Origin of the sequence: Pseudomonas sp. SGAir0191, assembly GCF_002812565.2 — a bacterium.
Taxonomy (GTDB): Bacteria; Pseudomonadota; Gammaproteobacteria; order Pseudomonadales; family Pseudomonadaceae; genus Aquipseudomonas; species Aquipseudomonas parafulva_B.
Window position 1 is genome coordinate 1,370,302 of the sequence record NZ_CP025035.2, and the last position, 57,671, is coordinate 1,427,972.

General features: G+C 57.0%; 44 protein-coding genes (1 of these 44 running past the window's edge). 27 read left to right on the forward strand and 17 right to left on the reverse strand.

Annotated elements, in window-relative coordinates; translation table 11 throughout:
• On the reverse strand, window positions 1-2,721 hold the 5' portion of the coding sequence (locus CWR53_RS06235; RefSeq protein WP_100851050.1) for a dermonecrotic toxin domain-containing protein. Its footprint begins 1,959 nt before the window's first position; 2,721 of the gene's 4,680 nt are visible here — the first part of the coding sequence; it begins with the start codon at window positions 2,719-2,721; its stop codon lies beyond the left edge, outside the window.
• A gap of 249 nt (window positions 2,722-2,970) precedes the next feature.
• On the opposite strand from CWR53_RS06235, the gene ihfB reads away from it, so the two are divergent.
• The 12 genes from ihfB (at window position 2,971) to CWR53_RS06295 (ending at window position 17,278) form a co-directional block, all read left to right on the forward strand.
• The gene (ihfB, locus tag CWR53_RS06240) at window positions 2,971-3,267 is read left to right on the forward strand and encodes an integration host factor subunit beta (protein ID WP_056807345.1); all 297 of its coding nucleotides are present in this window, start codon (window positions 2,971-2,973) and stop codon (window positions 3,265-3,267) included.
• An 18-nt stretch (window positions 3,268-3,285) separates the two neighbouring features.
• A complete protein-coding gene (locus CWR53_RS06245) occupies window positions 3,286-3,549 on the forward strand; it encodes a lipopolysaccharide assembly protein LapA domain-containing protein (RefSeq protein ID WP_023536255.1) in 264 nt (87 codons plus the stop codon).
• Window positions 3,550-3,650: 101 nt separating this feature from the next.
• Window positions 3,651-5,084, forward strand: a complete 1,434-nt coding sequence (locus CWR53_RS06250) for an MBL fold metallo-hydrolase RNA specificity domain-containing protein (protein ID WP_100851051.1) — start codon at window positions 3,651-3,653, stop codon at window positions 5,082-5,084.
• Between the two features lie 314 nt (window positions 5,085-5,398).
• Window positions 5,399-6,841: a mannose-1-phosphate guanylyltransferase/mannose-6-phosphate isomerase gene (locus tag CWR53_RS06255; protein WP_058605475.1), complete on the forward strand. Its 1,443-nt coding sequence runs from the start codon at window positions 5,399-5,401 to the stop codon at window positions 6,839-6,841.
• Window positions 6,842-6,968: 127 nt separating this feature from the next.
• Entirely contained in the window at window positions 6,969-8,330 is a 1,362-nt protein-coding gene (locus CWR53_RS06260; RefSeq protein ID WP_058605476.1) for a phosphomannomutase/phosphoglucomutase, read from the forward strand.
• 2 nt (window positions 8,331-8,332) lie between these two features.
• Window positions 8,333-9,127 carry an ABC transporter permease gene (locus tag CWR53_RS06265; RefSeq protein ID WP_100851052.1) on the forward strand — a complete coding sequence of 265 codons (795 nt, stop codon included), beginning with the start codon at window positions 8,333-8,335 and terminating at the stop codon, window positions 9,125-9,127.
• Window positions 9,124-10,338 carry an ABC transporter ATP-binding protein gene (locus CWR53_RS06270; protein ID WP_100851053.1) on the forward strand — a complete coding sequence of 405 codons (1,215 nt, stop codon included), beginning with the start codon at window positions 9,124-9,126 and terminating at the stop codon, window positions 10,336-10,338. Before CWR53_RS06265 ends, CWR53_RS06270 begins: the two co-directional genes overlap by 4 nt.
• The gene (locus CWR53_RS06275; protein ID WP_100851054.1) at window positions 10,338-11,729 is read left to right on the forward strand and encodes a bifunctional 2-polyprenyl-6-hydroxyphenol methylase/3-demethylubiquinol 3-O-methyltransferase UbiG; all 1,392 of its coding nucleotides are present in this window, start codon (window positions 10,338-10,340) and stop codon (window positions 11,727-11,729) included. The genes CWR53_RS06270 and CWR53_RS06275 overlap by 1 nt, the downstream gene beginning before the upstream one ends.
• A gap of 6 nt (window positions 11,730-11,735) precedes the next feature.
• Window positions 11,736-14,267, forward strand: a complete 2,532-nt coding sequence (locus tag CWR53_RS06280) for a glycosyltransferase family 1 protein (RefSeq protein ID WP_100851055.1) — start codon at window positions 11,736-11,738, stop codon at window positions 14,265-14,267.
• A gap of 40 nt (window positions 14,268-14,307) precedes the next feature.
• Window positions 14,308-15,948 carry a DUF6311 domain-containing protein gene (locus tag CWR53_RS06285; RefSeq protein WP_100851056.1) on the forward strand — a complete coding sequence of 547 codons (1,641 nt, stop codon included), beginning with the start codon at window positions 14,308-14,310 and terminating at the stop codon, window positions 15,946-15,948.
• Window positions 15,945-16,889, forward strand: coding sequence for a glycosyltransferase family 2 protein (locus CWR53_RS06290; protein ID WP_100851057.1), 945 nt, complete (start codon window positions 15,945-15,947; stop codon window positions 16,887-16,889). The genes CWR53_RS06285 and CWR53_RS06290 overlap by 4 nt, the downstream gene beginning before the upstream one ends.
• Window positions 16,886-17,278 (forward strand): GtrA family protein, encoded by a 393-nt coding sequence (locus CWR53_RS06295; RefSeq protein WP_100851058.1) that lies wholly within the window; start codon window positions 16,886-16,888, stop codon window positions 17,276-17,278. Before CWR53_RS06290 ends, CWR53_RS06295 begins: the two co-directional genes overlap by 4 nt.
• A 92-nt stretch (window positions 17,279-17,370) precedes the next feature.
• Here the strand turns inward: CWR53_RS06295 and CWR53_RS06300 are convergent, their stop codons facing one another.
• From CWR53_RS06300 to rfbB, 7 genes are all read right to left on the reverse strand, one after another.
• Entirely contained in the window at window positions 17,371-18,516 is a 1,146-nt protein-coding gene (locus CWR53_RS06300; RefSeq protein WP_181405467.1) for an acyltransferase, read from the reverse strand.
• 232 nt (window positions 18,517-18,748) lie between these two features.
• On the reverse strand, window positions 18,749-19,012 hold the full coding sequence (locus CWR53_RS06305; RefSeq protein ID WP_100851060.1) for a DUF3077 domain-containing protein: 264 nt from the start codon (window positions 19,010-19,012) through the stop codon (window positions 18,749-18,751).
• Window positions 19,013-19,102: 90 nt separating this feature from the next.
• Window positions 19,103-19,345: a hypothetical protein gene (locus tag CWR53_RS23145; protein ID WP_100851061.1), complete on the reverse strand. Its 243-nt coding sequence runs from the start codon at window positions 19,343-19,345 to the stop codon at window positions 19,103-19,105.
• A gap of 446 nt (window positions 19,346-19,791) precedes the next feature.
• Entirely contained in the window at window positions 19,792-20,340 is a 549-nt protein-coding gene (gene rfbC, locus CWR53_RS06315) for a dTDP-4-dehydrorhamnose 3,5-epimerase (protein ID WP_100851062.1), read from the reverse strand.
• On the reverse strand, window positions 20,340-21,221 hold the full coding sequence (gene rfbA / locus CWR53_RS06320) for a glucose-1-phosphate thymidylyltransferase RfbA (protein ID WP_100851063.1): 882 nt from the start codon (window positions 21,219-21,221) through the stop codon (window positions 20,340-20,342). The genes rfbC and rfbA overlap by 1 nt, the downstream gene beginning before the upstream one ends.
• An 8-nt stretch (window positions 21,222-21,229) precedes the next feature.
• On the reverse strand, window positions 21,230-22,135 hold the full coding sequence (gene rfbD / locus CWR53_RS06325; protein WP_100851064.1) for a dTDP-4-dehydrorhamnose reductase: 906 nt from the start codon (window positions 22,133-22,135) through the stop codon (window positions 21,230-21,232).
• Window positions 22,132-23,232, reverse strand: a complete 1,101-nt coding sequence (rfbB, locus tag CWR53_RS06330) for a dTDP-glucose 4,6-dehydratase (RefSeq protein WP_100851065.1) — start codon at window positions 23,230-23,232, stop codon at window positions 22,132-22,134. Before rfbB ends, rfbD begins: the two co-directional genes overlap by 4 nt.
• A gap of 534 nt (window positions 23,233-23,766) precedes the next feature.
• Here rfbB and CWR53_RS06335 point away from each other — a divergent pair.
• The 3 genes from CWR53_RS06335 (at window position 23,767) to CWR53_RS06345 (ending at window position 29,608) form a co-directional block, all read left to right on the forward strand.
• Window positions 23,767-27,210, forward strand: coding sequence for a glycosyltransferase (locus tag CWR53_RS06335; protein ID WP_100851066.1), 3,444 nt, complete (start codon window positions 23,767-23,769; stop codon window positions 27,208-27,210).
• A 97-nt stretch (window positions 27,211-27,307) separates the two neighbouring features.
• The gene (locus CWR53_RS06340; RefSeq protein ID WP_138031809.1) at window positions 27,308-28,345 is read left to right on the forward strand and encodes a hypothetical protein; all 1,038 of its coding nucleotides are present in this window, start codon (window positions 27,308-27,310) and stop codon (window positions 28,343-28,345) included.
• A gap of 177 nt (window positions 28,346-28,522) precedes the next feature.
• The gene (locus CWR53_RS06345; RefSeq protein WP_181405468.1) at window positions 28,523-29,608 is read left to right on the forward strand and encodes a hypothetical protein; all 1,086 of its coding nucleotides are present in this window, start codon (window positions 28,523-28,525) and stop codon (window positions 29,606-29,608) included.
• A 463-nt stretch (window positions 29,609-30,071) separates the two neighbouring features.
• Here the strand turns inward: CWR53_RS06345 and CWR53_RS06350 are convergent, their stop codons facing one another.
• From CWR53_RS06350 to CWR53_RS06380, 7 genes are all read right to left on the reverse strand, one after another.
• On the reverse strand, window positions 30,072-30,746 hold the full coding sequence (locus CWR53_RS06350; RefSeq protein ID WP_100851067.1) for an HAD family hydrolase: 675 nt from the start codon (window positions 30,744-30,746) through the stop codon (window positions 30,072-30,074).
• Window positions 30,743-31,438: a cytidylyltransferase domain-containing protein gene (locus tag CWR53_RS06355; RefSeq protein WP_100851068.1), complete on the reverse strand. Its 696-nt coding sequence runs from the start codon at window positions 31,436-31,438 to the stop codon at window positions 30,743-30,745. Before CWR53_RS06355 ends, CWR53_RS06350 begins: the two co-directional genes overlap by 4 nt.
• Window positions 31,435-33,039, reverse strand: coding sequence for an aldolase catalytic domain-containing protein (locus CWR53_RS06360; protein ID WP_100851069.1), 1,605 nt, complete (start codon window positions 33,037-33,039; stop codon window positions 31,435-31,437). The genes CWR53_RS06355 and CWR53_RS06360 overlap by 4 nt, the downstream gene beginning before the upstream one ends.
• A 41-nt stretch (window positions 33,040-33,080) precedes the next feature.
• Window positions 33,081-35,507: a glycosyltransferase gene (locus CWR53_RS06365; protein ID WP_100851070.1), complete on the reverse strand. Its 2,427-nt coding sequence runs from the start codon at window positions 35,505-35,507 to the stop codon at window positions 33,081-33,083.
• On the reverse strand, window positions 35,504-37,975 hold the full coding sequence (locus CWR53_RS06370; protein WP_100851071.1) for a glycosyltransferase family 2 protein: 2,472 nt from the start codon (window positions 37,973-37,975) through the stop codon (window positions 35,504-35,506). Before CWR53_RS06370 ends, CWR53_RS06365 begins: the two co-directional genes overlap by 4 nt.
• 145 nt (window positions 37,976-38,120) lie before the next feature.
• Window positions 38,121-39,560 (reverse strand): DUF4214 domain-containing protein, encoded by a 1,440-nt coding sequence (locus CWR53_RS06375; RefSeq protein WP_100851072.1) that lies wholly within the window; start codon window positions 39,558-39,560, stop codon window positions 38,121-38,123.
• Window positions 39,561-39,577: 17 nt separating this feature from the next.
• The gene (locus CWR53_RS06380; RefSeq protein WP_100851073.1) at window positions 39,578-40,456 is read right to left on the reverse strand and encodes a hypothetical protein; all 879 of its coding nucleotides are present in this window, start codon (window positions 40,454-40,456) and stop codon (window positions 39,578-39,580) included.
• A 554-nt stretch (window positions 40,457-41,010) separates the two neighbouring features.
• Here CWR53_RS06380 and CWR53_RS06385 point away from each other — a divergent pair.
• From CWR53_RS06385 to CWR53_RS06435, 11 genes are all read left to right on the forward strand, one after another.
• Window positions 41,011-42,810, forward strand: a complete 1,800-nt coding sequence (locus CWR53_RS06385) for a type I secretion system permease/ATPase (protein ID WP_100851074.1) — start codon at window positions 41,011-41,013, stop codon at window positions 42,808-42,810.
• A gap of 12 nt (window positions 42,811-42,822) precedes the next feature.
• A complete protein-coding gene (locus CWR53_RS06390; protein ID WP_100851075.1) occupies window positions 42,823-44,148 on the forward strand; it encodes an HlyD family type I secretion periplasmic adaptor subunit in 1,326 nt (441 codons plus the stop codon).
• Window positions 44,145-45,560, forward strand: coding sequence for a TolC family outer membrane protein (locus tag CWR53_RS06395; protein ID WP_100851076.1), 1,416 nt, complete (start codon window positions 44,145-44,147; stop codon window positions 45,558-45,560). The genes CWR53_RS06390 and CWR53_RS06395 overlap by 4 nt, the downstream gene beginning before the upstream one ends.
• A gap of 502 nt (window positions 45,561-46,062) precedes the next feature.
• On the forward strand, window positions 46,063-47,094 hold the full coding sequence (gene gmd / locus CWR53_RS06400) for a GDP-mannose 4,6-dehydratase (protein WP_058605499.1): 1,032 nt from the start codon (window positions 46,063-46,065) through the stop codon (window positions 47,092-47,094).
• A complete protein-coding gene (locus CWR53_RS06405) occupies window positions 47,094-47,990 on the forward strand; it encodes a GDP-mannose 4,6-dehydratase (protein ID WP_058605500.1) in 897 nt (298 codons plus the stop codon). Before gmd ends, CWR53_RS06405 begins: the two co-directional genes overlap by 1 nt.
• Window positions 47,987-49,129, forward strand: a complete 1,143-nt coding sequence (locus tag CWR53_RS06410) for a glycosyltransferase family 1 protein (protein ID WP_100851077.1) — start codon at window positions 47,987-47,989, stop codon at window positions 49,127-49,129. The genes CWR53_RS06405 and CWR53_RS06410 overlap by 4 nt, the downstream gene beginning before the upstream one ends.
• Complete coding sequence (locus CWR53_RS06415) at window positions 49,126-50,235, forward strand: glycosyltransferase family 4 protein (protein ID WP_100851078.1); 1,110 nt, start codon at window positions 49,126-49,128, stop codon at window positions 50,233-50,235. The genes CWR53_RS06410 and CWR53_RS06415 overlap by 4 nt, the downstream gene beginning before the upstream one ends.
• Before the next feature lie 75 nt (window positions 50,236-50,310).
• On the forward strand, window positions 50,311-51,282 hold the full coding sequence (locus CWR53_RS06420) for an SDR family oxidoreductase (RefSeq protein ID WP_100851079.1): 972 nt from the start codon (window positions 50,311-50,313) through the stop codon (window positions 51,280-51,282).
• Complete coding sequence (locus tag CWR53_RS06425) at window positions 51,279-52,283, forward strand: glycosyltransferase family 4 protein (protein ID WP_100851080.1); 1,005 nt, start codon at window positions 51,279-51,281, stop codon at window positions 52,281-52,283. The genes CWR53_RS06420 and CWR53_RS06425 overlap by 4 nt, the downstream gene beginning before the upstream one ends.
• 102 nt (window positions 52,284-52,385) lie before the next feature.
• Window positions 52,386-54,404 carry a nucleoside-diphosphate sugar epimerase/dehydratase gene (locus tag CWR53_RS06430; protein ID WP_023535319.1) on the forward strand — a complete coding sequence of 673 codons (2,019 nt, stop codon included), beginning with the start codon at window positions 52,386-52,388 and terminating at the stop codon, window positions 54,402-54,404.
• Between the two features lie 560 nt (window positions 54,405-54,964).
• On the forward strand, window positions 54,965-55,300 hold the full coding sequence (locus tag CWR53_RS06435; protein ID WP_100851081.1) for a helix-hairpin-helix domain-containing protein: 336 nt from the start codon (window positions 54,965-54,967) through the stop codon (window positions 55,298-55,300).
• 55 nt (window positions 55,301-55,355) lie between these two features.
• Here the strand turns inward: CWR53_RS06435 and CWR53_RS06440 are convergent, their stop codons facing one another.
• The gene (locus CWR53_RS06440; RefSeq protein WP_023535343.1) at window positions 55,356-55,523 is read right to left on the reverse strand and encodes a DUF2897 family protein; all 168 of its coding nucleotides are present in this window, start codon (window positions 55,521-55,523) and stop codon (window positions 55,356-55,358) included.
• A 214-nt stretch (window positions 55,524-55,737) separates the two neighbouring features.
• Between CWR53_RS06440 and pyrF the strand changes: the two genes are divergently transcribed.
• Complete coding sequence (gene pyrF / locus CWR53_RS06445; RefSeq protein WP_027914290.1) at window positions 55,738-56,439, forward strand: orotidine-5'-phosphate decarboxylase; 702 nt, start codon at window positions 55,738-55,740, stop codon at window positions 56,437-56,439.
• 69 nt (window positions 56,440-56,508) lie between these two features.
• Here pyrF and CWR53_RS06450 read toward each other — a convergent pair whose 3' ends face one another.
• Window positions 56,509-57,510 (reverse strand): NADP-dependent oxidoreductase, encoded by a 1,002-nt coding sequence (locus tag CWR53_RS06450; RefSeq protein ID WP_058606117.1) that lies wholly within the window; start codon window positions 57,508-57,510, stop codon window positions 56,509-56,511.
• Between the last annotated feature and the right edge of the window lie 161 nt (window positions 57,511-57,671).

Consider the following 57,671-nt stretch of genomic DNA (forward strand, 5'->3'; position numbering starts at 1 on the left):
GCCTCGCAGTCGCGTGTCGATACGCCAACCTTGTGAGTCACGCCTGATCGGTGGCCCCTGCCTGCCATCCGGGCCGATGATGCGGGTAAGCCCATCGGCAGACTCGACCGCATAAACTTGTCCTTGCAGCCGCACATAGAGCCCATGCTCAAGTTCATACAGCCCTTCGAGAGGCCCTTGCCCGATCGCCGGTTGGCCCTCCAGGCTTACCGAGGCCGCCATGGCGTGCAGTTGCGTGCGTTGAGCCCCGGACAGCGCGTCGAAACCCTGAGCGCCCCGCCACGAAAAATCGAGTTGAGTGGTCGCTTGGGCTTGCAGCGCCTCGACAGGAGCCACACTGCCCGGCTCAGGCAGCGGCAACGGATCGGCATCGCTGCCCAAGCGGATCGAAGCTGCATCGACCGTCAGTGCAGTTGCCCCGGCATGCGGCGGCTCGGTTTTGGGCAGCTGTGCATGGATCAACACCATCAGCGTGTTGTTGAGCAGATCCACCACAGCTTGGGTTCGATCCGTAGCGCTGCCTTCAAGCAGCAATTTCAGGTCTTCGGCTACCGCAGTCATACCGATGTACAGCAAGGCAACTGAAGAGATTGGCCCCGGCAGAACAGGGGCGGTAATGTTCAGCAGCTGCCAGGCAAACGTCTTGATGGACTGCCAGCGTACCTCGCTGTTACTCATGGCACTGCGGTCGGCCAGTTCGAGCAGCATCGAGCGCTTGGCCTCGAACAGGTTCGCATCGATGTCATGCGTCCAGAACGTCAGGGCGAACTCAACAGGGGCTGGTTTGTCCAGGGGAGCGTATGGGTCGAACACCCAGTGCGGCAGGTGAGGCTCTTTGAAACCACCGTTGTCGTACACGTCGCGGTGCGTTTGGTCCAGCCATGCCAGCACGCCTTCCTGCACGCGGCCGGGCCGGGCAATCTCCTGCATGAGGGCTTGCGGGTTCTTGAATTGTTTGAGCGCACCTTTGTACATCGGGCAATACAGCAACAGCGCGCCGCTATCGGCCACCTGAATGACAAAGAAACCGTGCGCCTTGTCGATCAGCTGCGAGTCGGGCGAGCGCTTGAAGGCCAGGGGCGCGATGGCCAATGCTTGCTCATCGCTTGCGAATACACGGCAGAAACTGGCCACCGCCTCATAGCTGTGTGGGTCGATACGCCGGGCACAAAGTGCGTAGGCGGCATCGAGCATCAGCCCCCTTCGCCATTGCGCGGTAAAGGCAGCGAGGTGCGTAGCTTTGTACTGTTCATCCCCAAGCAAGCCATCGAGGTAGCGCGGATAGCTGCCGCCTATGTCAACAATGGCAACCAATTGGCGCAAGTACTCGGGGTCAAGCCAGGCAGGGATCTCTTCATGAGTGCGATGGGCTACAGCTGCCACAGGGCTCGCGCCGGTTGCCTCAAGGCGACCGATGGCGTACTCGGTCAACGTCAGCGTTTTGCTTTCTATCAGCTGTGGGAACCCCAGCCCATGGCCGTCATTGGCGTAGGTATTGACGGTAAGTACCAAGTCATCCGCGTCGAAGGCGCCGTCAGCAGGATGATCGGCCAGCATCTGTTCACGCAACGTGCGCCGCGCATAGGACTGCAGGTCATCCGGTTCTGCCAGGGGCTGAGCATTTGCCTGGGAGGCTTGCAGCACGGAAACATCTATCAGCGCCTGCAGATAGCGGCTCTGCCCGTTGAAGTCGGCGTTCAACAACTTCTCAGGCAGCTCTATGGCCAGCTTTTGAGTGGGCAGATCGGCGCACTGGGCGAAGAACGGCGAGGGGTCGACCACGGCCTGGTAGGCAGACGCCAACTCATCCACCGTATTCAGATCGCTCAACCGTACGCGGTTCAACCGCGACAACAGGATTTCAAGCAGCACGCTGGACAACAAGGCAAACGCGTTGCCGTCGGCTTCGTAAAGCGCCCACGAAAAACCGTCGTCGGTCTGCGTCAGCCTGTGCTGCGTCTGCAAGTAGGTGCCAAAGGCCTCTAGCGAAGTGAAGCCTTTCACATCGCCTGCGGACGTGCACCAGAGTGTCACGTTGGCCACTTCGCTACTGGCGCTCACCAGCAACCCAGGCAGCAGTTCACGGGTGCTGTCTTCGCCCCGGCGCCAATGCACGCATACGGTGTGCACGGCCAAACCCTCCGTTGTTTCGAGCAGCAGATCCTGCAGGCACCGGCGCTCATCGGCGGTCAGCGTCTGATCGGTCAGCCCACTCAGAAGCCCGGCGCGAAGCACCTGTTGAACCCAAGTGTCGTGATCATTGCCGTTGCCTGTATTCCAGTAATCGATCTGAGCCTGTTCAAAGCACGCATGAAGGGTCGGTAGAAACGCGTTGAATGCGTCGTTCAGCGTGCCGGGGTCGACGAGGTCATCATCGGCTGTTTCGAGCGCATCGGGGATGGCAAAAAAGCGGAGCGGTGGTTTGAGGCTGAAGCGGTCCTGGCTGGAAAAATCCACCGGCTCGCCATCCAAAAAGCGTTGCAGCACAACCTCGACCAGCGGGGTGACTGCCCAGTAGCCGTCAACGTGCCAGCGAAGAAATTTCAACGGTTCGGCACACTTCATGTCGGGGCGGTGAACAGCCACCTTGGGGTAATGCGCGACGATCAGGTTCATCAATTGCTCGCCTACCACCTGGCGCAAGGTGGGGCGGCTTGCAAAGCGCAGGGCGATGGCACGATTGAGGTCATGTGCAGGTGAAGGGGGGAGGGCAGAGGACATGCGTGGAGCTCCTTGTGGGTTCTTTCCACAATGTTCCAAGCGTGCCACCGCACCTGGTGCTATCTATATGCTGCACATCGGTCCAGACCTTTGGCTGCGCTCAGGCACGACGCGTTGCTATCCGCTCTTGCCCGGCAGGCTGGACCAACATTCTTCGAATAAGTCAAGAACCGACCTGTTCAAATCCCTCGCACCGTGCTACAAACTGGTTAAGCAATGATCTAGCTGCTTGATAACGAAGGGAAAATCATGACGAAGTCGGAGCTGATCGAACGTATTGTCACCCATCAAGGGCTACTCTCGTCCAAGGACGTGGAGCTGGCCATCAAGACCATGCTTGAACAGATGTCACAATGCCTTGCTACCGGTGATCGCATCGAGATCCGCGGTTTTGGCAGCTTCTCGCTGCATTATCGGGCACCACGGGTAGGTCGCAACCCCAAGACCGGCCAGTCGGTCAGCCTCGAAGGCAAGTTCGTTCCGCACTTCAAACCCGGCAAGGAATTGCGTGATCGGGTCAATGAAGAAGACGAGGCCCACACCTGATTCCCTAGGAGCAACCCGATGCGTAACCTCAAGCGTGCACTGGCAGCTGTCTTCGTCCTGCTGCTGGCGGCTGTAGTGCTGTTCTTCGTACTGGAAAACCAGCAGACCGTAGCCTTGACCCTGTTTGGCTGGGTTGCGCCACAGGTGCCTGTGGCAGTGGTGGTGCTGGCCGCGCTAATCATTGGCCTGGCCGTTGGGCCTTTGCTGGGCGCCTATGGCGTGCAGCGCAGCAAGCGCAAAATCCGGGCTTCTGCCCGTGAAGCGGCGCTGAGTGGCAAATAAGGATTTTTCTTATAGTGCCTTAGGAAATGCCTGCCTATTAAAGCCACGGTCACCATGGACTAATTGCCCACTTCGTTTTAGCCCCGGCGAGAGTGCGCAGCATGGATTACCCCGGCCTAACCCACCATGGCGCTGTACGCGGCGTGACGGGTTCCTGCCATCAGCTTCATCTGGGCCCTGGCGTCAGCCTGCTGGTCGACTGCGGTGCCGAGCAGGGCGCCGATGTAATGCCGGGCGCGCAGGGCAGCGCGCTCGGGTTCGACATCACCGGCATCCAGGCCCTGATTGTCACGCACGTGCACCTGGACCACGTAGGCCGCATTCCGGCACTGCTGGTCGAGGGGTACCGCGGCCCTATCTATTGCAGCGAGCCCTCTGCCAAGTTGTTGCCCCTGGTGCTCGAAGACGCCTTCAAGCTTGGCATCGACAGCGCACCTGCCCAGGTGGCCCGCTACATCGCCCTGGTGCACAGCCTGATCGTGCCCCTGCCATTCGGGCACTGGCACGCCGTGGTTCAGCACCCGCAGGTGGCCTGCGCCATTCGCTTGCAGCGTGCCGGTCACCTCTTGGGTTCTGCCTACGTCGAATGCGACATCCAGCACGGGCCCAACAACACGCGCTATGTATTTTCAGGTGACCTGGGCCCCGGCAACGATCCCTTGCTGCGCCCCTTGCAGCCCCCGGAGCGTGCCGATGTGCTGGTGCTGGAAAGCACCTATGGCGACCGCCTTCACCCACCCACGGGTGATCGTATCCAGCGACTGGAAGCGGCCATCGACCGCGCGCTGGCCGATCACGGCACCTTGCTGATCCCGGCCTTCAGCCTGGGGCGCACCCAGGCACTGCTGCATGACCTCGAAGAGGTCCTGTACCGCAAGGCGCTGCTGGGCAAGACGGGCCCCTCCCCACAAGGCGAGCCCGTGGATTGGTCGCAGCTGCCGATCATTCTCGATTCGCCCCTGGCCCAGCGCATCACCCAGGCCTACCGCGACCTGCACCCTTATTGGAACGAGCAGGCCCGGGCGCGCCTGGCAGGTGGCCGCGACCCGCTCGCGTTCGGCCAGCTGATCAGCGTAGACACCCACGCCCGTCACCAGCAGGTGGTCAACTACCTCAAAAGCACCGGCCGGCCCGCGATCGTCATTGCAGGCAACGGCATGTGCTCGGGCGGGCGCATCGTCAATTACCTCAAGGGCATGCTGGGCGACCCCAGGCATGAAGTGATGTTCGTAGGCCACCAGGCCAAGGGAACGCCTGGGGCGGTGATCCAATCCAGCGAGCGGGGGCAGGGCCTGGGGCAGGTAGACCTGGAGGGCCAGTACTACAGCATATGGGCCAAGGTGCTGACCCTTGGTGGCTATTCAGGCCACGCCGATCAGGCCGGTCTGGTCGCCTTCGCCACCGGCAGCGAGCGTGCCCCGGCGCGCATTCTGCTGGTGCATGGCCGGGCCGGTGCAAAAACTGCGCTGGCACAGGCGCTGCTGCGGCGCACGCGGGCGCTTGGCTGGCCAACCCAGGTGGAAATCGCAAGATAATGCGAGCGATTCACGGAACGATGGGCGCCGACGTTGTCTGATACACACCACGGCTCACCACCCCCTCGCGCGACCTGCCCGAGGCGATCACCAGGTAGGGTATGTCGGCCAGTCCGGCCGCAGCCTGCGCGCAAGCTACAAAGCGTATTCTCTGGTATTCTTCGCCGTGATGCTTGCGTCTCGAGCCTATGGATAGCCAGAGATTACTCACGCTAGGCGCGTAACTTAGCGGCGTTGCGCTGTGCGCGACGACGATCAGAAATAAGACTCATGCTGGCCATTTGAACCATCAACTGGCTGTTAAGGATCCGAATATGGAATTGATCCCGGTTATTCTTTCCGGTGGCGTTGGCAGCCGTTTGTGGCCTGTTTCTCGTGAAGCTCACCCCAAGCCGTTCATGACCCTGCCCGATGGGCAAAACCTGATTCAGAAGACGTTCCTGCGTGCCTCCAAATTGGACGGCGTTGCAGAAGTTTTGACCGTCACCAACCGTGAACTGCTGTTCAAGACCGAAGACGAATACCGCGCCATCAATACCCAGGGCCATCCCCAGGGCTATATTCTCGAACCCTTCGGCCGCAACACCGCCGCCGCCGTGGCCGCTGCCGCCCTGCAACTTCAGCAGGTGCATGGCCCGCAAGCCTACATGCTGGTGCTGGCTGCCGACCACCTGATCCAGGACGAAGCGGCCTTCTCCCAAGCCGTCAACCGTGCGGTGCACCTGGCCGAGCAAGGCTGGCTGGTCACCTTCGGCATCAAGCCCCAGTACCCGGAAACCGGCTTTGGCTACATCGAAGCGGCCGCCGATGGCGCGCTGGACGGTGGCCTGAAAGTCGCCCGCTTCGTCGAAAAGCCCGATGCCGCCACCGCCGAAGCCTACGTGGCCGCCGGCAACTACTTCTGGAACGCCGGCATGTTCTGCTTCCAGGTGGGCGCCGTCATCGAGCAGTTCCAGGAACACGCCCCCGACGTACTGCACGCCGTAGCCCAGACGCTGGAGGCCTCGCGCCACACCACCGCCAAGGGCTACAGCTGCATGGCCCTCGACCCTGACACCTTCGCCAATGTGCCCGACATCTCCATCGACTACGCCCTGATGGAGCGCTCGCGCAAGGTCGCGACCATTCCCTGCGACATTGGCTGGAGCGACATCGGGTCGTGGAACGCCGTCAGCGAACTGACCGCCCCGGACGAATCGGGCAACCGCTTCGAAGGCGAAGTGCTGGCCCATGCGTCGAGCAACAACTACGTCACCACCGAAGACCGCCTGGCGGCCCTGGTCGGCGTGCAGGACCTGCTGGTGGTCGACACCCCCGACGCCCTGCTGATCGCCCACAAGGACCACGCCCAGGACGTCAAGCACATCGTCAAGCGCCTGAAAAGCGACGGCCACTCGGCGCACCTGCTGCACCGCACCGTGCATCGCCCCTGGGGCACTTACACCACCCTGGAAGACGGCGAGCGCTTCAAGATCAAGCGCATCGTGGTCAAGCCCAAGGCGTCCCTGTCCCTGCAGATGCACCATCACCGCAGCGAGCACTGGATCGTGGTCAGCGGTATGGCCGTGGTGGTCAACGATGACAAGGAACTGATGCTCAACACCAACGAATCCACGTTCATCCGCGCCGGTCACAAGCACCGCTTGCAGAACCCGGGCGTGATCGACCTGGTGCTTATCGAAGTACAAAGCGGCGACTACCTCGGCGAAGACGACATCGTGCGTTTCGAGGACAATTACGGTCGTTGCGACGCCTGAGTCCAGGCTTTCCCGTCGGCCCGTCGTGCCTGGCCAGGCACCGGGCCGGTCTTCGGTCGCCCACCGTGGCCGGCTATCCCTGTTCAGACTGTCGGCGCCCCTGGCGCCACCGCATTGAGTGAGACGTATGTACCCACCCATCCAGACCCGTTGTTTCAAAGCCTACGACATTCGCGGCCAAGTGCCTGCCGACCTCAACGATGACGTGGCCTACCGCATTGGCCGCGCCCTGGTGGCCGAGCTTGGCGGGCGCACCTACGTAGTGGGCCGTGACATGCGCCTGGAAAGCCCCGGTTTGTCGCTGGCGCTGATCAAAGGCCTGACCGAAGGCGGCGCCGACGTGATCGACATCGGCCTGTGCGGTACTGAAGAAGTGTACTTCGCCACCAGCCATCACCAGGCCGACGGCGGCGTGATGATCACCGCCAGCCATAACCCCAAGGGTTACAACGGCATGAAGCTGGTACGCGAGCAGTCGCGCCCGATCAGCGGCGACACGGGCCTGAACGACATCCGCCAGCGCGTCGAAGCCGGCAGCCTGGGTGAGCCTGCCGCTCAGCCGGGCCAGGTGCGCGAGGTGTTCGACAAGACCGCCTACATCGACCACCTGCTCACCTACGTCAACCTCGACACCCTCAAGCCGCTCAAGGTGCTGGCCGACCCTGGTAACGGCGCTGTCGGCCCGGTGATCGAGCTGCTCAAGGCACGCCTACCCCTGGACATCACCCTGATCAACGGCGAGCCGGACGGCAACTTCCCCAACGGCATTCCCAACCCGCTGCTGCCGGAAAACCGCGACCTGACCCGTCAGGCCGTGCTCGACACCGGCGCCGACATGGGTATCGCCTTCGACGGCGACTTCGACCGCTGCTTCTTCTTCGACAACCAGGGCCGCTTCATCGAGGGCTACTACGTGGTCGGCCTGCTGGCCGAGATGCTGCTGGCCAAGCACCCTGGCAGCAAGATCATCCACGACCCGCGCCTGACCTGGAACACCATCGAACAGGTGGAAGCAGCCGGCGGCGTGGCCATCCAGAGCAAGACCGGCCATGCCTTCATCAAGGAGCGCATGCGCGCCGAAGACGCCGTATACGGCGGCGAAATGAGCGCCCACCACTACTTCCGCGACTTTGCCTACTGCGACAGCGGCAACATCCCGTGGCTGCTGGTGGCCGAGCTGATGAGCGTGACCGGCAAGACCCTGGCCCAGCTGGTGGACGAGCGTATCGCCAAGTTCCCGTGCAGCGGCGAGATCAACTACGAAGTGGCCGATGTGAAAGGCACCATCGACAAGATCCTGAACCACTACCTGCCGCAAAACCCCAGCGTCGACCGCACCGACGGCATCAGCGTGGCCTTCGCCGACTGGCGTTTCAGCCTGCGCGGCTCCAACACCGAGCCCCTGCTGCGCCTGAACGTGGAAAGCCGCGGTGATGAAGCGCTGGTGGCGCAGCACGTTGCGCAAATCGCCCGTTTGATTCAAGGATAACTATGTTAGGCATGTTTCGGGGCGTCTGGGATTACCGGGGCTTCATCCTCACCTCCATCAAGAACGAGTTCATCTCGCGCTTTGCCCGCAGCAAGCTAGGCGGCCTGTGGATGATCATCCACCCCCTGGCCCAGGTGGCCATCTACGCGTTGATCCTGTCCAACGTGCTGGGCGCGCGCCTGCCCGGCATCGACAACAAGTACGCCTACGCGCTGTACCTGATTGCCGGCATCCTGGCCTGGAACCTGTTCGCAGAGATCGTCGGGCGCTGCCTGACGGTGTTCATTGAGCAGGGCAACCTGATGAAGAAGATGCGCTTCCCGCGCATTGCGCTGCCGGTTATCGTGGTGGGGTCGTGCCTGCTCAACAATCTGTTGCTGTTCGCTGCGGTCATGGTGGTCTTTGCCGTATTGGGTCATGCGCCGAACGTGCAGATGTTTTGGCTGCTGCCCCTTACCTTGTTAGTGGTGGCGCTTGCGGTGGGGATCGGCTTGGTGTTGGGCGTGTTGAACGTGTTCCTACGTGACATAGGCCAGGTTGTGCCCATCGTGATGCAGGTCTGGTTCTGGTTTACGCCCATCGTTTACTCGGTGAATATCGTGCCGGACTACCTGAAAGGTACGTTGGATGTAAACCCGATGTTCCCCATCGTTACCGCCTATCACAACGTGCTGGTCTACAAACAGGCGCCTGAAGTGAGCGAGCTCGGGTTGGTGCTTGCCATCGCCTTGGGGTTGATGGCTGTTGGCCTGTTCCTGTTCCGCCGCGCCTCTGCTGAAATGGTGGACTCCCTATGACCCTGTTGGCTGTCAACAATGTAGGCAAAGCCTACCGAAGCTATCGGTCTGAATGGCAACGCATTGCTCGCTGGTTCTACCTGCCGGTCAAAGCCAGCAGCGAGCACTGGGTGCTCAGGCACATCAGCTTCAACATTCAAGCAGGTGAAGCCATAGGCCTGGTAGGCCAGAACGGTGCGGGCAAGTCGACCTTGCTGAAGATGATCACCGGCACCCTTCAGTCCACTGAAGGCAAAGTCCATGTCAACGGCCGCATTGCCGCCATTCTTGAACTGGGCATGGGTTTTAACGGCGAGCTCACCGGTCGGCAGAATGCCTACCATGCTGCTGGGTTGATGGGCTTCACCACCCAACAGATCGATACCGTCATTGATGACATTGAGGCTTTTGCCGAGATCGGAGAGTATTTCGACCAGGCTGTGCGCACCTACTCCAGTGGGATGCAGATGCGTGTCGCGTTTGCCGTGGCCACTGCATTCCGTCCGGAAATCCTGATCATCGACGAAGCCCTGTCGGTAGGCGACAGTTACTTCCAGCACAAGAGTTTTGGCCGGATCAAGGAATTTCAAAAAGCCGGGACAACGTTGCTTATCGTTTCCCACGACCGAGGTTCGATCCAGGCGCTTTGCAGCCGCGCGATTCTTCTGGACGGGGGAACCGTCATCAAAGACGGCCCTCCTGAAGAAGTGATGGATTACTACAACGCAATCATTGCGCAAAAGGAAAATGCCACGGTCGAGGTTCAGACATTGTCCGACGGTACGCGTCAGACGCGCTCTGGCAGCGGCAAGGCCAGCATCGAGACCGTTTCGCTTCATAACGCCGAAGGTGCCCCGGTTGAATATGTTTCTGTGGGTGAAGACGTCTGCCTGAACATTCAGGTTAGGGTCAATGCGCCTTTGCCTGAGCTGGTGGTTGGATATGTGATCAAGGACCGTCTCGGTCAGGATGTATTTGGCACCAATACCCATCACCTGCAGTGCATTCGCACCGATTTGGTTGAAGGTGCACTGCTGAAGTACAGTTTCCGCTTTCCTGCGAATCTGGGTGTCGGCTCCTATTCAGTCGCCATTGCGCTACATGCGAGCGACACTCACATTGCCGACAACTATGAATGGCGTGACCTGGCGTTGGTGTTCAACGTGGTGAACATGTCCGAACGGACCTTCGTAGGTCTGGCGTGGATTCCGCCGACCGTGGAGTGTAATTGATGAATGCTGGTTTCTATCGCGCCTTCGAGGACCGCTACCGCGGCTCGAGGGCGCTCATCACCCAACGGCTCGAAGCGTACTTGCCCTTTTTGCTACCTCTGAAAGACATTTACGCCGACTGCCCGGTATTCGATATCGGCTGTGGCCGTGGCGAATGGCTGGAGTTGATGAAGCGCGAAGGCTTCGACCCGATGGGCGTGGACCTTGACGACGGCATGCTCGAAGCCTGTGAGGCGCTGGGCCTGCCCGCTCAAAAGGGTGACGCCTTGCAAGCCCTGCAAGCACTGCCGGATGCCAGCCAAGTGGTGGTCAGCGGGTTCCATATCGCCGAGCATGTGCCGTTCCCGGTACTCGGCGGACTGGTTCGCGAAGCGCTGCGTGTACTACGACCGGGTGGAGTTTTGATTCTTGAAACCCCCAACGCTGAAAACGTCATGGTGGGTACCAATAACTTCTACCTGGACCCAACGCACGATCAGCCAATCCCTAACCTGTTGATGTCGTTCCTCACCGAACACACAGGTTTCGCCCGTTCGAAAGTGGTGCGTTTGCAAGAGTCGCCTGCACTTCACGATGAGCAGGGCAAAGTGGGCGTACGCGAGGTGCTCACGGGTGCGAGCCCGGACTATGCCGTCGTAGCTCAGAAGCAAGCCGATGCCAAGTTGCTTGACAAGTTCGAGGCAGCCTTCGACAAGCCTTACGGACTGTCGCTCGACGACCTCGCGGTGCGGTATGACCAAGGGATCGAACGCCGTTTCAGTGAGCTGCAAAGCAGCGTGGACGACGTGCGGGCTACCTTCTTCGAGCCAGCTGAGTTCCAGCGACTCATGGCTGAGGTCAGTCAGCAGCAAACCCAACAGTTGCTGGCCATGAAGGAGCACTACGAAGCCACCACCGAGGCGTTGCAGCGCCAATGTGGCGCGATGCAGGAGGCGTTGAGCCAGGCCCAGGCACAGGCCGACGCCATGACTCAGGAGCGCAATGCGGCGCTCGAGAACTGCCACTGGCAGCACATGCGTGCCCAAGGGGCAGAGCACCAGGTCGAGGCCATGCGTAGCAGCACATCGTGGCGCATTACCGGCCCCCTGCGCCTCACCGCACGTGCCGCGCTATGGCCGGCACGCCATGGCAAGCCGTGGCTGCGCCTCAAACTGCGTCATGCAGCACCTCACGCCAAGCTGTGGGTCGCGCGTCGCCCAGCCGCTAGGCGTTTGGCACTGGCAGTACTGAACCGCAGCCCTTGGCTGAGTGCAAAACTGCGCAATCTGCTGGCCCCCGACCCAGTTGGCGTAGTTGTGGACCCCCAACATGGCGTGATTGATCACGCCCCTCTGACATCGCGAGGCCGCGCTATTGAAAACGCCCTCCAAGCAGCAATGAGAAAGGGCTGAGACCGAATGCGTATCGTAATTGACATGCAAGGCGCGCAAACCGAAAGCCGCTTCCGTGGTATCGGGCGTTATAGCGTTTCTCTGGCCCAAGGCATTGCACGTAATCGCGGCGAGCATGAAGTGTATTTGCTGCTCAACGGCATGCTTAGTGAGAGCATAGAGGCAATTCGCGCCGCCTTCGTGGGGCTGCTGCCGCAAAGCCATATTCGCGTGTGGTACGCCCAAGGTCCTGTGGCAGGGATCGACCCGGCAAACAATGGTCGGCACGAAGTGGCTAAGCTCATTCGCCAGGCTGCCATCGACGAGTTGAAGCCGGACGTGGTGCACATCACCAGCGCGGTCGAAGGCTTTATCGATGACGCGGTTATCGGCCGCCCCCTCGAACACAAGCGCGCCATCGTCAGTGTGACGCTCTACGACCTGATTCCGCTGACCAACCCGCAGCAGTACCTGGATCATGCCCAGTACAAGCAGTACTACATGGACATCGTGGGTTCGTTCAAGGATCACGGCGTGCTGCTGGCTATCTCCGAGTGCGCCCGCCAAGAAGCCTTGTCACTGCTGCCGCTGGATCAGGACAAGGTGTTCAACGTGTCGGGTGCCGCAGATGCCATATTCCAACCTGTCGCGCTAACTGAGCAAGCACGGGCCGCACTCAAGTCCAAGTTTGGCCTTCGCGATGCGTTTGTGCTGTACTCCGGTGGCGCAGACGAGCGCAAGAACCTTTCGCGCTTGATTGTCGCGTTCGCAGACGTCAAGCGTGAAGTGAGCGACGTGCAACTGGTGTTCGCTGGCAAGATGTCCCAGCACATTGTCGAGCGCTACCGTGGCGAAGCGTTGGCCCAGGGCCTTGCCGAAGATGATCTGGTATTCACTGGCTTCATCACCGACGAAGAGCTCGTGGCACTCTACAACACCTGCCGCCTCTATGTTTTCCCATCGTGGCACGAGGGCTTTGGCCTTCCGCCGTTGGAAGCGATGAAGTGTGGCGCGCCTGTCATTGGTGCCAACACCTCGAGCGTGCCTGAAGTGATTGGCTGGGATGAAGCCACATTCGACCCGCTGGACACCGCCTCGATCGCTCAGAAAATGAACCAGGCGCTTGTCGACGATGGCTTCCGTGAAGCAATGGTCAAGCATGGTCTGGAGCGCGCCAAGCTGTTCTCCTGGGACTTGACCGGCAAGGCGGCAATCGCCGCATTTGAACAAATGCTGCAAAACCAGCCCGTGATCGATCATGCGGTGGATGAAGACCTGCCCACGCAACAACGCATCGAGCATCTGGCTCAAGCGCTGGCCGCCACCGGTGAGTTGGAAAAGGGGGAAGTCGATGTAAAGCGCCTGGCCAAGGCGATCGATTACTCACTTCAAGAGCCAAGTGGCAAGCCAAACCTGTTGGTGGACATTTCGCAGCTTTGCCGACACGACGCTAAAAGCGGTATTCAACGTGTGGTGCGCAGCATCCTACTCGAGTGGCTGACCACCCCGCCCGAGGGCTATACCGTCACGCCGATCTACAGCAAGGTGGAAGAATCTTTCTACCGCTACGCCAGGCAGTTCACGGCGACGTTTCTCGGTAATACGCCAGGCGACGAAGATATCGACGAAGCCATCAGTTACAAGGCCGGCGACGTATACATCTGCCTGGACCTGTTGCTCGACATGTTGCCGCAACGTCAGCCTTACCTCGACACCATGCGTGCCCATGGCGTCAGCCTGTTCTTCGTGGTGTACGACCTGTTGATCTTGCAGATGCGTCACTTCTTCTCCGATCACCTGCACCCGTTTTACAGCGACTGGATCAATACTATCGCCCGATACGACGGGGCTATGTGCATCTCCCGAGCCGTAGGTGATGAGTTGCAAGCCTGGATGGATGAACACGCACCCAAGCGCGCGCGGCCGTTCCGTATTGGTGTCTTCCACTTAGGTGCCGACATCGACCAGTCGGTGCCTACCACGGGCGTTCCAGAAGACCCCGCCATGCGGATAGAAGCCCTTCAGGCCAATCCGACCTTCCTGATGGTGGGCACGCTGGAGCCGCGTAAAGGGCACCTGCAGACCCTCGACGCCTTTGAATTGCTTTGGCAGCAAGGCGTGGAAGCCAATCTGGTCATCGTTGGCAAGCACGGTTGGCTGGTAGAAGAACTGGCCGACAGGCTGCTTAACCATGTGGAACGGGGCAAGCGTCTGCTTTGGCTGGAAAGTGCCAGTGACGAATACCTGGAACACCTCTACCAGCAGTGCGACTGCCTGATAGCCGCCTCCTATGGCGAAGGCTTCGGTCTACCGCTGATTGAGGCTGCACAGCATGGGCTACCGATCATTGCGCGCGATCTGCCAGTTTTCCGCGAAGTAGCCGGTGAACACGCTTGGTTCTTCGCTGGCAACGATGCGCGTAACGTGGCCGACAGTATCGCTGCCTGGCTGGCACTCCACGAAACTGATGAGCACCCCACCTCGGTGGAAATGCCATGGCTTACCTGGAAAGGCAGTGCCCAGCAGTTGATTGGCGAGATCAGCAGGCATGCGTTTTGACCGCAGCGCTTGAAGAAAACATGGATGGGATAACAGGATAATGAGTTTCAAGCTTGACTCAACAGGCCGAGCCGGCTTGGCATTTGCCGTGGCTTTCGGTTTGTTCTTTGTGCTGCGGCATTTTCCGCTGGACTTCATTCTCGGTACCAACTCGTACTGGCAAACCGAGGTAGAGGACGTTACCCAGTATTTCGCAGGGTTCAATGCGTTCTTCAATGCACCCTTCAGCTATCCGCTGCTTGCATTCGATAGCATCAACTATCCGCAGGGCACCAGGGCCACGTTTGTCGACGCCATACCCCTATATGCATTTTTGCTGAAGGTATTCGTACCCAAGAGCTTTGCCCCGTTTAACCCATTTGGCGTATGGATCGCCGGTTGCTTCGTTGCCCAAGCTGTCTGTGCCTGGTGGATTCTGCGTGAACTGAGAGTGCGTTCGTGGTTGGCGTTGGCAGCCGCCGTGGTGTGCCTGGTGAGCATGCCTGAGTTCACCTCGCGCATTGCTCACGTTTCGTTGATGTCGCAATGGATCGTACTGTGCGCCTTGGCAATGTATGTGCGCTGCCGCCGGACGGGGCTGCCGCACGGTTGGGCTTGGGGTGTGCTGCTTGTGGCTGGGTTCTACGTGAACATTTACCTGTTCGCGATGGCCAGCGCCATCTATGTGGCCAGCTACCTGGGGCGCGCCGACCGCTTCGCGTTGGCGTCCATGGCCCGAGCATTGGTGCCTTTCGTAGTTATCGGCGCGAGCCTGTTCCTGACCGTCTTCCCCATGGGCGGGGGAGCGGTGGCCAAGGAAGCTGGCTTTGGCGTCTTCTCCATGAATCTGCTGTCGCCCCTGCACGGCGGCAAATATCTGCACTTCCCCAACCCAGAAATGCCTGGACAAGGTGAGGGCTTTAACTACCTGGGCATGGGTGTGCTGCTTGCATTCGTCTTATGCCTAGTGCTCAAGCGCAAAGACACCGATGACACGTTCAGCCGGCACAAGGCGCTTACCTGGCTGATGGTGCTGTTCACCGTCTACGCGCTTTCCGATGAAATCTACTTGGGTACCAGCCACCTGGTGTCGATCGATTATCCCTCGATCCTGAAGCCAATCACCTCCCAATTCCGTGCATCGGGGCGGTTCTTCTGGCCTGTGGGCTTCTGCATTGTGATTTTCTCCATTGCCTACCTGTACCGGCGCTTGGGCACCAAGCTGTTCGCCGCTTGCATGCTGGCGATGATCGTTGTGCAGATCATTGACCTGTCGGCCTTCCGCCGGCTGCTCGTTGCAGTCGCCAACCGCCCGGCCGAGCTTGTATTGGACCAGGCAGCCTGGAAAGAACAGGTCGCAGATACCACCCAGTACCTGTATTTCTTCCCGAAATTCAAGTGTGGCCGTGGCGACCAAGTGCTGCGCACGCTCATGCCGACCATGCGCTATGCCGCCGTGCATAACATTAAGATCAATACCGGTTATGTATCGCGCGCCAGTGCCGACTGCAGTACAGAGAGCACCCAGGCCGATCTCGCCGCGTCAGACTTTGGCAGCTCGGTTTACGTATTCAATACCGGGGACTTCCCGCAGGTCGAGCAGGTGAAACAGCTTTTCCCAACCAACCGCCAGCCTGAATGCAAAGTAATCGACTTTGCTCATGTCTGCCGCGTCGTCCAAGCAGGGCAGGTGAACCCATGACCGAAATGAAAAAGCGCGTGATTTCACTGGTGTCGCCTTTCTACAACGAAGAAAAAGGCGTGCATGCTTTTTTTCAGCGCATCAACGAAGTTTTTACCGGTTTGGCTGATCGGTACGAACTGGAAGTGATCGCTGTGAATGATGGCAGCCGCGATCACACCTATGACCAGTTGATAAAAGCCAAGGCCGACAATGCGTACCTGACCGTCGTCGACCTGTCGCGCAACTTTGGTAAAGAGGCGGCTATTTCGGCCGGGCTGGACTTTGCTACCGGCGATGCTGTCGTACCGATCGACTCCGATCTGCAGCACCCTCCGGAAGTCATCCTCGAGCTGGTCGAAAAATGGGAGCAGGGCGCGGAGGTCGTGCTGGCCAAGCGCGTAGATCGCGAAACCGACCGGCCTATCCAGAAGCTGACTGCCAATTACTTCTACCGGGTACATAACCGTATCTCGGATATCGATATTCCGGCAGATGTCGGAGACTTCCGGTTGATGGATCGCAAGGTAGTGGATGCCCTCAAGACCTTGCCAGAGAGCCGCCGCTTCATGAAAGGGCTGTTCGCATGGGTGGGTTTCCGCACCACGACAGTGGAATACAAGGTGGCCGCGCGCGAGCACGGCAGTTCAAGCTTCAACACCTGGAAGCTCTGGAACTTCGCCATCGAAGGCATCACCAGTTTCAGCTCGGTACCGCTGCGCATCTGGACGTACCTGGGCTGCCTGGTTTCGGCGGTTTCCTTCGTTTACGCCGCTTACCTGTTGATCAAGACCATGTTCTTTGGCGTGGATCTGCCGGGCTATGCCTCGATCATGATCACGGTGCTGTTCGCCAGCGGCGTGCAGCTAATTGGCATCGGCGTGCTGGGCGAGTATGTGGGGCGGATATTCACCGAGTCGAAAAACCGGCCGGTCTATATCGTGCGTGATGTGATCAAGTGATAAAGCTTATCCCGGCGCGGTACTACGAATTCATCCGTTTTGGGCTGGTGGGCGTTGCCAATACCGCGGTACACGCCGGCATAGTTGTGGCGCTTATGGAAACGGTGGCGCCACCTGCCTTCATTGCCAATGGCATTGCATTCTGTTTTGCCAACGTCATGTCTTACCTGCTCAACAGCCGTTTCACCTTTAGAACGCCGGCCAGCTTTTTGGGCTATCGGCGCTTCCTGGCGGTGTCGCTGTTGTCGCTGGGCCTGACCTTGCTGATCACGTCCGTGGTGGAGCACCTGGGGCTACATTACGCGGTGGGCTTGGTGATGGTGATCTTCGTAGTGCCCGTGTTGAATTACCTCGTCATGAAACTGTGGGCGTTCAAGCCAGCGTCCTGAGCGATGGCCTGGGAGCAGCATGTTACGCCCTGAGCCGCGACTGCGGCCAGGACGTAACGGCACAAGCGTTGTGGCGCTAATACCCACGTAGCTCACTTGTTCGCCTGTGCCAGGTTCAAGCTCGAAGTTGGGGCTGGGCCGGCGCGCTTGCCAAAAATCCGCTTGCCCAAATGCATGGTGGGCACTTCGACCAGGCGGTACAGCGCATAGGCCAGCGTGAGCACGAAGACCAGCGTCAACAACCCCGACACGGGGAACGACAGGCCCTGATCCATCAGTATCCGCAGTGACAGATAGCCGATGATGGAGTGCGTCACGTAGATCGAGTAGCTGATGTTGGCGATGAAGTCCAACGGCGCAAATGGCCGGAAATATTTGCGCATCGTGTAGCTGACGCTAAACAGCACCAGGCCATAGACATAGTTCTGAGGTACTGAAGGCATCTGGACCACCCAGTCTGTGTGGGGCCAGCACAACAAAAACACCAGCATCAGGATGGCCACATAGGTCAGCAGCTGGCGTGTGGTGTATGTGCCGGTGTAGTGATGATAGAAGCCCGTGCCGATGAACATGAAGATCACGCACATCAGTTCAGTCTCAAGGGACTCTACCAAGCCTGGGCGCAACTCCCAGCCAGCCAGCAATGTCGGTAGCGCTTCGCACGCAGCCAGCACTGCCACGGAGAACAAGATCAAGGGAAACGCATTGCCGCCCTTGATGCAGCGATAGAGCAGGGCAGCAATGATGTAGAACTTGATTTCGATGGCCAACGTCCAGTTGACCATGTCGATCGAGGGATAGTGCAGGTTGCCTTGGAGCAGGAACAGGTTGGCGAACAATCGATCAAGCGCCATGGAGAATGGCTGGCCCCAATAGCGGCTAGACAGATAAACCAACGCCAACATGATCAGCGACGCGGCGATGTACGTGGGGTAGATGCGTAGAAAGCGAGCAACCAGAAACTTGACGGGCGCCAGACGGTTCAATGAAAACGGGATGACGAAGCCACTGATCAGAAAGAAGATTGAAACGCCGAAGGGGCCGTAGTTGAAGGTTGGAATCGTCAGCCAGTAGATCATGCTCGACGAGGGGCCCTCTACGATTGGGGCATGGATGTAGGAGGCCACGACATCCCGTGAAAACCAATACACCCCGCACCAATGCACGATGAGCACGGCAATGACTGCTACACCCCTTAGCTGATTGGCGAAAAGCGCTCTGTCTGAAGATTGTTGCATGGTGTTTCTCCTTGAAGTGGGGGCATTGTAGTTACCCGCTCTACTCAGGAGAAGCCAATTGCTATCATTCTGGACGCGTCTATCAGAAAAGCGCTGATTACAATCTTCAACAGGGAGCTGTGCCGCAGTACGGCAACCCTTAACTTTGCGGCTGTTGGATAAGGCCTGGGACCTGCCCAGAGCGCAACCCCGGGCGGTTAGGTTCCAGGCCAGCGGCCGCATCAGCAGCCGGTCAGTTTGCCAAGCCTGCTTCAGCATCGTCCATCAAAGTCTTGGCAAGCGCGCCCAGGTAATACGCAGCCCACACTAACTTCGGGTTTTCGTCCATCAAGCCACTGATGGTCAGTTCCTGGACGTAACCCATCAGTTCAGAAGCTTGAGCGCGGGCGTGCTCGCACGGTATGCCGGGTTCGATGCAGAACAGGGGCTCGGTTTGCTGTTTGCCTTGGTAGAACTTGGTTTTGCCGGCGGTGACGCCAGTGTGGTGTGCGGTCATTGGTTGATCTCCCTGATTGTTTGCTGCCAGTGCTGCAGCGTGGGCGACTGTTGCTTGGCAATGGTCGGCCTAGCGCAGCGCCAGCTGGCTTCAATGCATTGCTCGAGGTTCTCTGGACCTTTGTACGTGCACAAGCGCTGACTCCAGCAATGCCCGTAGCGTCTCGAGTTCGTGCAGAGACGTCATGATCAGAATCGATGTCGGCGATTTGGGCTGTAGCAGCAAGGCCTGATGGGCGACGGTTGCGGCGCATAGCGCGTGGTCCGTGGCTTGGATCAGGGTGTCTTCAAGGGAGTGGATGTGGTGCGGTGGGTCGGGGACGATCTTTAACATGTGCAACCTCTGTCGATGAGGCCGACACCTATTGCTGTCAAACAAATGGGTGGCAGCTGTACGTGGGTTGACAGACCGGTCGACAGAGGTACTAACCCGGCGCACGCGAGCGTGCCCCACGCACAGCCACCATAAGGGTGACCCTACCTCTTTGTCGAAACAGCCTGTCAAAGCCGGTCGTTGATGAGCAACGACGGGTTGAGACTAGAGCTGCGCCTAAACTACGGCAATCGAAAAAAGGCGATGGGATTATGTTTGGGAAATGGACTACAGGGAAGGCGTAAATTCCGACGTGGAGGGTGGCTGGCGGGAGACCCACACCCTCAGAAAGAATCAAATGGACGGTTCAGCATATTGCAGGCGAACGGAACGTTGCGGTTAAGACGTATCAGCCTGCATCTGAGCTAACAAGGCCAAGCCTTCAACAGCTTGGCCCTATTGAAGGCTTACTCGAACACTTCAGCGTTAGCCAACGCCACGCCGAGTTGATCCTTGCCAGACAAGCTCGGGCTGAAATCAATCGGCCACTCGATGGCGATTTCCGGGTCATCCCACGCGATGCACCGCTCACTGGCAGGCGAGTAGAAATCGGTGGTCTTGTACAAGAATTCAGCGGTTTCACTCAGGGTGACAAAACCGTGTGCGAACCCTGGCGGGACCCACAGCTGATTCTTGTTTTCCGCAGAAAGTACCGCACCGACCCATTTGCCGAAAGTGGGGGAGGAGCGACGGATATCAACGGCTACGTCAAAGACTTCGCCTTGGACCACGCGAACAAGCTTGCCTTGAGCGTGAGGCGCAAGCTGGTAGTGCAAACCCCGAAGCACTCCCTTGACCGATTTCGAGTGATTATCTTGGACGAAGTCAGGCTGTAGTCCGGTGACTTCCTTGAAGACGTTAGCGTTGAAGCTCTCATAGAAGAAGCCACGCTCGTCGCCGAACACCTTCGGGGTAAACAGGAAGACTTCCGGAATTGCCAAGGATGTAGCGTGCATCAGAACACCTTTTCGTTAAGCAGGTTACGCAGGTATTGGCCGTAACCGTTTTTGAGCAGAGGCTGAGCCAGACGCTCGAGTTGCTCGGCGTTGATCCAGCCAGCGCGGAAGCAGATTTCTTCTGGACAAGCAACTTTTAGGCCTTGGCGGCGCTCCATGGTCGCGATGTACTGACTGGCATCGAGCAGGCTGTCGTGGGTGCCTGTGTCGAGCCATGCGTAGCCGCGGCCCATGATTTCTACGTGCAGTTGCTCTTGTTGCAGATAGAGATTATTGAGGTCAGTAATTTCCAGCTCGCCGCGGGGGGAGGGCTTCAAGCTCCGGGCCATATCGACGACCTGGTTGTCGTAGAAATATAGACCGGTGACAGCATAATTGGACTTGGGTTGCTTCGGCTTCTCTTCGAGCGACAGGACCCGTCCTGTTTCAGTGAATTCAGCTACGCCGTACCGCTCGGGATCGTGGACGTGGTAGGCAAAGACCGATGCACCTGCATTGCGCTGCCCTGCATTGAGCAAGAGGGATTGGAAGTCGTGACCATAGAAAATGTTGTCGCCGAGAACTAGAGCTGAGCTGTCGCGACCAATGAAGTCCTCACCGATTGTAAAAGCTTGCGCCAAGCCGTCGGGGCTCGGCTGTACTGCATACGACAGATTAAGACCCCATTGACCCCCATCTCCCAGTAGCTGCTCGAAACGCGGAGTATCTTGAGGGGTAGAAATGATCAAGATGTCCCGAATCCCTGCAAGCAGAAGGGTACTCAGGGGGTAGTAGATCATCGGTTTGTCATAAACCGGCAGCAGTTGCTTCGACACTGAGAGCGTAGCGGGGTGCAGGCGTGTACCCGAACCGCCAGCGAGAATAATTCCTTTGCGAGCCATGAGAGTCCCTATTGCTGGATTTCGTCCAGCATACGTTGCACGCCTTGCTCCCAAAGCGGCATTTTGAGATTGAACGTGTTTTCTAGCTTGTCCACCGCCAGACGGGAGTTGCGTGGGCGTGGAGCAGGTACAGGGTAAGCTTCTGTGCTGATAGGGGCAATTTGATCAGCGGTCACCTTCAACGTAATGCCACTGCGTTGAGCGTGCGCCAGTACAAACCGGGCAAACCCATACCAACTGGTTTCGCCTGAAGCAGCTAAGTGATAAATACCTTGCAACTGGCTATCGTCCCGCTCAGCAGCGATTCGACGCATTATAAGTGCGGTGACATCAGCGATTAGTTCCGCACCTGTAGGAGCTCCAAACTGATCGGCGACTACGCTCAACGTATTACGCTCTGCAGCCAAACGCAGCATGGTCTTGGCAAAGTTATGACCGCGCGCAGCATACACCCAGCTAGTGCGAAGCACGATGGCCATTGCGCCACTAGAGAGAATGCCCTGCTCACCTTCCAGCTTCGTGCGGCCATAAACCGAGAGTGGACCGGTAGGGGCTGCTTCCTGCCAGCGGTGCTCACCACTGCCGTCAAATACGTAATCAGTGGAGTAGTGAATCAGCCAAGCACCTATTGCTTTGGCCTCCTGCGCCAGTAAGGAAGGCGCTTCGGCATTGACTAGCGCGGCCGATATTTGGTCGCTCTCGGCTTTGTCCACTGCGGTGTAGGCAGCAGCGTTGACGATCACATTGGGCTTGATGTGGCGGACTGTGGCGGCCAAGCCATCCAGATTGGACAAATCCCCACACAAGCCACTGGCTCCGTGACGATCAAGAGCAATGACCTCGCCAAGCGGCGCCAATGCTCGCTGTAGCTCCCAACCGACTTGTCCGTTTTTACCCAGCAGCAGGATTTTCACCTCTTCTCTGCCCCATATTGCTCGGCAACCCATTCGCGGTAGCTGCCGTCCATGACACCCTTGACCCACTCCTGGTTGGCCAAGTACCAAGCGACAGTCTTGCGGATACCGGTCTCGAACGTTTCTGCAGGTTTCCAGCCGAGTTCACGCTCGATCTTGCGCGCGTCAATGGCGTAGCGACGGTCGTGGCCTGGACGGTCGGCCACGTAGGCAATTAGTTCTTCATACTGCTCGACAGGCTTGCCAGTCTTCTGGTTGATGACATGGAGCGATGCTGCAGGCGCCATCTCGTTGAGCAGGGCACAAACCGTCCTCACTATGTCGATGTTTGCCTTCTCGTTCCAGCCGCCAATGTTGTATGTCTCGCCAGTAGCACCAGCTTCTAGCACGCGCCGAATGCCTGAGCAGTGGTCTTCAACGTACAACCAATCGCGGATTTGCTGACCATCGCCGTAAACTGGCAGCGCTTTGCCAGCCAGTGCGTTGACAATCATCAACGGGATCAGCTTTTCAGGGAAATGGAAGGGTCCGTAATTGTTGGAGCAGTTGGTGGTGAGAACTGGCATGCCGTAAGTGTGGAAGTACGAGCGTACCAAGTGGTCACTGGCTGCCTTACTGGCCGAGTAAGGACTATTAGGTGCGTAGGGCGTGGTTTCTGTGAAGGCTGGGTCGGTAGGCGCCAACGTCCCGTAGACCTCGTCAGTGGAGACATGTAGGAAACGGAAAGCTTCTTTCTCTGCGCCCTTCAGATCATTCCAGTGTGCTCTGGCCGCCTCCAGTAAATGAAAGGTCCCCATCACGTTGGTCTGGACGAATGCTTCGGGGCCGCTAATGGACCGATCCACATGAGATTCAGCCGCAAAGTGAACCACGGCGCGTGGCCGATGCTCTGCAAACAGCTCGGCCAACAGGGCGGCGTCGCAGATGTTGCCATTGACGAAGCGATGCTGCGCATTGCCGTCCAGCGTTTGCAGATTCGCCAGATTGCCCGCATAGGTTAGGGCATCGAGGTTGAGGACAGGTTCAGCGTGCTGAGCGCACCACTGCAGAACGAAATTTGAGCCGATGAAACCGGCTCCGCCTGTTACAAAGATCATAATTGGGCTCTAATTGGACAAAAGGTGTTGTCGTAGACACATGACGCTGAGAAACTTTGCCTAGCGACGCTCGGCGAAATCCTAGCTCTGGATTAGACCACCGTGATGTCGAAAAATACACTACTGGGTGCGCCCAGTTTCTCAAAGGGTCAGGATTATCGTTTGACAAAGAATCCTCGCGAGCTCTCGAAGACTGCCCCTAGAGAACGAGCCCCGTGGGTTGATCGCAGCGTCTCGCGGTCGGCTCGCAACCTACACGGCCCTTGAAAATGAGTGGAAGATGGGCGGCGCTAGGGCTTGCAGTTAAGGCTTCGGAGGGCCAGGGGTAGCTACCCTTGCCAATCAAGCTGTTTCATGGCTCGAGTTCGACTAGGATGGGGCAAGATTTCTGTTGATGAACCTCAAAGGCTTACGTGTGAGCGTGGCTCTACGCCACGTGAGGCTCAAGCCGAAAAGTTCAATTTTTTTACTGAGCGTTTGAGATAGTCCACTCGAATTCATCGGTACCGGTAATTATTCATAGGAAAGTGAGAAATGTCTGTTAAGGAAAGCGTGCCAAGCACAAAGGTGCATCAAGACGCACGCGTTGAGGAAAGCTCGGTCTCTGCCCCCCAAAAAAGAACTGGCTCTAAGCGTTTTGTACTAGATGTAGCTTACTACCGCCGTCGATACAACGATTTGTCCTCCCTAACGGATGAAGCGCTGGAACACCACTGGCACGCTTTCGGTTACCAAGAGGGTCGCTTTGCGTCCGCCTCCCATGAAGCCGGCGATGCCGAGCTTATCGCTGAAGCAGTCAATGATTCAGATGATGGCGGTCTGATGGCCAAATCTGCCGCGCCCTTGGTTGACCTAGATTTTTACCTGACTTTTTATCCAGACCTCAAAACCGGCGGAGTGACCGATCAAGGCATTGCTGAGCTACATTTCCAGCGTTTTGGTAAAGCGGAAGGTCGTGTGTCGACTCTCGGTGCCTGGGCCGCGAGGCATGACTTCCCCTTGCAACTGATCCCAAGTGATTTCTGCCTTTCAGCAGTCATGGAGCGTTGTGCACGACGTGGGCTTGAGCTTGAACCACAGCGCATCATGAATATATTGCTTGGACAGGAGGTCATCCCCGTAGATTTGGAGGACACGCCACGAAAGAATCAAGCCATTTATTCCAAGCTGGGTGAGCATTTTCTGTCACAAAATAAGATCCAGGAAGGCAGGATTCTGTTTGAGGCCGCTTTAAGCTTCGGCCCAGATGGAGCTGCATTTAACTCGTTAGGCAATAGTTACCTAGCTGATGGCCATTTTAGCATTGCCCTCCAGTATTTCGACGCCGCTGCACAGCTTTCGAATCCGCCTGTATGGACGGCCTTCAATCGAGCCAACTGCCTGTCTAAGCTGCATCGGTTAGATGAAGCAATCAGTATATTGTCTGAAGGTATATCTACTAATCCTAATCATCGACCTCAATTAGATGAGCTTGAGCGACTCGCAGAACAAAAATGGCGAGATGTCCATGCCACGCTCATGACCCGAGTCGATATGCTGGACCGGAACTATTTGATCGATACTGCCTTCACGTACGCGGCCCAGCTTTATAAGGCTTACCTTCCTGCGTACGGCGGATGTGCGACGAGTGTTAAAGGTGCTCTCCCTCCGCTACCACCGTTGGGTGATCTAAACACTGACCGAATACTGATTGTCGGTGATTTCCACATCGCTCAATGTGTTCGCTATCGCATCAACCAAAAAATTGAGCAACTCGAGGCAGTCGGCAAACAGGTAACGGCTATCAGCTGGACTGACCTTGATAAAAACAATAATGCATTGGCACTGCACGATGTTGTCATCTTCTATCGCGTGCCAGCAGTCGTTCAGGTGGTAAAGGCGATCGCTCAAGTGAACGCCACGGGCAAGCTAAGTTTGTATGAAATCGATGATCTCTTGTTCGCACCTGAGTACCCTCCGTCCATCGACAGCTATGGTGGCTATGTTTCCCTCGCAACCCACCGTGAGCTGACTCGCGGAATGGCGCTCTTCAACGCTGCTGCTCGACTTTGTCGACAAGGCCTGGCATCCACAGAGCCACTACGGGCAGAGTTGGCTAAACTGGTGCAGGAGAATATTTGTTGGTTACACCGGAACGGGCTGGATAAGCTTAACAGGATTCGCACGACTGATAAGTCACACAAGAGAACTATCGATATCTTCTATGGTAGCGGGACACAAGCTCATAACACTGATTTTATCGATCAGGCACTGCCGGCTATCCAGCGTGTACTCAGCGGCACGCCCCACGTACGTTTAGTCGTGGTGGGCTACTTGAAGCTTCCATTAGCATTTACAGAGCGTTTTGGACATCAATTGGTACAATTGCCAGCGATGGAAAGTGTGCAGGGTTACTGGTCGCTTCTTGAGCAGGCTGATATAAACATCGCTGTATTACACGATGATAAAGTGAATGCTTGTAAAAGTGAGCTCAAATGGTTCGAAGCTGGATGCTTTGCGATTCCATCGGTTTTAAGCAGCACCGCTAATTATCGGGATGTAGTTAAAGATGGAAGTGATGGGTTCTTAGCAGCGACTGAAGATGAATGGTATTCAGCATTGAAGCGGCTAGTTGATAGCCAAACTCTCCGAGAACAAGTAGGTGTGGCAGCTCAGAAGCGGGCGACAACTGATTATAGTATCGGGTTCTTGGGTCAGAGTCTGGCAAAAACGCTGGAAAATTTAGTGCCTACCCTTGAGAAGGCTAAGCCGAGGAAAAAGATCGCGTTGGTGAACGTTTTTTTCCCGCCTCAAGCTATTGGCGGTGCGACGCGAGTCGTGGCAGATAATTTCTCCGAATTCAGGAAATCCTATTCTGATGATATCGATATCTGTGTTTTCACTGCAGACGTTGAATGCAGAGACCCGCATCAGTTGACTGTTTATGCATATGATGGCTCTCGCGTATATCGTGCAAGTACCCTATGGCGTGAACATATGGATTGGCACCCTAAAGATCCGGAAATGTATCGCCTGTTTCAAGAGTTCTTGGAGCTTGAAAATCCAGATTTGATTCATTTCCATTGTGTCCAGCGTTTGACGTCATCTGTAGTTGAAGCGGCTAAAGATTCAAAAATTCCATATCTGGTAACGATTCATGACGCTTGGTGGATCTCGGACTTTCAGTTTTTAGTCGACCACAATTCAAAAGTTTATCCAATGGGGCACCCCGATCCATATCAAATCATTGAAATGCCAACGAATATAAAGCTGTCAGATTCGATAGCACGTCGCCGTGACTTGAAGGATCTTTTGCATGGTGCAACTAGAGTGCTCACCGTATCGCATGCCTTCGCTGACATATACCGGCAGAACGGCATAAATCAAATTGAAGTAGTAGCAAATGGCGTGTCAAGTGATGTGTGCTGGGCACCAAAAGATACGTTAGGTAACGACCGAATAGTATGTGCGCATATCGGCGGTATGTCGGAGCATAAAGGTTATTATCTGCTCAAAGAGGCGATTATCCAAACGCAACCGGTAAATATTGAGTTGTTGATTGTGGACCATTCCAAGGATGACGGCTACGAATATCAATCTTACTGGGGGAAAGTTCCAATAACGTTCATTGGCCGCGTCAGCCAAAAAGGCATTGTGGACCTATACAGAAAAATCGATGTTCTCTTTGCACCATCAATGTGGCCAGAAAGCTTCGGTCTCGTCACGCGTGAAGCAGTAGCCTGCGGATGCTGGGTGGTTGCTAGTAATATGGGCGGCATAGGAGAGGACGTTGTCGAAGGCCAGAATGGCTACGTAATCGAGCCCACACAAGAAATGCTAATGACTACAATTGAAAAAATTAACGGTTCGGTTTCGAAGCATAAGTCCCCGTCCAATACCGGAGTCCAAAGGAACTCAGCCGTCCAGGCCGAAGAGCTTAAACTGATCTATCAGACCTTGTCAGGAGGGCAGACCGACTCGAAGGCGCAGATGGTATGACCTACCTAATTTACGGTGTAATAAAGGAGATGGCTGCTGCTATGATGCAGCCATTTACTTTTCGAAAAGCTGAACTTCAGGTTTACAAGGTGAGCTGATGTTGATAATAACATTTGAGTATGGTGCTTTTGAAGTCGCATTGAGAGTCGGAGCTACAGAAAACGCTTCGGTTAGTTTTGATGGCGGCATAAATTGGCATAGACCAGCCGCTGTATCTGAGCAAACGTGTATTTTTCCAATGCCGGCCGATTTTTCACTCGTTGCCGATAGTGTGTTGGTGCGCGGTCCTGATAATGAGATTTCAACAGTAGCCCCTCCGTTGGAATTCGATGTTCAACGCTCGCATGATATACACTACCTTAATAAGATGGTTTTCAATTTTCGCAGCCGCATTTCTGACAAAACTATTTTCTATCACTATCTTCGTTCACTTTTGCTTTCAATGGATAGAAGCAGCAAGTTCTATTTAGGGGTGCTCTCCGTGTTGGCATTCCGAGTAGGCGAGGATCCTGTAGGGCGGGCCGATGTTGGGCGTGAGATAGTTCATATCCGTAAGGGTTTGATAACTGAAAAACCCATCGGCCCTCTAGACCCAGTAACATTGCGCTGGTGGATATCTTCAGGGACTAATATTATTCCATTGGCTGAATTTTATCAGCTGCGTGAAAGTGCCTTTGATATTGCCAAGGATATCTATGAAATGCGCGATGAAAGCGCGAGAGCGCGTATAGTCTACTGGAATACCGCATCGTCAATGCTTTTATACGGATTCTATCTATATGATAAGGGGTTGCTGATCAACGCATCTGAAGTTTTTTTGAGTACATTTATTTTATGTCAGCGTGGACTTTCAGAGATATTTGTTTCGAGCAATAAAAGCATCTTAAGCCAGTATCCAGACTGTACGGCTTTAATAGAAATTGGTCGTAATGCGTTTGCCGCGCATTCCGTACTGTCCGGTAGCCAGTTTCCGCCCGGGAGCACCGCAGAGTACCCTGTAGATTTGGAAAATTACTACATCGATTTCATTGGTGCAGTGCGTCGTCATGATAAGTCATTCCCTCCTAAATTAGGTTATTTTATTGAGCTGAAGGATCGATTAAATAAAGCCAAAGCTGCGCTTTTTAAAAATTAAGTTAATTATAGCAGGCAAGATGACATTGTGAACTATAGTAGCGATGCACAGGGAGCTGCATCGCTACGGTTGAAAATTTCAATGTTCATAGGCAATTACGATTTTGTATAAATTATGTGTTATTTTAACATGTGATTGCGATTCATGAATGTTAAAGAGTCTTTAGGAGCTTAAGTTATGATTATTGGGCCTTCTCACGTGGTCCGTTGGGAAAAGCTAAAAAATTTTTTTGGGATTACTGATGAGTTTTATGGCCATGGGAGCTTGCCAATTTGGCATGAAAAGGTTGAGCAGTTTTCGAAGGTTGCTTATCCTTTTATTATGGTGGGCGATTTCAGGTTTGGAAATGCATATCTTATAACTAACAATCCCAAGGATAAATGCTCAATTAAAAAAGAGTTTTTCAATCTAGAAACTGATAAGCGTGCATATGATGTAGCTCTAAAGGCATTGGGTGGTCTTAATAGATACGATATTCGTTTGGTTTTCTGGTGCTTATTTGTTAGGGAGTACAGGAATAGGAGCATTGGAAAGTACACTGTGAATGGAAAGTATGAGCATCCAGTTTGGAACTTGTGTTTTGTTGAAAATAAATTTAAGAATGCTATTAAGCTTTCACCGCTATTCAACCAGGATCTAGATTTCTTGATAGTAGATGGAAGCTCTCATCCATCAACTTACGGATATCACTTTTTGAATATGCTTCATCGTGGTAAAACTCCTGTGGCCGCACTTTATGAAACCCAGGTGGTGAAAAAATCTTTTTCCAGTGTTTTTAAGGCTTTTAGTGCTGATAAGTTTATAGTTTCCGGAACAAATAATTCTTTCAGACTTTTGAAAAATTATATAAGCTGGGGGGTGTTAGATGCTAGTCCGATGAGCGGAATGGAGTTGAGGCACGCAGAGGAAGCCATATTTTCTTCGCATAAATATAACGACAGTTTACTTTATTTTGCTGGTGAAGAAAATGCCAAGCTAAACAGCGATCAGTTATCGCACTTTGATAACTCTCCATATAAAAGAAAGATGCTAGTTGTAAAAAAAACTGACAAAACCTTCTTTTATGAGTCGTTCTCCAAATGTAAGCCTGCGCTCAAATATGTTCTCTGTCATGATGCTGAAGATCAAGAGGTGGCAGGAGATTCATATAATTTGATTGGTCTTTCGCAGGTTTTATATGTGGCTCTATCATTGATGTTTAAAGACGGTTCTATGGCTGATAACCCTTATGCGGTGATGAAAAGGCTAGTTTCCGATGTCTAATAACGATTTTTTTTGCTGTAATTTATCCGTTGAGCAATGTCTAGATCTCAATAGGTGCTTGGATAATCAAAGCCTTTGAGGCAAGAATCGATTCTGAAATCATGCTCGCGACATAGATTACACCTCGACTAAATCTTTCTTAGAAACGCTTGATTAAAAGAATTAGTCCCTGCCGAAACTCCAACCCAATATCCAATAGCTTCGTCGCGTGGGACGTTCAGTTCTACACATTCAGGGATGGGGCTCAGTGGAAAAACTCAGAGCATATGAGGCTCATATCTGAGTTTCAAATTCCGCTGTGTGAAGCCCCAATCCTTTAGGAATGGGGCGTGAGGCTAATTTGGCAAACCTGATTAATCAAGATTTTCGAAGTTACACCAATAGGCTTAAATTATGACGCCACAAAACTATCAATGGATATGGAAGCAAAATTGGAAAGCGGCTACGTTCATGGTAAGGAACATTAGGTCTTGAATTTGTTAAGACAAGAAATACTATTCAGCGATTCAATTTCATTCTCTAAGCACCACTGTTGCCAGTTTGGTATTTCGGTCCAATCACTCATGAATAAGAAATCGACCTGGGCTTCCAAAGATACCTTGTAATCATATCTGCTATCGCCAAAAAAAATTGCAGGACGAACTATATTTCCTCTTTCCAGTTCACGTCTAACGATGTCTTCTTTGATGTCAGGACTGCCAAATATGCCTCCATCAAATAGATCAAGTAGGCCACGCTGTGAAAATATCTGACGAAGCTCTGCTTGATCGCCGCCAGAAACGATGAGCCACCGAGCATTCTCAGTCTTTCGACGAAGCTCCCTTAAGCCCCCCACGACCTCACAAGTCATTAAGCCACTTTTAACACTTTCAGCGTAATTGTTTAGGAGCACATCCAATGTGTGGGGCTCGATATGTTCTGAAACAATGTTTTCTAAAAAGTGTGAAAACTTTTTGTAGCGTGATATCCCACCATTGGCAATGTGGTAATTAACAAGGGCTTGGGCTGAGGATTCCCCATATGGGATAGCAGCTCGGTAAAAGGATTCAGTTTTAACTTTGTTAGAATTTAAAAGTACGCCATCACAATCAAATATCAGAGTTTTATAATTTTCTAATCCTATTCCTGGAGTTTTCATAGACTGACAAGGCCTTTTTCTAGCAAGCATTCCGCGATAGTGAAGTCATCTGGCCAATCAATGTCATGGCTGATTAGCTTGTCCAGTGAGTAGAGGTATGGGCGTCGACCGATCCGGTCGTCTAGCTCGCTATAAATTTTTGTGTGGGCTAGGAAAGCGCCACTATTTACTTCATGCACTGGAGTTAACGTTTGAGTCCTTGGCCATTTTTCAACTTGCCTGTCATAGTTCATTGCATCCCCATTCTGCCAAAGAAACCCATGTATCAGGTTTGTAGTCATCAAGGAGTCGTAGCCTTCAAGCACTTTCTCGCTATAAAGCTTAACAATTTCATTATAGTGGAATGCATTAAGAAACGGCGAGGTCACATGCGTCCACAAAATATTACCTTCATCAATCAGTTCGAGAGCGTGAGCAACGAGTTGGTCGGTGCTCGTCTCGCTTGTCGAAAGGTGCTCCTGTCGCTTGTGAAGTTTTATTTTGCAATTCCCAAGCGAAGAGGCATATTCCAGTATGCTTTCATCGTTCGTGCTGAGAACTATGCTGTCTATCGCATCCGCCTCTAACAACTGCTTCAATTTTATTTCAATTAGCCCAAACTGGTAGCCACAAAATGGTCGAATGTTTTTATTAGGTACTCGCTGGCTGCCTTTTCGGCAAGGCAGGAAACATGTTGTTTTCTCGTGTCTCATTTTAGTGGTCCATAAATACTTTGGCTGTCAACGTCATATCGAGTCGGCGTTAGGCATAGCAATGGAGTGCTTGAGGGGCTCTCTTGATATTGCCTCAACAGCTTATTCGTATCAGCGTTTCGTGGATCTTCACCTGTATAACCATCGAAACCTGCCATCAAGATACGCTTAGCTTTACCAGAGCTCGCAGCCGCCATGGCATATGCCATTACTAGAGAGGTAGGTATAGTGCAGTAGGTACTATCAAACCTGAATACGTCAGGTTGGACATTGAGCCCAAAATCAAGAATATTTTTATGAGCGAGTGCACCCTGTACATCGACAGGAAGCATTGAGTATGGTGTCATCAACGGTTGAGGTAGGCGAAGGTGCGCTTCGCAGTCCGCTAGCAAACGTACGGGATGGCAAGCTACTCTTACATCAATCAGCTCAGCCGCGATTGAACTTTGGGTGTTGAGTGCCATCACGACCGGCTTATGTTCGCGAATGAAATGCTCCAGAGCTCGGCGGTGTGCAGCCACGCCCGGACCAGTACCAAGCAGCAATACATCGCGGCCTGCAAACAGTTCCTCCGGCGCCCATCGGCCGGTGGGCTCACCACGGTAAAAGTGCCGTGCGGCATCAAGTGTGTGTACGCTAAACTTCTTACCTCCTTCGTTTCGGAGGTATTCAATGACTGCAAGTATGTCTTCCTCTCCAAAACGAGAGTCGCCGAGCATTTCCTGAATATATGTAGGATGGATGCCGTATTTACCAGCCAAGTAATAGTAAGGATTAGTACCCCAGCCATACTTAACTTGCATAGGCCTGAAATGCTCGCGTATAAGCGTCATCATGGGTATCAGGTTTGCGGGCTTACCTGTGCGTGCAGCAATCTCTATAGCAAGCTCTTCAGTTCGGGCATTCCCGGGGCCACGCCCCATCCCGGTCACTGTGGAATCAACCCAGGTCACTCCCTCATCAACTGCGCGTAGGGTGTTAGAGAGCGCCAGACCTAGATTGTCATGTGTGTGGATACCGAGTGCACCCTGCCATTCACTTCGCAGCCATCCAATAATCTGAGCTGTTTCATGAGGTGACATACTGCCCATGCTGTCAGCGAAATAAAGGACGTCCAACGGATAGTCATTAGCAAGTTTGGCTAATGCTTTAATCTCATCCTCAGAACAGTTTGCTATCTGCATCAAATTGAAGCCGACACCGTACCCTTGCTCCTTCAGCCAACTCGCTGCAGGAAGCGCCTCGGCAAATTCGTGCACGTGGCAAGCAATGCGAACGAGGTCAACTGGCGATTTGCTTGCGGGGTTAGGGAATAGCGAATTAAGCGCGTTCTGGCCGCCGTTCTTCCCAACAAGTTCGCTGCCGTTTACCATTACACCAATGGTCAGAGATTCAGGTAAGTCCAGCGTGTTAAGAAATTCATCAGTGGTGTAAGCGCAAGCGCCGCTAAAACCCTTGTTTTTTAAAGAGCGTAGGCCTAGCTCGATAATCTCTATTCCAGCCGCTTGCATGGCGGTCATATACTGCGCTATAAGCGCCTCCGAGAAGTTCCAGTTATTGTAATAACCACCATCTCGAAGTGTGCAGTCCAGATGCTTCATGTCGATATATCCCTGTAGTAATCGCTGATATTACTCACGCTTTAGATAGAGGCCGAAGTGATCGGCCGCGCATCTTGGTAATCGGCTGGGGCTTTCCTTGAGGTGCATATTTTTGATTCCGGAGGCAACGACAATCCCCCGTACGGACCGCTTAGATAGTCCAAGCTTAACGCTGGATGATAATAGGGGTCGGTATAAAAATTAGACCAACGTCCTCTAAATAACTGCTGCTCACGCTGAGCACGAGCCATTTTTTCCGGCGACACGTCTTTCCCTCTGCTTGCTGACTCAGCATGAATCAGTAGCGCGCTGGCAGTCCATATATTATGCAGACCGAGTTTTTCGATGCGCAAACAAAAATCCACGTCGTTAAACGCTACCGGAAACGCGCGCTCATCCAAACCACCAAGCGTGTCGAAAACCGTTTTGCGTAGCAGAAGACATGCCGCAGTGACTGCACTTTGCCGTCTTGTAAGCTGATTCATCCCCAAATAGCCCGCATCTCGCTGGTCGAGGGTGTTGCCACTGTGCGCAGCTAGGCCGTTTATGCCAACAACCACACCACCATGCTGCACCATCTTATTTGGCCAGAGCAATTTGGCACCCACCGCCCCAACTCCAGGGCGCAGTGCCTGCGACACCATCTGCTTCAGCCAGCCGCTGTCGATCACTTCAATATCGTTGTTTACTAGCCCAATCAGCTCACCAGTTGCAAGATTTGCTGCGCGGTTATTGATTGTAGAGTAATTGAATGGGTAAGGATGAGGCAGTACCTTCACTCCACGCGCGTTCAGCTCTGAGAGGTATTGAATCGTTTTGGGATCGGTGGACTGGTTATCAACAACGATGATTTCCAGATTGTCATAATCCGTGTCGTTCAATAGCCCTTCAATGCAGGTGTGAAGCAACTTGTACTGATCCCGCGTTGGCACTATGAGGCTCACTCGGGGTAGTTGCGCTGGCAGTGGCCAGTGGGCCCTGAGAAGTGCCGGGTAGTCGGCCACTTGGCTTACAGTTGCCCCAGGGGCCAACTTGCCGCTTAACCATTCAAGTGCGCGTTGGCGCTGCGCAGATGGCTGCGCTCGCTCCGGGCTTTCTGGTGCGGACGCTCCCCGGTGATAAAGTACGCGTGGGAGGTGCGCAACGAGCGCGCCAGACCGCTGGGTGGCCAGAGCAATACCAGCTGTGAGGTCGTGCCAATTTATGACCTTGTTGGCCTCGCGGGCTGTAAGCATCGCCAACGCTTGTTTGACGATGTCTGCGCCAAAGATTGCCCCAGGAGTGAATATATCAGCGCCGATGAACAGATCGATGTCCCATACCGGTTTCAGCCATGGGAGGCTGCGCTCACCCAGCTGGCCGTCGCGGTCGCAGTCCGCAAAGGCCCATGCGCTGCCGTCGTCTAGTAGAGCACTCAGATGCGGCAAGGCTAGCGACGCAAGGCGATCTCCCGCCCACAAGGGTAAGAAACGATCGCAGCCGTCTTCAAACAGTTCGGCCAGAGCGGGCAACAGGTTGCTAGGTGTGGAAATGGCCAATGCCCGCACACTGGTTTGGCAAGCATTTAGGCTGCGAAGGCTAATTTGTTCTAGTGCAACATCGCCATCGCTTAGTAGCAATACTCCCAAATTTCCTTGTAATTGCGGTACCGGCAGAGTATCGAGACGTTGGAACGCCTCGAACCATTGCGCATAGTGATCCCAGCCTACGCTTTTCGGCAGGCGCATGGTTTGCTCCTTGGCAACCTCAGTCAGAAGGGCCAGCGTTGCGGCGTCGTGTGACGGATCCAATTTCTGGAGCAGACCTTCAACGCCCTCCGGCCAGCAGCACAAGCGAATGGGGCTGCCTGCTAGTTGCTGGCCAAGATCATTCACGATCTCCAATACATGCACATTGCCATCGGCCAATTCCCAAGGCAGATCGATGGCGAAGCCATGGTCGCTGGTGGCGCGGTACGCCAAGGCTTGGTTGTGCTCATTACACACAGCTCGACCAACCACGTGATCGCCTTCCCGTACTGTAATCTCCACATGTCGATCAGGTGCTTTCGGATCCCAGCACCAACCACCGACACGCAGGCCGCCTGTATGCCAGACCTGGGACGCAATCGAGGCGCTGTCATCACTGGGATCTGCCGGAAGTGACAATTGCCCTTCCAATTCGAATGACTGGTTGGCGATGTATCCGGTAATCAACCGTGCGTCATCAAGCCAGCGCTGACGCAATTGCACGGCAAAGCCATGGTACTGGTCGCCCGCTGGTGCGTTAGGCTCATATTGGTCGGCGCGCGCTAGCGCAACGCTGACCCCATCAATGAATATCTCGATGACGGGGCGATTTTCCGGCTGCGTGTTGTCCATTGCCCAGCCGTGCAATACATCCCCCTGAAGACCAAGAATGGCACCGCTGAAGGCGGGCAGGGTGACGGGCTGAGCCGTTTTCGGTTGATCCAGAAGGTGTTCGGTCATCGGGCCAGGCTCGGGGTGAAAGGCAAAGAGGTAAGGGCTGCGGCCCCTGTTTCGCTTGCCAGCAAATTGGAAGGGGCGAACAGCGGTAAACCCAGCTGGGCTGCCAAACCAGGGGCCGCCCAGTCGCTGCCAGGGTTTTCAGCCAGGCTGAGCACAGCATCACATCCTGCGGCTTGGGCTCGCTCGACCAGGGTAAAGCCATCCAGGTCGGGTAGAACATGAACGGTTCCAGTGGCCTGGAACAGTTTGAGCAACGGGCCATCGCTTGGCGCAACCAGACGGGTAGACAATTTCGTGCGCTTGATATGCCTTGCAACTTCCAGCCAGCGGTGGGCAATGGTTGCATCGCGCAGGCTGTCACCAATTACGAGCGACTGAGGCGGAGGTGATGGTAGACCGATTGATACCGTGGCGGCTTTGGTTGCCAGCTTAGCATCGGGAAGCACACTGCTGTATCGGAGCCGCAACGCTGTCCACGGCAACTGAACGCTCGCAGCCTTCTGCGCAAAACGCCGCCAGTCGTAATCGCTCCCTTGATCAAGCAGACGATCGTCGTTGCACTGGATACTATACGGAATGTCCAGCATCGCCGGCAGGTCACATAAGCTCAGCGGGCAGTTGGTGAGGTTCTGGAACACGATTGCCTGCAGCGGTAGCCGCCCCAGGCATTCGACCAAGCGGTTGAAATCAGCTGGCAGTTCAAATTCCAGATTCAACGGCAATGGGTGCAGTGGGGCAGTGAGTGATACAAAGGTGCGATGGCTGCTCTGATGATAAGTAAGGCTGAAGTCAGCATCGTCGTTAAAGCCATCGTGGATGTAGAGCGTAGTATCCGTAACCGTTTGCCAACTTGATCGTTGCTCGCTCGTCGGCTTGGTTGCCAGATGCTCAAGCCGCGCCCGTTGTAATGCTTGACGTGCAGGTTTAATAGGGTCGCGTAAACAAAACGCTTTATAGCGGCTGGATGCGTCTGGGTACCGTTTGCGCAATGTCGCGTTGTTGACGGCCACCCTCATCACTTTCTCGGCACCGAACGAAATACCACCCTGGTGCGCCACAAACACGTTAGGCGCTCCCATGTGACGCCAGCCGTGGCTGCGGGCGCGCAGGCACCAGTCGGTTTCTTCGCCGTAGCCTCGAGCCAGGTGCACTTCGTCCAGGTAGCCTATCTGGTCCAATGCAGCCCGTTTGATGTATAGGCAAAAGCCGCAGCCAGTCTCGATTTCAACAGGCGGGCTTGCCACCTGCCGGGCGAGTTCATCCAGTTCAGCCTGGGCCTTGGCGCTGGGCATCTCATGGCAGATCTGGCTGCGGGGGAAGCTCATCAGCTCGCCGTTATTGGTGAACGGCGTTACCGACGCGATGTGTTCGTCGCTATAAGCCACTTCACGCAACCGATCCAGCCAAGCGCCGTGCACGCGGGTGTCAGCGTTGAGCCATACCACGTCTTTGTTCGGGCTAAGTGCCATGGCGCGGTTAATTGTACGGATGAAACCGAGGTTAACCGCGTTGTTGATCAACGTGATCTTGCCCTTGGCAGCAAGCACCTTAAGTGCCTTTACCAGGGCGGGGACGGGCGTCTTGTCTTCGATGACTACCAGACGATGCGGCGTGCGATTCAGCTTGCGGGCGTCTAGTGCGCTATTGATGCACTCCAGGGTTTCCTCAATGCCGTTGTAGACCGGAATAAGTACGTCCACTGGGTTGTTTTCGCCGCCACCTACGCTGGCAGGTGGAATGAAAACCGGCATTGCGTAAACCGGGCTGCCAAGCAGAGGCGTCCCGTTGGCAAACTGAAGGTGCACCGCAGTAGTGGGGTTCGGCACACTCACTCGCAAACCGCCGTGGGTAGCTGGCAGCCCCGCAGCGCTAAGCAGCGGATGGGCGCTGTTGGCCGCTGCATTGATGCGCGCCCCATTGGCTTCGATAACAAGTGCTGCGGGTGCTTGTAGGTTTTGCAAATCAATCGCCCAGCCTTGTATTTCCTTCTGCTCAGGCAGGTAGCGCACGACGCCGATGGTACCTGCAGCGTCGGATTGCGCCGCCAGCAGTTTGAGTACCAACCCAAGCTCTTTCCCAGTCTGGATATCGGGCAGGTGGGCCAGAACCATGCGCCGCAACTCAGCGGGCGTCTCGGAGCGGCTACGGGCCTCCCAAAGGGTCAGCCGCAGGGCAAGGTCGTTGGGTTGAAGTTTCCAGGCATTGGTGAGGTAGCGCGTAGCCATCCCCCATTTGCCTTGCGCTAGTAGGCTGCGCCCTACCAAAGCGTGAACGTCAGCCCGATCGGGCAATGCCTTGGAGGCATTGGCAAAAAATAAAAAAGCTAGCTCAGGCGTTTGCGGTAAGGCCGCAATGCCTTTCCATACGAGTGCTTCGGCCCGGTACTCGGGAATCTGCAACGCACGTTCGAGTGCAGTTGCCGCCGCGTCGTGCTCGTTGGCCTGACGGTGGCGGTGGAAGATGTCCATGAGCGTTTCTCGCCCATGGTCGAGTTGTCTGGACATAAGCTTGGCTTGGCTACAAAAAATAAAAAGAAGGGCGACTCGAAAGCCGCCCCCTTTGGCATACGCCCGGCCTTGCGGCCGGGTGTACGTTTCGCTACGACAGGGCTAGTTACACCTGGCCGTGCAGTACAACGACGTTGTCGATGTGGTCTGCAGCTTCGGCGGAACCAACGATGCCCAGGGCGACGTCGGCGTGCGATACGCCTGCAGCCAGAGCTTCGGTCCATGCAGCCTTGCCACCTGCGTCGGCTTCGCGACCCAGAGCGGACTGGTACAGGGAGTCGACGAAGTCGCTGTTGGACTTGTCGGTAGCTTCAGCCGAACCAACGATGGCCTTGGCAACTTCTGCGCGGCTTGCGCCGTTGAACAGAGCTTCTACCCAAGCGTTCAGGCCAGCTTCTTCGGCATCGCGGCCCAGTACGTTGGAGTACAGGTCGTTGACGAAGGTAGCGTTGGAAGCGTCCAGCTCCTGAGCTTCAGCCGATACTGCGATGGCAGCAGCGACGTCAGACAGCGAACCGCCGGCAGCCAGCACTTCTTGCCATACCTGAGTACCGCCTTCTTCAGCGTCACGACCCAGCAGAGCGTTGTACAGCTCGTTGATGTCGGTAGCGTTGTTGGCGCCAGCGAACTCGGAGGAGTTCAGGAAGGTGTTGGCGATGTCAGTCAGCGAAACGCCGGCGTTGACAGCTTCAACGAAGTTCTTGGCGCCGCCAAGGTCAGCGTCGCGACCCAGGATGCCTTGGTACAGACGCAGGGCAGCTGCTTCTTCGTCGCTGTGAGCCAGGGCTACAGTTTCGGTGGTGTCACCGTTCACGAAGGTCAGGAACTCAGCGTCGGTGATGGCGGCAGTTTGGTTGCCGGTCAGGTTGACGTTGAAGTTGTTGCCAACGGTGAAGGTGTAGTCATCGCGCGAACCGTCCAGCTGGACTACGTCGTAGCCAGCACCGGCGTTGACGACATCAGCGTGGTTGCTGCCGCTCAGGATGATGGTGTCATCGCCCGAACCGGTGGTCACGTTGTTGTTGCCCAGGCCAGCGATAACGGTGTTGTTGCCGTTGCCGGTCACGATGGTGTCGTTGCCGTCGCCAGCGTCGATCAGGGTGTTCTGGTCGCCTTTGACAGTGATGACGTCGTCACCGTTGCCAGTTGCAACTACCAGCTCGATGGCCGAGGTATCAACGGCTGGAGCCAGGGCAGCAGCGAAGGTTTGAACGTCGCCAGCAGCTGCTTGACCTTGCAGGTCAACAACCAGGTTGGCATCGCTCTGCAGCACGTAGGCGCTGACACCAGCGGCTTCGGCAGCAGCCAGGTCGACAACAACTTGGTCGCCTTGGGCGCCTTCGACTTCGCCGAGAACGATGTCAGCTTGGCCGGAGGTTGGCAGCTGAACGGTGTTGCCGGTGATGCCGGCGATACCGACGGTGTCAACGGTGTCCAGGTTCAGCAGGCTGTTGATGGCCGCCAGGGTCACGTTGGAAAGGTTGGCGCTGTCTGCGCTCAGGGTAGCTTGCAGATCGCTGCTCGATTGAGGGCTATCGTATTGCATGATGTCTTCCTGTTACTTCAAGCCGTTTGGCCTGCTGCAATAGTATTCTGCTGTGACGCAGAGTTTTCCCACGGAGACTTAAGGCGGGCAGCGTTCATCTTCGTTACGGGGGTTACGGCGAGGTGCAACGCCACCAGCGGCTCATTGCCGGTGGGGCCGTGCATCATCTGATTGGTTACCAGGCGCTGAGGTTCCGCACTTCCAAATGCGAGCAGGCCGGTTAATTCGTAATGCTTGCGCAGAGGGCCTACGAGGCTGAAGCCTACGCATATCAGGGGCAGCCCCTGGCCACGAGCACCCACGGTGGTGCCCGTGGATACATTACGGCTGGGGCCGGAGCCGGCCACCATACAGGTATAAAGCAGGTCGACCCCGACAGGCTTGTTCGGCAGGTCGATTGCAAAGCATTCAATAAATTCGTTGCTGTTAGGTGCCCCTACATAGCCATGCGCCGACACAACTTCGCCCGTTTGCTGCATATGTGCAGTAATAGTGACGGGAAGCGGGGTTGCGTCGGTGGGTAGCGCCTGGGCGGGTTCGGTGGCAACCACGGCGAACGTACGCATGATGGCCGGCGAGGTGTCGATGCGATCAATGCGCAAGTCAACCGGGTCAATCACTGCGTCGAACATGTGGTATTCAGTGATCAGCACAGTAGTTACGCCGGCTTTGACGCGCGCAACAATGGTGTCGCCCAGCTTGGTCAGCATGTTCTTGCTGACGCCCTCGGCGGGGAAGAAATCGATAGAGCCTTTGCCCAGGGGGGCTTGCTGAAGGGCTATGCAAACGGGCTTGTCTGCTGGGGGCTGCGAGGCGTACCTGAAGATATACATACCCGGTTCGAGCAGTGTGACCCGAGAGCTGATCTTCAAGCCATCAAGGGTGTGCGAAGGCATAGACATGGCGTTGTTAAGCTCCTTTTAAGCAGTGACACTGGTAGCTAACATGCTCAAACCCGTGCATACACTAAACGGCCATTGAAGGCTCCCTGAGAGAGGCGAAGATGCCGCCCAGAGGAGGGGATGTCAACCAAGAAATCTAAAAAAATTTTCATATGTATGCGGAACTTAGCTATAGCCGCGATGATCGGTAGCGCAGTTTTGGCTATGCCTGCTCGTTTCGGTTCGAGGGCTTAGCACTCCAAAAAGTTCTGCGGAGTCAGAGCATTATCTTCAGGTGGTGGTTTTTTTTTGGTGATCGTGGTTTTTTTGGCGCCAGTTTCAGGCATCTTAGGTGAGCGTCACCGTTTGTCGCCTGATCAAGCTTTAGTCGTAGTCGTAGTCGTAGTCGTAGTCGTAGTCGGTAAGCGGTCACGATCCTGTTCGGCAAATTTCATCTAAAAGGTGCAGTTCGTCGCTGAACGAAGTGGCCAGGGGAGCAATCTGACACGCTGCCCTCCTGGCCGGGTGGTACACTGCCCGCCGCTTTCGCCATTCTTAGTACGGACGCCATGAGTTATCAATCCGAAAACAATCTGCAAGCCGCCCTCAAAGCCTGCAAAAGCAGCTTCCTTTCGGTAGGCTTTTTCAGTTTCTTCGTCAACGCGCTGATGCTGGTGCCCACCTTCTTCATGATTCAGGTGTCTGGCCGCGTGGTTCCTTCCAGTAGCACCTCTACGCTACTCATGCTCACCCTAATAATGACCGTGCTTGTCATCACCATGGGTGCGCTGGAGTGGGTGAGGTCTCGGATCATGGTACGAATCAGTAATCGACTTTCTGTTTTGCTGAGCCGTGATGTTTACAGAGCAAGCTTTAAGCGTGCGCTCAAAAGTAGCGGTTCAGATCCGACTGCTCAGTCCCTTAACGACCTCACATCGTTGCGCCAGTTTTTCACTGGATCTGCGCTTTTCGCCTTTTTCGATGCGCCTTGGTTCCCCATCTATACGGTGGTCATGTTCTTGTTTCACCCTTGGTTTGGATGGGCAACACTTGGCTGTGGACTGGTGCTTACTGTGTTAGCGGTCGTGAATCACAAGGTAACTGGCACCGCCTTGTCGACCGCAAACAAGGAAAACGTCGCGTCCAATGTGGTCACCACCAAGACCTTGCGCAATGCCGAAGCCATAGAGTCTATGGGGATGCTTGAAACGCTCATGGACCGTTGGGCTAAGCGCCAACGTTACATCATGCTTCTCCAGTCCGACGCAAGCGATAAAGGCGGCGCTGTGAGCTCGGTGTCCAAGACCTTTCGCATCTGGTCACAGTCCATCATGTTAGCAATGGGCGCTTATCTTGTGGTCACCCATCAGATAAATCCTGGTCTGATGATGGCTGGTTCGTTGCTGCTAGGTCGCGCGCTATCCCCCATCGATCAGATGATCGGAAGTTGGAAAGGCTATGTCGCTGCTAAGGTTCAGTACGACCGCTTAAACAAAGTGATGGATGATTTAAATAACGAGCCGGAGCGCATGCCCCTGCCGGCGCCGGAAGGTCATATCCAGGTTGAGAATCTGATCGTTGCGCCTCCAGGTGCCAAGGCGCCGGTGATACGCAGCATCAGCTTCGTAGTCCCGGCGGGGTCCATAGTTGGGATCGTTGGTCCAAGCGCTGCGGGTAAATCCACCTTGGTGCGCGCGCTGATGGGTATCTGGCCACCGCAGCACGGCGTAGTGCGTCTTGATGGGGCTGATATCGCCAGCTGGGACAAGCAAGCGCTGGGCCCGTATGTTGGTTACTTGCCTCAGGATATTGAGCTGTTTGAAGGCAGCATCAGCGAAAATATTGCTCGCTTTGACAAGGTGGACCCGGAGAAGGTGGTAGAGGCCGCGCAAATGGCTGGCGTGCATGAAATGATTCTGATGCTGCCGGACGGCTATGACACGGTCATCGGTAGCGAGGGTATCAATCTGTCAGGCGGGCAGCGCCAGCGTATTGGTCTTGCTCGCGCGATTTACGGTAACCCACGCCTGATCGTGCTTGATGAGCCAAACTCGAACCTGGACGATATCGGTGAGCGTGCCTTGGGCGTGGCGCTGCAAAAACTGAAAGAAACCGGCGCCACGGTGTTTATCGTTTCGCACCGCCCTAACATCCTCACGCGTCTTGATCGCATTCTGGTGATGGCCGGTGGCACCATTTCGCTGTATGGCGAACGCGACCGGGTTATCGCAGAGCTGGCGGCCCAACAGGCCAAGGCCCAGCAGCGTGTAGCTCAGCCAGCCGCGCCGCAGCCCCCTGCTGCCCGTAACGCGGCGCCACCTGCGGCACCGGCTCCTGCTCCTGCCCCTTCGACTAGCACCGGCGCTTGAAAGGAATCCTAGATGAGCAGTAAAGCGATTAACGCGTTTGACCATAACTTCGATGACATGCCTACCTCTGATCGAGGCATTCGCCGTATTGGCCTGACGATCGTATTTGTCACCTTCGGTATTTTTGGCAGCTGGGCGGCGTTTGCGCCGTTGAGCAGCGCCGTGCACGGTTCAGGCGTAGTCACCGTCCAGAACTACCGTAAGACCGTTCAGCATCTGGAGGGGGGCATCGTTAAAGAGCTGCTGGCTCGTGATGGTGACCTAGTCAAGAAAGGTGACCCACTGGTTGTGTTGGATGAGTCCCAGCTGAGTGCTGAGTACGAGTCCACCCGTAACCAGTTGATCGTGGCTCGGTATAAAGAAGCGCGGCTGCGCGCCGAACGTGATGGGCTGGATTCGATCCCGCTGGTCACTATGGAGGGTACTGATACTGATCGCGCCCAAGAAGCTATGGCGGGCGAACAGCAGGTATTCATGGCCCGTCGCAACTCCCTGCAGGGTGAGATATCGGTTAACCGCGAACGCATTCAGCAGATGAAACAGCAAATTGCTGGGCTTAACGACATGATCGGTACGAAAAGCGGGCTGGAAAAATCGTATACCGGTGAAATCAAGCAGCTCAAAGAGCTGTTGGCTGAAGGTTTTGTGGATAACCAGCGCATGCTTGAGCAGGAACGCAAGCTGGACATGCTCAAAACTGAAGTGGCCGATCACCGCTCGGGCATCACTCAGACTAAATTGCAGATTGGTGAAGCCGAGCTGCAGATCGTGCAACTGAAGAAGAAATTCGATTCCGACGTGGCCAAGGAACTGTCGGACGTACAGGCCCAGGTATTCGACCTTCAGGAGAAAGAAGCCGCCTTGCGTGATCGCCTATCTCGTGTGGTGATTCGTGCACCAGAAAGCGGGATGGTGCTTGATATGAAAGTGCATACGATCGGGGGTGTTATCAGTGCTGCTACGCCGATTCTGGATATTGTGCCAGCACAGTCCGAGCTGGTGGTCGAAGCGAAAGTTGCCACACATGACATTGATCGGCTTGAGCTTGGGGAAAAAACTGACATTCGTTTCTCTGCGTTCAACCAAGCGACTACCCCGGTTATTGAGGGCACGTTGGTCCGCATTTCGGCAGATAGCCTTACGGAAGAACGTACAGGCGATGCTTATTACTTGGTGCGTGTACAAGTGACTCAAGATGGCATGAAAAAGCTCGGTGACCGCAAGCTGCATCCCGGCATGCCAGCGGAGGTTCTCATAAATGCCGGTGATCGAACCATGCTGCAATACTTGCTGAAACCAGTCCGCAACATGTTCGCCGAATCGCTGATCGAGGAATGATTGTGCCGCGTTTGCTACCTGGAATGCTGATGTGCATGATCGCCTTGCAGGCGGTTGCTTCTGATGGAAAGCGCTCAACTAGCGAGCGCCCAAAGGCGGTGTCGGCTTCAACCTATGCACTGGACCTAGCAGGCCTATATCGTGAGGCGAGACTAGAGGACCCTCGAGTACTTGCTGCCTATGCCCGCGCTCGTACTGCCACCGCCCAGCAGCGCGAAGCCCTAGGCGGCCTGCTGCCGCAGGTGTCTGCCAACGCGAACACCAGCCGCGTCCTGCGCAAGAATGAAACCGCCCGTGACATCTATAACAACGAAACCTACTCCCTAAGCCTTACCCAGTACCTGTACAACAAGCCGGCCTGGGAGCGTTACCAAAAGTCCAAAAGCGTCAACGAGCAGAAAGGCCAGCAAGCCGAAGACACACTGGCCGAAGCGACGGTTGATCTTGCCAAGCGCTACTTCGTGGCCCTCGCTGCCGACGACGAACTGGCCTTGGTCCAAGCCGAACGCCGTGCCACCCAGAAAAACCTGGATCGGGTTAGCAGCATGTTCGACCGCCAGATGGCCAAGATCACCGACAAGCTCGACATGCAGGCGCGGGTCGATTTTCTTGCCGCTCAGGAAGTAGATGCGCGCAATCAGGTGCAGGTCAGCCGCGAGGCGTTGGCCGAGGTAGTAGGCCGGCCTATCACTGAACCCCTTAGCCGTGTACGTAACGATGTGGCACTACAGGCGCCCACGCGCCCCCTACAACAGTGGATCACCCAGGCAGTTGAGGCCAACCCGCAGCTCAAGGCTTCCAAAAGTGGTGCCGAAGCTGCCATGGCTGCAGTCCGCGAAGGGAAGGGCGAACATTACCCGCAGCTGTCCCTGAGCCTCAGCGCTCAGCAGAGCGACCAGGGTTACGACAATAGTCAGGCTCCTCGCACCGATAGCTATGTGGCTACTTTAGGGGTAAAGATTCCGATCTATAGCGGGGGCTCTGCGTCTGCGCGGGTACGGGGGTTATATGACGAACAACTGGCAGCGGAAGAGCAGCTTGAAGGCGTGCGCCGTCAGGTGGTGAAAGAAACCACCACTGCCTACCTCACCGCCCAGGCTGCCGTAGAGAAAATCCGCGCCAACCGCAATGCACTGTCTTCTGCGCAGCAATCCAGCGTCGCGGCGCAAAAGGCGTTCAGTTTTGGCGTTGTGAACGCGGTGGATGTGTTGACCAGCGTGCAGAACGAATTCAAGGCTCGGCGCGACCTGCTTAAAACCCAGTATGACTTCATCACTAACCTGTTTCTTCTAAACCGCTGGGCGGGGGAGTTGAATCAGGAAAGTGTGGACAACGTGAATGCGTGGCTGAGCCCCGTGCCAGAGCCGACCTTACCGGGCGGTGACGTGGCGCAGTTGGATGCGCGTCGCTGATTGGACGTGTGGGGTGTAGCCTGGGCGGTTGAAAGGGGTCGCTGGGCAGACGCCTGATACTGTTCCTAAGAGCCTTACGCGTTCCCCGTGTGGGAGCGGCCTTGCGCCGCGATGGGGCGCGCAGCGGCCCCGGCACTATCAACTGCGAAGCTGGAATCCTAGGGCTGCTGCGCAGCCCATCGCGGCCGGTCCGGCGCCCCGGCAAGGCCGCTCCCACACGGGATATGGCCAGCCTTCAGAACCCGCCCAAATTCAGACCATTCCTACAGGCCAATCACTGGCCATTCCCCCCCCCTGGAACTTATTCTCCCGCGCCGGTTCCTAACCCCTTCAATAAGGCCTGACCGGCAGCTGGCCGCGCGCCAGTACTTTGTGAGTCGAGTACTCCCCCCGACCTATGTATACTGCCGCATGCAAGCGAGTACGCGCGGCTCGGAGCTGCCGCGTCAAGCCCCAATAATCACACATGCCCGCACGGCACTATCGGAGTTGGTTAAGTCGCATGAAAGCAATCGTTACTGGGATCACTGGTCAAGACGGCGCCTACCTGGCGGAACTGCTGCTGGAAAAGGGCTATACGGTCTACGGCACCTACCGTCGTACCAGCTCGGTTAACTTCTGGCGCATCGAGGAGTTGGGTATCCACACCAACCCTAACCTGCACCTGGTCGAGTACGACCTCACCGACCTGTCGGCCAGCATCCGCCTGCTGCAAACCACCGAAGCCACCGAGGTGTACAACCTCGCCGCACAAAGCTTCGTGGGTGTGTCCTTCGAGCAGCCTTTGACCACCGCCGAAATCACCGGCCTGGGCGCTGTCAACCTGCTCGAAGCCATCCGCATCGTCAACCCGAAGGTACGCTTCTACCAGGCCTCCACCTCCGAAATGTTCGGCAAGGTGCAGGAAATCCCTCAGGTCGAAACCACCCCGTTCTACCCGCGTAGCCCCTACGGTGTGGCCAAGCTGTACGCCCACTGGATGACCATCAACTACCGCGAGTCGTACAACATCTTCGCCACCAGCGGCATCCTGTTCAACCACGAGTCGCCCCTGCGTGGCCGTGAGTTCGTGACCCGCAAGATCACCGACTCGGTCGCCAAGATCAAGCTGGGCCTGCTGGACAAGCTGGAGCTGGGCAACCTCGACGCCAAGCGCGACTGGGGCTTTGCCAAGGAGTACGTCGAAGGCATGTGGCGCATGCTGCAGGCTGACGAGCCGGACACCTTCGTGCTGGCCACCAACCGCACCGAAACCGTGCGTGACTTCGTCACCATGGCCTTCAAGGCCGCTGGTATCGAGATCAACTGGAGCGGCAAGGAAGAAGCCGAGCAAGGCACCTGCGCTGCAACCGGCAAGGTACTGGTCGTCATCAACCCGAAATTCTACCGCCCAGCCGAAGTCGAGCTGCTCATCGGCAACCCGGCCAAGGCCAAGCAGGTACTGGGCTGGGAGCCAAAAACCAGCCTCGAAGAGCTGTGCCGCATGATGGTCGAAGCCGACCTGCGTCGTAACGAAAAAGGGTTCTCGTTCTGATGCAAATGGCCAGCAAACGCGCACTCGTCACCGGGATCAATGGTTTCACAGGTCGCTACATGGCGGCCGAATTGCGGGCCAATGGTTATGAAGTGATCGGTACCGGGAGCCAGCCCTCGGCGGCACCCGACTACCACCAGGTCGACCTGGCCGATGGGCCGGGCCTGCGTGCGTTGCTGGCCGAACTGCAGCCGGATGTGATCGTGCATCTGGCTGCCATTGCGTTTGTCGGGCACGGCGCTGCCGATGCCTTCTATCAGGTCAACCTGATCGGCACGCGCAACCTGCTCGAAGCCATTGCGGCCTGCGGCAAGGCGCCCGAGTGCGTGCTCATTGCCAGCAGTGCCAATGTCTACGGCAATGTTTCCGAAGGGATGCTGGACGAGCAGACCCCGCCTGCACCTGCCAACGACTACGCCGTCAGCAAGCTGGCGATGGAGTACATGGCAAGGCTGTGGTGCGACCGGCTGCCGATCGTCATTACGCGTCCGTTCAACTACACAGGTGTTGGGCAGGCCGAGAACTTCCTGCTGCCCAAGATCGTTTCGCACTTCCAGCGCAAGGCCCCTGCCATCGAGCTGGGCAACCTGGATGTGTGGCGTGACTTCAGCGACGTGCGCGCCGTGGTGCGCGCCTACCGCGGCCTGATTGAGGCGCGGGCAGTGGGCCAGACCGTGAACGTGAGTTCCGGCATCACCCATTCGCTGCGCGAAGTCATTGCCAAGTGCTCGGCCATCACCGGGCACACGCTTGAGGTGCAGGTAAACCCTGCGTTCGTGCGCGCCAACGAGGTCAAGACCTTGTGCGGCGACAACGCCCGCCTGCGGGCGCTGGTGCCCGGTTGGCACACACCCGATCTGGATGAAACGCTGGGTTGGATGCTTGCCGGTCAATGAAGGTCATTCTTTCTGTCGAGCCAGTTCGGTTTCCGCTAACGGGCATCGGCCGCTACACCTACGAGCTGGCCAGTCGCCTGCAACGCAGTGACGCGATCACCGATCTGCGCCTGTTTGCCGGGCGCCGGTTCCTGCCGGGGCTGCCCACGCCTTCGGAGCAATCCGACGCGGTGCATGGGCTCAAACGCTTCGTGCAAAAGAATGCCGTTGCCGTGGAGGCTTACCGCCGCCTAATGCCGCTGCTGCGCAAGCGCGCCCTGAGAGGGCATGAGGACTTCGTTTACCACAGCCCCAATTATTACCTGCCGCCTTTTGCCGGGCGCAGCGTGGCCACGTTCCATGACCTGTCGCCGTTCACTTGGGCGCACTGCCATACCCCGCAGCTGGCGCGCTACCTGCAGAAGGAGCTGACGCTCACGCTTGAACGTGCGGACGCCTTGATCACCGATTCGGCGTATACCCGGCAGGAGCTGGCTGACTATTTCAACTGGCCACTTGAACGCATTCACACGGTGCCACTGGCCAGCTCGCCTGAATTCCACCCTCGGGCGCCCGCGCTGCTACGCGCGGCGCTGGGCCGTCATGGTCTCGAACCTGGCGGCTACAGCCTGTTCGTGGGCACCATCGAGCCGCGCAAGAACATCGAGAACCTGCTCGACGCTTATGGCCGCCTACCGCTTGCCCTGCGCCAACGCTGGCCGCTGATCCTCACCGGCTACCAAGGCTGGCGCAGCGAGGCCATCCACGCCCGCATCGCCCAGGCGCAGCAGCAGGGCTGGGCCCGCTACCTGGGCTTCGCCCCCAGCGAAGACTTGCCGTTGCTGTTCGCCGGCGCCCGCCTGTTCACCTTCCCGTCGCACTACGAAGGCTTTGGCCTGCCCGTGCTCGAAGCCATGAGCTCCGGCGTGCCGGTGGTGTGCTCCAACAGCTCTTCACTGCCGGAAGTCGCCGGCAATGCAGCGCTCATGTGCGCGCCCGACGACGTCGATGGCCTGACCGCATTGCTACAACGCGGCCTGGAAGACGAAGCCTGGCGCGCCACGGCCATCGCCCAGGGCTTGCAGCATGCCGGTGGTTTCTCGTGGGAGCGGTGTGCCCAAGGCACCCTTGAGGTGTATCAAGCGGTCAAGCAACGATGATCAAGGTCCTGCATTTTTTCAAAACCTATTACCCCGATTCCATGGGCGGTATCGAGCAGGTGATCTTCCAGATCGCCGAAGGCACCCAGGCCCACGGTATCGAGCCCGAGGTGCTGTACCTGAGCTCACGCGGCGCTGCCCGCAACGAGCCGGTGGCCAACCACCTCACGCACCGCGCCAAGCTCGACCTGCATGTCGCCTCCACCGGCTTTTCGCTGTCGGCGTTCAAGGACTTTGCCGAACTGGCCCGTCAGGCCGATATCGTGCATTTCCACTTCCCCTGGCCGTATATGGACCTGGTGCACTTCGCTACCCGGCTGAACAAGCCGACCGTGGTCAGCTACCACTCCGACATCGTCAAGCAGAAGTGGCTGCTCAAGCTGTACCAGCCGCTGATGACCCGCTTTTTCTCCAGCGTCGACCGGATAGTGGCGTCCTCGCCCAACTATGCGGCGCACAGCCCGGTATTGACCCAGTTCAAGGACAAGGTGTCGATCATCCCGTATGGTCTGGACCGGTCCACGTACCCCAAGGCCAGCGCCGAAAAGCTGGCGTACTGGCGGCAACGGTTAGGCGAGCGGTTCTTCCTGTTCGTCGGGGCGCTGCGTTATTACAAGGGGCTGGACTACCTGCTGGAGGCCGCACGCATCAGCGGCTTGCCCGTGGTCATCATGGGTGGGGGTTTTCTGGAGCAGCAGCTGCGCCAGCAGGCCAGCGACGCGGGCCTGAGCCAGGTGCAGTTCCTGGGTGGCTTGCCAGACGAAGACAAGGTGGCACTGCTGGAACTGTGCTATGCCTTTACTTTCCCGTCGCACCTGCGCTCGGAGTCCTTCGGCATCTCGCTGCTGGAAGCGGCCATGTACGGCAAGCCGCTGATCTCCTGCGAAATGGGCTCCGGCACCACCTTCATCAACCTGGCTGACCAGACCGGGCTGGTGGTACCGCCGCGCGATGCACCGGCACTGGCCCAGGCCATGCAGCGGCTGTGGGACGACCCGGCCCAGGCCCAGGCCATGGGTGCCGCCGCCCAGCAGCGCTTCGAGGATGTCTTTACCGCATCGGCCATGGCCAATGCCTACGCCGAGCTTTATCGCAGCCTCTTGTAGCCCGGTCAGTCAGGCACAACGGGGGCGAAGATCGCCGCATGCCGGCCTTGCCGGCGTGAACCGAGAACGGATTTCATGGAACGACGCACGCTATTGATCACTGGAGCCTCGGGCTTTGTCGGCAGCGCCCTGTGCCAGCGCCTGGCGACGGTCGAAGGCCTTACGCCCCGCGCCGCCTTGCGCCGCGGCAGCCCATTGTCTTTGGCGGGCATTGACGCGGTCACCGTTGCGGACCTTGGCGCCGATACTGACTGGCAAGCGGCCCTTATCGATGTAGACGTCGTGGTGCACGCGGCGGCGCGCGTGCACGTGATGAAGGAAACCGCCACCGACAGCCTGGCCGAATTTCGCCGTGTGAACGTGCAGGGTACGCTCAACCTGGCCCGCCAGGCGGCGGCTGCGGGCGTGCGCCGTTTCATATTCATCAGCTCGATCAAGGTCAATGGCGAAACCAGCCAGCCGGGCCAGCCCCTGCATGCCGACGATACCCCCGCGCCTCAGGACGCCTATGGCGTTTCCAAGCACGAGGCCGAGCAGGGGTTGCAGGTGGTGGCAGCCGAAACGGGCCTAGAGGTCGTCGTCATCCGCCCGGTGCTGGTCTACGGCCCAGGCGTCAAGGCCAACTTTCTCAGCATGATGCGCTGGCTGGAGCGCGGCGTGCCCCTGCCGCTGGGGGCGGTACACAACCGTCGCAGCCTGGTCTCGCTGGGTAACCTGGTCGACTTGATCATCACCTGCGTGGATCACCCAGCGGCCGCGGGCCAGACGTTCCTGGCCAGCGACGGTGAGGATGTATCACTCAGCGAGTTGCTGCGGGCCCTTGGCCAGACGTTGGGCCGTCCAGCCCGCCTAGTGCCGGTGCCAGCCGCGCTGTTGCAAACGGGCGCCGCGCTGCTGGGGCGCCGTGACCTGGCCCAGCGCCTGCTGGGCTCCCTCCAAGTGGACATCACCAAGAACCACCAGCTGCTGGGCTGGCGACCGCCCTACACCCTGGAGCAAGGCCTGGCCGCCACCGCCCGCGCCTTCAAGGAGAACCACCGCCCATGACCGCCATCCTCATCGTGGCAGGCATCGCCACCTGGCTGATGACGGCCGCACTGCGCCGCTACGCGTTGTCGCGCAGCCTGCTGGACATTCCCAATGCCCGCAGCTCACACACCTTGCCCACACCCCGTGGCGGCGGCGTCGCCTTCGTCGTGGCCTTCATGGTCGGGGTACTGGTGCTGGGCTGGGCCGGGTACGTTGCGCCGTCGGTGCTGGTGGGCATTCTCGGGGCAGGGGGCCTGGTGGCCGTGATCGGGTTCATGGACGACCACGGCCACATCGCGGCGCGCTGGCGCCTGCTGGGCCACTTTGCCGCAGCCGCCTGGGGGCTGGCCTGGCTGGGCGGCCTGCCGCCAATCAGCGTGTTTGGCTGGCCGTTGCATGCCCTGTGGCTAGCCGCGCCGCTGGGGCTGCTGTACCTGGTCTGGCTGCTGAACCTCTACAACTTCATGGACGGCATCGATGGCATTGCCAGCATCGAAGCCATTTGTGTGTGCCTGGGCGGCACCGTGCTGTTCTGGCTGGCGGGTGCGCCGGGTGCTGCGTGGCTACCACTGCTGCTGGCCGCCACCGTCACCGGTTTCCTGATCTGGAACTTCCCGCCGGCGCGTATCTTCATGGGCGATGCCGGCAGCGGTTTTCTCGGCATCGTGCTGGGTTTGCTGGCGATCGTGGCAGGTTGGATAGATCCGCTACTCTTCTGGGGGTGGTTAATACTTTTGGGCGTATTCGTGGTGGATGCTACCTTCACCTTGGCGCGCCGTTTGCTACGCGGTGAAAGGGTCTACGAAGCACACCGCAGCCATGCCTACCAGTACGCCTCGCGGCGCCACGGTCGTCACCGGCCGGTGAGCCTGGCGGTAGCGGTCATCAACCTGGGCTGGCTGCTGCCCGTCGCGTTGGTCGTAATGGTGCTCAAACTGGATGGGGCAACCGGAACCTTGGTGGCTTATGCCCCTCTGATACTGTTGGCAATTGCCTACCGGGCAGGGGAGAAGGAATAGCATGCTCCAGCAAGGGAGGCGCAATCAGGGTAGTACAGGGCTGTATGTTCGGCAGTCGCTCTGGTCATGTTCACAAAGTGGCGTAGCCATGAGGAAAACCGGATGAGCAATGCGAAGAACGACAGGCTGCGGCAATTTCTGGTCACCCTGTCACGCCGGCAAAAACGCCTGATCCAGGTGTGTGCCGACATTGCCCTCATCTGGTTCGCCCTGTGGCTGTCGTTCATCGTGCGCCTGGGCGTGGAGGAAATGTACAACCCCATCGTCGAGCACACCTGGCTGTTCATGGCCGCGCCGTGCGTGGCTATTCCCTTGTTCATCCGCTTTGGCATGTACCGGGCGGTGATGCGCTACTTCGGCAACGATGCGCTGGTGGCGATCATCAAGGCGGTGACCCTGTCTTCGCTGATCCTGGCGGTGGTGGTGTACTGGTACAGCAACCACGAGGTGGTGGTACCGCGCTCGATCATCTTCAACTACTGGTGGTTGAGCATGGTGATCATCGGTGGCTTGCGCCTGATCATGCGCCAGTACTTTCTGGGCGACTGGTTCACGGGTGCTCATCAGATCCCTTTCGCCAACCGCGACGACGGGCAAATCAAGGTAGCCATTTATGGCGCAGGCACCGCCGGCAACCAGCTGCTGGCGGCGCTGCGCATGGGCCGGGTGATGCGCCCAGTGGCCTTCCTTGACGATGACGGCGACCTGGCCAACCGGGTCATTTCCGGCTTGCAGGTGTACAAGCCCAAGCACTTGCAGCAGATGCTCAAGGAAACCGGCGCCCAGGAGGTGTTGCTGGCACTGCCCTCGGCCACCCGCGCGCGGCGCCGGGAAATTCTCGCCCTGCTCGAACCGTACCCGCTGCACGTGCGAAGCGTGCCGGCCTTTGCCGACCTGGCCACTGGCCGGGTGAAGGTGGACGATATCCAGGACGTGGACATTGCCGACTTGCTGGGCCGCGACCCGGTCCCCGCGCAGGAAGGCTTGCTGGAGCGCTGCATTCACAAGCAGGTGGTGCTGGTGACCGGTGCCGGTGGCTCCATTGGCGCCGAGCTGTGCCGGCAGATCATCGGCCTTGGGCCCAAGACCTTGCTGCTGCTGGACCATGCCGAGTTCAACCTGTACAGCATCCTCAGCGAGCTGGAGCAGCGCGTGGCCCGGGAGTCGCTGTCGGTGCAGCTGCTGCCGATCCTGGGCTCGGTGCGCAACCAGCAGCACCTGGTCGATGTGATGAGCACCTGGCGCGTGGACACTGTCTACCATGCCGCCGCTTACAAACATGTGCCAATGGTCGAGCACAACATCGCCGAAGGCATTCTCAACAATGTCTACGGCACCTTGTGCACGGCCCAGGCGGCGTTGCAGACCGGGGTGGCCAACTTCGTGCTGATCTCCACCGACAAGGCCGTGCGCCCGACCAATGTGATGGGCAGCACCAAGCGTTTGTCCGAGTTGATCCTGCAGGCGCTTAGCCGGGAAGCGGCGCCGGTGCTGTATGGCGATTGCAACAAGATCGCGCGGGTGAACAAGACCCGCTTCACCATGGTGCGTTTCGGCAATGTGCTGGGCTCGTCCGGGTCGGTGATCCCGCTGTTCCACCAGCAGATCAAGACGGGTGGCCCGCTGACGGTTACCCACCCGAAGATCACGCGTTACTTCATGACCATCCCGGAGGCGGCGCAACTGGTGGTGCAGGCCGGGGCCATGGGGCAGGGTGGGGATGTGTTCGTGCTGGACATGGGCGAGCCTGTGCGCATTGTCGAGCTGGCGGAGAAGATGATTCACCTCTCGGGCTTGAGCGTGCGCAGCTCCTCCAACCCACAGGGCGACATCGCCATCGAATTCACGGGGTTGCGGCCGGGTGAGAAGTTGTACGAGGAGCTGCTGATCGGCGACGACGTATCGCCCACCGCGCACCCGATGATCATGGCGGCCAATGAGGACTACCTGGCGTGGGAGCGGTTGCGCGAAGGGCTGACGCTGCTGTTGGCGGCGGTGGCCGAAGACGACTTCACCCGCGTGCGGCAGTTGCTGCGCGAGATGGTGAATGGCTATTCGCCCCAGGGCGATATCGTGGACTGGGTTTACCTGCAGCGCCGCCAGGGGCCGGTGGAGCGGTAAGTGTTTGAGCCGTCGATTGGGCTTGGCGCCCCGGGGCCGCTTTGCGGCCCATCGCGGCACGAGGCCGCTCCCACCCGGGGAGGCGTTAGCCTTCAGACGCGGTGCTAGGCAGGCGATAACACGGCGTGAAGCACAGGCCTACTCGCACCTGTGGGAGCGGCCTCGCGCCGCGATGGGCCGCGCAGCGGCCCCAAGATCTAAAGCGCGCCACCAGCTCTGCGGCTCTTACCCCGGTAGGGTATCCAGCACCCCCGCATTCAGCACCACATCACACACCCTAACCCTCAAGCGACTACCCCGACCCTCTTGTCAGACTCAGGCCTCCAGCACGTCAGCCCCATTTCCCATTAATCACCTCTCCCCCAATAAACCCTGCTACACCTCACCAAACCAACCGACCCCACCTCTGCAATCTCCCCCCACCCCAAGCCCATCCCCGACCAATCCAGTAACCATTACCCCACCTCCAACCCTGTTCCACCCCCATCTACAGCGCTAGGGTTAACCCCGCAGCCCAAGGAACAGGCTGCCAGAAATGACTAACCCTAGGAGTCTTCATCATGCGTAAAAACCTGCTCACCGCGCTGCTGCTCCCACTCGTCGCCAGCCTTTCGTTCACCGTAAACGCAGCACCTTCCAACACCACGACAATAGTCGAACCCATGGCGATGGTTGCCCAGGCAAGCCAGCAAGCCACCCCGCTGGTTGACCTCAACAGCGCAGATGCCCTGACCCTTCAGAAAGAACTCAACGGCATCGGCAAAACCAAGGCCGAGGCAATCGTCGCCTACCGCGAAGCCCACGGCCCCTTCGCGTCAGTCGATGAATTGCTCGAGATAAAAGGCATCGGCAATGCGCTGCTGGAACGCAATCGCGACAAGCTGAAAGTGCAATAAGCACAGAGGGCGGGCCTATCGACAGGCCCGCTCATTGAAGGGGCGTTAACCGCACTCAGCGGTCTTGAGCATCCCGGGCGTCAGCCTCGGCATTGCGTTCATGAACCTTGCGCAACTGCTCGTCAGTCAACGGCAGCTTCTTGGCCGTGTCGCGCAGCATCATCAAACCGCCGACGATCGAGCCAATGGCAACGATGAGTATCAGCCAGGCATACCAAGGCATTTTCCTTCTCCTGTTGCGAATGTAAGCGGCTTGCTTACCTGTTTTGAGCCAGGCGCCGCTTTGTTGGTTCAATGGTACAGCGCCTCACCCCGGCCCAGCACCCAACGCCCACATCCTGGCTCACCGTCCGACCAATTCCTCGGCCAGCGGCCCCCCAGCCTGCGTCACATCGTTTACAATGCGCGCCGTTTCCGACTTGCCAAGAGACCCTGCCATGCCCGCTTGCCAGACGCCCCTGATCGTCGCCCTGGACTTCCCCACCCGCGAAGCCGCCCTCAAGCTGGCTGACCAGCTGGACCCTGCGCTGTGCCGCGTCAAAGTGGGCAAGGAGCTGTTCACCAGCAGCGCGTCGGGCATTGTCGAAACCCTGTGTGACAAAGGCTTCGAAGTGTTCCTGGACCTGAAATTCCACGACATCCCCAACACCACGGCCATGGCCGTCAAGGCCGCTGCCGAGATGGGCGTATGGATGGTGAACGTGCATTGCTCCGGCGGTCTGCGCATGATGGCGGCTTGCCGTGAGGAACTGGCCAAGCGTAGCGGCCCGCAGCCCCTGCTGATCGGTGTGACTGTGCTGACCAGCATGGAGCGTGAAGACCTGGCCGGTATCGGCCTGGATGTAGACCCGCAAGAGCAGGTGCTGCGCCTGGCGGCGCTGGCCGAGAAGGCCGGCATGGACGGGCTGGTGTGCTCGGCGCTGGAAGCCCCGGCGCTGAAGGCTGCGCACCCAGGCCTGCAGTTGGTCACCCCGGGCATTCGCCCAGCAGGCAGTGCTCAGGATGATCAGCGTCGCATCCTCACGCCGCGCCAGGCCCTGGATGCTGGCTCGGACTACCTGGTAATCGGCCGCCCCATCAGCCAGGCCGCCGACCCAGCCCAGGCCTTGGCAGCGGTGGTGGCCGAGATTCGCGGCTGAGCCTGAACCGCACGCCTGTCAGGCTCCGGTATTGAATCGGAACCTGATAGGCGTGCGTCTAGTGCGTCATTACACCTTCAACACCAGCTTGCCAAAGTTCTGCCCGTTGAACAGTTTCAACAGGGTGTCTGGGAAGGTTTCCAGGCCGTCCACCACGTCTTCCTTGCTCTTGACCTGCCCATTGGCCAGCCAGCCGGCCATTTCTTTGGCCGCTTTGCCGTAATCCTTGGCGTGGTCCATCACCACGAAGCCTTCCATGCGCGCACGGTTGACCAGCAGCGCCAGGTAGTTGGCCGGGCCTTTGACCGCTTCCTTGTTGTTGTACTGGCTGATCGCGCCACAGATCACGATGCGCGCCTTGAAGTTGATGCGGGTCAGCACCGCATCCAGGATCTCGCCCCCAACGTTGTCAAAGTACACGTCCACACCTTTCGGGCATTCGCGCTTAAGCCCCGCCTGTACGTCCTCGGCCTTGTAGTCGATGACGCCGTCAAAGCCCAGTTCATCCTTCAGGTACTGGCATTTCTCGGCACCGCCAGCGATACCCACAACGCGGCAGCCCTTGATCTTGGCAATCTGCCCGGCAATGCTGCCCACCGCCCCCGCGGCGCCGGAGATCACCACGGTGTCGCCGGCTTTGGGCTGGCCCACTTCCAGCAAGGCAAAGTACGCCGTCATGCCGGTCATGCCCAAGGCCGACAGGTAGCGGGGCAGGGGGGCAAGGCTCGGGTCGATTTTCTGCAGGTTCTGGGGCTCGCCGGTGAAGTAGTCCTGCACACCCAATGCGCCGTTCACATGGTCGCCAGGCTTGAAGTCCGGGTGGTTGGACGCAACCACTTCACCCACGCCCAGGGCGCGCATCACCTGCCCCAAGGCAACCGGCGGGATGTAGGACTTGCCCTCGTTCATCCAGCCGCGCATGGCCGGGTCAAGGGAAAGGTACAGGTTGCGCACCAGCACTTGCCCTTCACCGGGTTGTTCGGCAGGCACGGTCTCGAACTTGAAGTCTTCACGCGTTACCGCCCCAACCGGGCGTTTGACGAGCAGGAAGCGGCGATTGGTCTGGGTCATGACGGGTCCTTGGAGAATGGAAAAGGCACAAGAGGATAAATCTACCTTGTTGATGAAAGCAGGTCCTCAACATCACTGACAAGCATGGTCCTATAAATGTCCATGTGATGATGCTGCCGGCCTTACCAGCGGCTGGCTATGCTCGTGTGCCTCACAGGCCC

What these genes read in the sequence shown, in the direction of transcription:
- CWR53_RS06395 (WP_100851076.1), top strand. Translation starts at nt 44,145, where the DNA reads ATGATTGTGCCGCGTTTGCTACCTGGAATGCTGATGTGCATGATCGCC.
- CWR53_RS06430 (WP_023535319.1), top strand. Translation starts at nt 52,386, where the DNA reads ATGAGCAATGCGAAGAACGACAGGCTGCGGCAATTTCTGGTCACCCTG.
- pyrF (WP_027914290.1), top strand. Translation starts at nt 55,738, where the DNA reads ATGCCCGCTTGCCAGACGCCCCTGATCGTCGCCCTGGACTTCCCCACC.
- rfbB (WP_100851065.1), bottom strand. Translation starts at nt 23,232, where the DNA reads ATGATCTTTGTAACAGGCGGAGCCGGTTTCATCGGCTCAAATTTCGTT.
- CWR53_RS06415 (WP_100851078.1), top strand. Translation starts at nt 49,126, where the DNA reads ATGATCAAGGTCCTGCATTTTTTCAAAACCTATTACCCCGATTCCATG.
- CWR53_RS06260 (WP_058605476.1), top strand. Translation starts at nt 6,969, where the DNA reads ATGTACCCACCCATCCAGACCCGTTGTTTCAAAGCCTACGACATTCGC.
- CWR53_RS06425 (WP_100851080.1), top strand. Translation starts at nt 51,279, where the DNA reads ATGACCGCCATCCTCATCGTGGCAGGCATCGCCACCTGGCTGATGACG.
- CWR53_RS06420 (WP_100851079.1), top strand. Translation starts at nt 50,311, where the DNA reads ATGGAACGACGCACGCTATTGATCACTGGAGCCTCGGGCTTTGTCGGC.
- CWR53_RS06250 (WP_100851051.1), top strand. Translation starts at nt 3,651, where the DNA reads ATGGATTACCCCGGCCTAACCCACCATGGCGCTGTACGCGGCGTGACG.
- CWR53_RS06270 (WP_100851053.1), top strand. Translation starts at nt 9,124, where the DNA reads ATGACCCTGTTGGCTGTCAACAATGTAGGCAAAGCCTACCGAAGCTAT.
- CWR53_RS06385 (WP_100851074.1), top strand. Translation starts at nt 41,011, where the DNA reads ATGAGTTATCAATCCGAAAACAATCTGCAAGCCGCCCTCAAAGCCTGC.
- CWR53_RS06440 (WP_023535343.1), bottom strand. Translation starts at nt 55,523, where the DNA reads ATGCCTTGGTATGCCTGGCTGATACTCATCGTTGCCATTGGCTCGATC.
- CWR53_RS06365 (WP_100851070.1), bottom strand. Translation starts at nt 35,507, where the DNA reads ATGACCGAACACCTTCTGGATCAACCGAAAACGGCTCAGCCCGTCACC.
- CWR53_RS06350 (WP_100851067.1), bottom strand. Translation starts at nt 30,746, where the DNA reads ATGAAAACTCCAGGAATAGGATTAGAAAATTATAAAACTCTGATATTT.
- CWR53_RS06255 (WP_058605475.1), top strand. Translation starts at nt 5,399, where the DNA reads ATGGAATTGATCCCGGTTATTCTTTCCGGTGGCGTTGGCAGCCGTTTG.
- CWR53_RS06375 (WP_100851072.1), bottom strand. Translation starts at nt 39,560, where the DNA reads ATGCAATACGATAGCCCTCAATCGAGCAGCGATCTGCAAGCTACCCTG.
- CWR53_RS06380 (WP_100851073.1), bottom strand. Translation starts at nt 40,456, where the DNA reads ATGCCTTCGCACACCCTTGATGGCTTGAAGATCAGCTCTCGGGTCACA.
- rfbA (WP_100851063.1), bottom strand. Translation starts at nt 21,221, where the DNA reads ATGGCTCGCAAAGGAATTATTCTCGCTGGCGGTTCGGGTACACGCCTG.
- rfbC (WP_100851062.1), bottom strand. Translation starts at nt 20,340, where the DNA reads ATGCACGCTACATCCTTGGCAATTCCGGAAGTCTTCCTGTTTACCCCG.
- CWR53_RS06390 (WP_100851075.1), top strand. Translation starts at nt 42,823, where the DNA reads ATGAGCAGTAAAGCGATTAACGCGTTTGACCATAACTTCGATGACATG.
- CWR53_RS06285 (WP_100851056.1), top strand. Translation starts at nt 14,308, where the DNA reads ATGAGTTTCAAGCTTGACTCAACAGGCCGAGCCGGCTTGGCATTTGCC.
- CWR53_RS06360 (WP_100851069.1), bottom strand. Translation starts at nt 33,039, where the DNA reads ATGAAGCATCTGGACTGCACACTTCGAGATGGTGGTTATTACAATAAC.
- CWR53_RS06435 (WP_100851081.1), top strand. Translation starts at nt 54,965, where the DNA reads ATGCGTAAAAACCTGCTCACCGCGCTGCTGCTCCCACTCGTCGCCAGC.
- gmd (WP_058605499.1), top strand. Translation starts at nt 46,063, where the DNA reads ATGAAAGCAATCGTTACTGGGATCACTGGTCAAGACGGCGCCTACCTG.
- CWR53_RS06370 (WP_100851071.1), bottom strand. Translation starts at nt 37,975, where the DNA reads ATGGACATCTTCCACCGCCACCGTCAGGCCAACGAGCACGACGCGGCG.
- CWR53_RS06335 (WP_100851066.1), top strand. Translation starts at nt 23,767, where the DNA reads ATGTCTGTTAAGGAAAGCGTGCCAAGCACAAAGGTGCATCAAGACGCA.
- CWR53_RS06265 (WP_100851052.1), top strand. Translation starts at nt 8,333, where the DNA reads ATGTTAGGCATGTTTCGGGGCGTCTGGGATTACCGGGGCTTCATCCTC.
- CWR53_RS06450 (WP_058606117.1), bottom strand. Translation starts at nt 57,510, where the DNA reads ATGACCCAGACCAATCGCCGCTTCCTGCTCGTCAAACGCCCGGTTGGG.
- CWR53_RS06345 (WP_181405468.1), top strand. Translation starts at nt 28,523, where the DNA reads ATGATTATTGGGCCTTCTCACGTGGTCCGTTGGGAAAAGCTAAAAAAT.
- CWR53_RS06405 (WP_058605500.1), top strand. Translation starts at nt 47,094, where the DNA reads ATGCAAATGGCCAGCAAACGCGCACTCGTCACCGGGATCAATGGTTTC.
- CWR53_RS06245 (WP_023536255.1), top strand. Translation starts at nt 3,286, where the DNA reads ATGCGTAACCTCAAGCGTGCACTGGCAGCTGTCTTCGTCCTGCTGCTG.
- CWR53_RS06275 (WP_100851054.1), top strand. Translation starts at nt 10,338, where the DNA reads ATGAATGCTGGTTTCTATCGCGCCTTCGAGGACCGCTACCGCGGCTCG.
- CWR53_RS06410 (WP_100851077.1), top strand. Translation starts at nt 47,987, where the DNA reads ATGAAGGTCATTCTTTCTGTCGAGCCAGTTCGGTTTCCGCTAACGGGC.
- CWR53_RS06290 (WP_100851057.1), top strand. Translation starts at nt 15,945, where the DNA reads ATGACCGAAATGAAAAAGCGCGTGATTTCACTGGTGTCGCCTTTCTAC.
- CWR53_RS23145 (WP_100851061.1), bottom strand. Translation starts at nt 19,345, where the DNA reads ATGTTAAAGATCGTCCCCGACCCACCGCACCACATCCACTCCCTTGAA.
- CWR53_RS06280 (WP_100851055.1), top strand. Translation starts at nt 11,736, where the DNA reads ATGCGTATCGTAATTGACATGCAAGGCGCGCAAACCGAAAGCCGCTTC.
- CWR53_RS06300 (WP_181405467.1), bottom strand. Translation starts at nt 18,516, where the DNA reads ATGCAACAATCTTCAGACAGAGCGCTTTTCGCCAATCAGCTAAGGGGT.
- CWR53_RS06340 (WP_138031809.1), top strand. Translation starts at nt 27,308, where the DNA reads ATGTTGATAATAACATTTGAGTATGGTGCTTTTGAAGTCGCATTGAGA.
- ihfB (WP_056807345.1), top strand. Translation starts at nt 2,971, where the DNA reads ATGACGAAGTCGGAGCTGATCGAACGTATTGTCACCCATCAAGGGCTA.
- CWR53_RS06355 (WP_100851068.1), bottom strand. Translation starts at nt 31,438, where the DNA reads ATGAGACACGAGAAAACAACATGTTTCCTGCCTTGCCGAAAAGGCAGC.
- CWR53_RS06305 (WP_100851060.1), bottom strand. Translation starts at nt 19,012, where the DNA reads ATGACCGCACACCACACTGGCGTCACCGCCGGCAAAACCAAGTTCTAC.